This is a genomic window from Kitasatospora sp. NPDC001119, assembly GCF_053598475.1.
Genome location: NZ_JBSFKI010000009.1, coordinates 112,275 through 168,211, shown reverse-complemented (window position 1 = coordinate 168,211; position 55,937 = coordinate 112,275). Strand labels below are relative to the sequence as shown.

The 55,937-nt window shown below is 74.3% G+C and carries 52 protein-coding genes and 2 pseudogenes (2 of these 54 cut by a window edge); 20 read left to right on the top strand and 34 right to left on the bottom strand.

Annotated features, from left to right (window positions below):
- The 13 genes and pseudogenes from ACWDD9_RS13930 to ACWDD9_RS13870 form a co-directional block, all read right to left on the bottom strand.
- A protein-coding gene (locus tag ACWDD9_RS13930) for an amidohydrolase (RefSeq protein WP_449811713.1) crosses the window boundary here: on the bottom strand, positions 1-1,511 show its 5' portion. Its footprint begins 115 nt before the window's first position; the window shows 1,511 of its 1,626 coding nt (coding positions 1-1,511); its start codon is at positions 1,509-1,511; the stop codon falls past the left edge of the window.
- A complete protein-coding gene (locus tag ACWDD9_RS13925) occupies positions 1,508-2,368 on the bottom strand; it encodes a PaaX family transcriptional regulator (protein ID WP_449811712.1) in 861 nt (286 codons plus the stop codon). The genes ACWDD9_RS13930 and ACWDD9_RS13925 overlap by 4 nt, the downstream gene beginning before the upstream one ends.
- A gap of 156 nt (positions 2,369-2,524) precedes the next feature.
- Positions 2,525-3,277 carry a maleate cis-trans isomerase family protein gene (locus tag ACWDD9_RS13920; protein ID WP_049650649.1) on the bottom strand — a complete coding sequence of 251 codons (753 nt, stop codon included), beginning with the start codon at positions 3,275-3,277 and terminating at the stop codon, positions 2,525-2,527.
- A 31-nt stretch (positions 3,278-3,308) separates the two neighbouring features.
- The gene (locus ACWDD9_RS13915; RefSeq protein ID WP_449811711.1) at positions 3,309-4,223 is read right to left on the bottom strand and encodes a fumarylacetoacetate hydrolase family protein; all 915 of its coding nucleotides are present in this window, start codon (positions 4,221-4,223) and stop codon (positions 3,309-3,311) included.
- A gap of 17 nt (positions 4,224-4,240) precedes the next feature.
- Complete coding sequence (locus tag ACWDD9_RS13910) at positions 4,241-5,404, bottom strand: cupin domain-containing protein (protein WP_387828793.1); 1,164 nt, start codon at positions 5,402-5,404, stop codon at positions 4,241-4,243.
- On the bottom strand, positions 5,401-6,372 hold the full coding sequence (locus ACWDD9_RS13905) for a carbon-nitrogen hydrolase family protein (RefSeq protein WP_049650647.1): 972 nt from the start codon (positions 6,370-6,372) through the stop codon (positions 5,401-5,403). Before ACWDD9_RS13905 ends, ACWDD9_RS13910 begins: the two co-directional genes overlap by 4 nt.
- A 68-nt stretch (positions 6,373-6,440) precedes the next feature.
- A complete protein-coding gene (locus ACWDD9_RS13900) occupies positions 6,441-8,831 on the bottom strand; it encodes an oxidoreductase (RefSeq protein ID WP_449811710.1) in 2,391 nt (796 codons plus the stop codon).
- A pseudogene (locus tag ACWDD9_RS13895) lies at positions 8,828-9,172 on the bottom strand (acyl-CoA thioesterase); the annotation flags it as partial. The gene ACWDD9_RS13900 and the pseudogene ACWDD9_RS13895, both read right to left, overlap by 4 nt.
- 75 nt (positions 9,173-9,247) lie before the next feature.
- Positions 9,248-10,855: pseudogene (locus ACWDD9_RS13890) on the bottom strand (AMP-binding protein); the annotation flags it as partial.
- A 228-nt stretch (positions 10,856-11,083) separates the two neighbouring features.
- Positions 11,084-12,112: a hypothetical protein gene (locus ACWDD9_RS13885; RefSeq protein ID WP_449811709.1), complete on the bottom strand. Its 1,029-nt coding sequence runs from the start codon at positions 12,110-12,112 to the stop codon at positions 11,084-11,086.
- A 182-nt stretch (positions 12,113-12,294) separates the two neighbouring features.
- Positions 12,295-13,308, bottom strand: a complete 1,014-nt coding sequence (gene adhP, locus ACWDD9_RS13880; RefSeq protein WP_074004513.1) for an alcohol dehydrogenase AdhP — start codon at positions 13,306-13,308, stop codon at positions 12,295-12,297.
- A 143-nt stretch (positions 13,309-13,451) separates the two neighbouring features.
- Positions 13,452-13,949, bottom strand: a complete 498-nt coding sequence (locus ACWDD9_RS13875; protein ID WP_049652045.1) for a GNAT family N-acetyltransferase — start codon at positions 13,947-13,949, stop codon at positions 13,452-13,454.
- Positions 13,949-15,268, bottom strand: a complete 1,320-nt coding sequence (locus ACWDD9_RS13870) for a DUF6271 family protein (RefSeq protein WP_449811708.1) — start codon at positions 15,266-15,268, stop codon at positions 13,949-13,951. The genes ACWDD9_RS13875 and ACWDD9_RS13870 overlap by 1 nt, the downstream gene beginning before the upstream one ends.
- Before the next feature lie 358 nt (positions 15,269-15,626).
- Here ACWDD9_RS13870 and ACWDD9_RS13865 point away from each other — a divergent pair, with 358 nt between their 5' ends.
- The 3 genes from ACWDD9_RS13865 (at position 15,627) to ACWDD9_RS13855 (ending at position 18,738) form a co-directional block, all read left to right on the top strand.
- Positions 15,627-16,817, top strand: coding sequence for a peptidoglycan-binding protein (locus ACWDD9_RS13865; RefSeq protein ID WP_449811707.1), 1,191 nt, complete (start codon positions 15,627-15,629; stop codon positions 16,815-16,817).
- 200 nt (positions 16,818-17,017) lie between these two features.
- A complete protein-coding gene (locus ACWDD9_RS13860) occupies positions 17,018-17,650 on the top strand; it encodes a DUF2269 domain-containing protein (RefSeq protein WP_449811706.1) in 633 nt (210 codons plus the stop codon).
- A gap of 80 nt (positions 17,651-17,730) precedes the next feature.
- The gene (locus tag ACWDD9_RS13855; RefSeq protein WP_449811758.1) at positions 17,731-18,738 is read left to right on the top strand and encodes an MsnO8 family LLM class oxidoreductase; all 1,008 of its coding nucleotides are present in this window, start codon (positions 17,731-17,733) and stop codon (positions 18,736-18,738) included.
- A 106-nt stretch (positions 18,739-18,844) separates the two neighbouring features.
- On the opposite strand, the gene ACWDD9_RS13850 is transcribed toward ACWDD9_RS13855, so the two are convergent.
- Complete coding sequence (locus tag ACWDD9_RS13850) at positions 18,845-20,359, bottom strand: APC family permease (protein ID WP_449811705.1); 1,515 nt, start codon at positions 20,357-20,359, stop codon at positions 18,845-18,847.
- 238 nt (positions 20,360-20,597) lie between these two features.
- Positions 20,598-22,241, bottom strand: a complete 1,644-nt coding sequence (locus tag ACWDD9_RS13845) for an amidohydrolase (protein ID WP_449811704.1) — start codon at positions 22,239-22,241, stop codon at positions 20,598-20,600.
- Between the two features lie 205 nt (positions 22,242-22,446).
- Here ACWDD9_RS13845 and ACWDD9_RS13840 point away from each other — a divergent pair, with 205 nt between their 5' ends.
- The 5 genes from ACWDD9_RS13840 (at position 22,447) to ACWDD9_RS13820 (ending at position 26,040) form a co-directional block, all read left to right on the top strand.
- On the top strand, positions 22,447-23,055 hold the full coding sequence (locus ACWDD9_RS13840) for a TetR/AcrR family transcriptional regulator C-terminal domain-containing protein (protein WP_449811703.1): 609 nt from the start codon (positions 22,447-22,449) through the stop codon (positions 23,053-23,055).
- A 569-nt stretch (positions 23,056-23,624) separates the two neighbouring features.
- Complete coding sequence (locus ACWDD9_RS13835) at positions 23,625-24,008, top strand: hypothetical protein (protein ID WP_074004516.1); 384 nt, start codon at positions 23,625-23,627, stop codon at positions 24,006-24,008.
- A 4-nt stretch (positions 24,009-24,012) separates the two neighbouring features.
- Positions 24,013-25,107 carry a hypothetical protein gene (locus ACWDD9_RS13830; protein ID WP_449811702.1) on the top strand — a complete coding sequence of 365 codons (1,095 nt, stop codon included), beginning with the start codon at positions 24,013-24,015 and terminating at the stop codon, positions 25,105-25,107.
- A gap of 82 nt (positions 25,108-25,189) precedes the next feature.
- Positions 25,190-25,585, top strand: a complete 396-nt coding sequence (locus ACWDD9_RS13825; RefSeq protein ID WP_310593218.1) for a roadblock/LC7 domain-containing protein — start codon at positions 25,190-25,192, stop codon at positions 25,583-25,585.
- Positions 25,586-25,665: 80 nt separating this feature from the next.
- A complete protein-coding gene (locus ACWDD9_RS13820; RefSeq protein WP_049652052.1) occupies positions 25,666-26,040 on the top strand; it encodes a hypothetical protein in 375 nt (124 codons plus the stop codon).
- A gap of 104 nt (positions 26,041-26,144) precedes the next feature.
- Here ACWDD9_RS13820 and ACWDD9_RS13815 read toward each other — a convergent pair whose 3' ends face one another.
- The 6 genes from ACWDD9_RS13815 to ACWDD9_RS13790 all read right to left on the bottom strand — a co-directional run bounded on the left by ACWDD9_RS13815 (position 26,145) and on the right by ACWDD9_RS13790 (position 31,613).
- Positions 26,145-27,305 (bottom strand): NUDIX hydrolase, encoded by a 1,161-nt coding sequence (locus ACWDD9_RS13815; protein ID WP_449811701.1) that lies wholly within the window; start codon positions 27,303-27,305, stop codon positions 26,145-26,147.
- A 108-nt stretch (positions 27,306-27,413) separates the two neighbouring features.
- Complete coding sequence (locus tag ACWDD9_RS13810; protein WP_117492302.1) at positions 27,414-27,761, bottom strand: VOC family protein; 348 nt, start codon at positions 27,759-27,761, stop codon at positions 27,414-27,416.
- A gap of 134 nt (positions 27,762-27,895) precedes the next feature.
- Positions 27,896-28,774: an SGNH/GDSL hydrolase family protein gene (locus ACWDD9_RS13805; RefSeq protein WP_387975748.1), complete on the bottom strand. Its 879-nt coding sequence runs from the start codon at positions 28,772-28,774 to the stop codon at positions 27,896-27,898.
- A gap of 2 nt (positions 28,775-28,776) precedes the next feature.
- Positions 28,777-30,012, bottom strand: a complete 1,236-nt coding sequence (locus ACWDD9_RS13800) for a glycosyltransferase (RefSeq protein WP_449811700.1) — start codon at positions 30,010-30,012, stop codon at positions 28,777-28,779.
- Complete coding sequence (locus tag ACWDD9_RS13795; RefSeq protein WP_079272522.1) at positions 30,009-31,226, bottom strand: glycosyltransferase family 4 protein; 1,218 nt, start codon at positions 31,224-31,226, stop codon at positions 30,009-30,011. The genes ACWDD9_RS13800 and ACWDD9_RS13795 overlap by 4 nt, the downstream gene beginning before the upstream one ends.
- A 198-nt stretch (positions 31,227-31,424) precedes the next feature.
- Entirely contained in the window at positions 31,425-31,613 is a 189-nt protein-coding gene (locus ACWDD9_RS13790) for a YegP family protein (RefSeq protein WP_049652112.1), read from the bottom strand.
- A gap of 546 nt (positions 31,614-32,159) precedes the next feature.
- Between ACWDD9_RS13790 and ACWDD9_RS13785 the strand changes: the two genes are divergently transcribed.
- Positions 32,160-33,656: an IMP dehydrogenase gene (locus ACWDD9_RS13785; protein WP_049652113.1), complete on the top strand. Its 1,497-nt coding sequence runs from the start codon at positions 32,160-32,162 to the stop codon at positions 33,654-33,656.
- Between the two features lie 138 nt (positions 33,657-33,794).
- Here ACWDD9_RS13785 and ACWDD9_RS13780 read toward each other — a convergent pair whose 3' ends face one another.
- Positions 33,795-34,433: an HAD family hydrolase gene (locus tag ACWDD9_RS13780; protein WP_220450140.1), complete on the bottom strand. Its 639-nt coding sequence runs from the start codon at positions 34,431-34,433 to the stop codon at positions 33,795-33,797.
- Positions 34,434-35,097: 664 nt separating this feature from the next.
- Here ACWDD9_RS13780 and ACWDD9_RS13775 point away from each other — a divergent pair.
- From ACWDD9_RS13775 to ACWDD9_RS13745, 7 genes are read left to right on the top strand one after another with little or no spacing between them, the layout of a single operon-like run.
- Positions 35,098-35,628 carry an adenine phosphoribosyltransferase gene (locus ACWDD9_RS13775; RefSeq protein ID WP_049652115.1) on the top strand — a complete coding sequence of 177 codons (531 nt, stop codon included), beginning with the start codon at positions 35,098-35,100 and terminating at the stop codon, positions 35,626-35,628.
- A gap of 11 nt (positions 35,629-35,639) precedes the next feature.
- A complete protein-coding gene (locus ACWDD9_RS13770) occupies positions 35,640-35,933 on the top strand; it encodes an acyl carrier protein (protein ID WP_074004520.1) in 294 nt (97 codons plus the stop codon).
- Positions 35,930-37,156, top strand: a complete 1,227-nt coding sequence (locus ACWDD9_RS13765) for a cytochrome P450 (RefSeq protein ID WP_049652117.1) — start codon at positions 35,930-35,932, stop codon at positions 37,154-37,156. The genes ACWDD9_RS13770 and ACWDD9_RS13765 overlap by 4 nt, the downstream gene beginning before the upstream one ends.
- A gap of 5 nt (positions 37,157-37,161) precedes the next feature.
- Positions 37,162-38,619 carry an amino acid adenylation domain-containing protein gene (locus ACWDD9_RS13760; protein WP_117492292.1) on the top strand — a complete coding sequence of 486 codons (1,458 nt, stop codon included), beginning with the start codon at positions 37,162-37,164 and terminating at the stop codon, positions 38,617-38,619.
- Positions 38,620-38,644: 25 nt separating this feature from the next.
- Positions 38,645-39,430: a thioesterase II family protein gene (locus tag ACWDD9_RS13755; protein WP_449811699.1), complete on the top strand. Its 786-nt coding sequence runs from the start codon at positions 38,645-38,647 to the stop codon at positions 39,428-39,430.
- Entirely contained in the window at positions 39,427-40,461 is a 1,035-nt protein-coding gene (locus ACWDD9_RS13750; RefSeq protein WP_074004524.1) for a threonine aldolase family protein, read from the top strand. The genes ACWDD9_RS13755 and ACWDD9_RS13750 overlap by 4 nt, the downstream gene beginning before the upstream one ends.
- A gap of 22 nt (positions 40,462-40,483) precedes the next feature.
- The gene (locus ACWDD9_RS13745; RefSeq protein WP_079272524.1) at positions 40,484-41,644 is read left to right on the top strand and encodes an MFS transporter; all 1,161 of its coding nucleotides are present in this window, start codon (positions 40,484-40,486) and stop codon (positions 41,642-41,644) included.
- 109 nt (positions 41,645-41,753) lie between these two features.
- On the opposite strand, the gene ACWDD9_RS13740 is transcribed toward ACWDD9_RS13745, so the two are convergent.
- A complete protein-coding gene (locus tag ACWDD9_RS13740) occupies positions 41,754-42,401 on the bottom strand; it encodes an HNH endonuclease family protein (RefSeq protein WP_049652121.1) in 648 nt (215 codons plus the stop codon).
- A gap of 198 nt (positions 42,402-42,599) precedes the next feature.
- Entirely contained in the window at positions 42,600-44,015 is a 1,416-nt protein-coding gene (locus ACWDD9_RS13735) for an amino acid permease (RefSeq protein WP_449811698.1), read from the bottom strand.
- Between the two features lie 457 nt (positions 44,016-44,472).
- On the opposite strand from ACWDD9_RS13735, the gene ACWDD9_RS13730 reads away from it, so the two are divergent.
- Positions 44,473-44,688, top strand: a complete 216-nt coding sequence (locus tag ACWDD9_RS13730) for a hypothetical protein (protein WP_049652123.1) — start codon at positions 44,473-44,475, stop codon at positions 44,686-44,688.
- 110 nt (positions 44,689-44,798) lie between these two features.
- On the opposite strand, the gene ACWDD9_RS13725 is transcribed toward ACWDD9_RS13730, so the two are convergent.
- Positions 44,799-45,791, bottom strand: a complete 993-nt coding sequence (locus ACWDD9_RS13725) for a deoxyribonuclease IV (RefSeq protein WP_449811697.1) — start codon at positions 45,789-45,791, stop codon at positions 44,799-44,801.
- A 199-nt stretch (positions 45,792-45,990) separates the two neighbouring features.
- Here ACWDD9_RS13725 and ACWDD9_RS13720 point away from each other — a divergent pair, with 199 nt between their 5' ends.
- The 3 genes from ACWDD9_RS13720 (at position 45,991) to ACWDD9_RS13710 (ending at position 49,929) form a co-directional block, all read left to right on the top strand.
- A complete protein-coding gene (locus tag ACWDD9_RS13720) occupies positions 45,991-47,355 on the top strand; it encodes a cytochrome P450 family protein (protein ID WP_449811696.1) in 1,365 nt (454 codons plus the stop codon).
- Positions 47,356-47,745: 390 nt separating this feature from the next.
- Complete coding sequence (locus ACWDD9_RS13715; protein ID WP_074004526.1) at positions 47,746-48,828, top strand: right-handed parallel beta-helix repeat-containing protein; 1,083 nt, start codon at positions 47,746-47,748, stop codon at positions 48,826-48,828.
- 66 nt (positions 48,829-48,894) lie between these two features.
- Positions 48,895-49,929, top strand: a complete 1,035-nt coding sequence (locus tag ACWDD9_RS13710) for a methyltransferase (protein ID WP_049659928.1) — start codon at positions 48,895-48,897, stop codon at positions 49,927-49,929.
- A gap of 100 nt (positions 49,930-50,029) precedes the next feature.
- Here the strand turns inward: ACWDD9_RS13710 and ACWDD9_RS13705 are convergent, their stop codons facing one another.
- The 9 genes from ACWDD9_RS13705 to ACWDD9_RS13665 all read right to left on the bottom strand — a co-directional run.
- Positions 50,030-50,725 carry a class F sortase gene (locus ACWDD9_RS13705; protein ID WP_449811695.1) on the bottom strand — a complete coding sequence of 232 codons (696 nt, stop codon included), beginning with the start codon at positions 50,723-50,725 and terminating at the stop codon, positions 50,030-50,032.
- A 102-nt stretch (positions 50,726-50,827) separates the two neighbouring features.
- A complete protein-coding gene (locus ACWDD9_RS13700) occupies positions 50,828-51,280 on the bottom strand; it encodes a hypothetical protein (protein ID WP_049659035.1) in 453 nt (150 codons plus the stop codon).
- A 337-nt stretch (positions 51,281-51,617) separates the two neighbouring features.
- Entirely contained in the window at positions 51,618-51,938 is a 321-nt protein-coding gene (locus tag ACWDD9_RS13695) for a TcmI family type II polyketide cyclase (RefSeq protein ID WP_049659041.1), read from the bottom strand.
- Between the two features lie 5 nt (positions 51,939-51,943).
- Positions 51,944-52,399, bottom strand: a complete 456-nt coding sequence (locus ACWDD9_RS13690) for an SRPBCC family protein (protein ID WP_049659036.1) — start codon at positions 52,397-52,399, stop codon at positions 51,944-51,946.
- A 1-nt stretch (position 52,400) separates the two neighbouring features.
- Complete coding sequence (locus ACWDD9_RS13685) at positions 52,401-52,661, bottom strand: phosphopantetheine-binding protein (RefSeq protein ID WP_049659037.1); 261 nt, start codon at positions 52,659-52,661, stop codon at positions 52,401-52,403.
- A 57-nt stretch (positions 52,662-52,718) separates the two neighbouring features.
- Positions 52,719-53,957, bottom strand: coding sequence for a beta-ketoacyl synthase N-terminal-like domain-containing protein (locus ACWDD9_RS13680; protein ID WP_049659038.1), 1,239 nt, complete (start codon positions 53,955-53,957; stop codon positions 52,719-52,721).
- Positions 53,958-53,962: 5 nt separating this feature from the next.
- Positions 53,963-55,219 carry a beta-ketoacyl-[acyl-carrier-protein] synthase family protein gene (locus ACWDD9_RS13675; protein ID WP_449811694.1) on the bottom strand — a complete coding sequence of 419 codons (1,257 nt, stop codon included), beginning with the start codon at positions 55,217-55,219 and terminating at the stop codon, positions 53,963-53,965.
- Positions 55,216-55,641, bottom strand: coding sequence for a cupin domain-containing protein (locus ACWDD9_RS13670; protein ID WP_074004532.1), 426 nt, complete (start codon positions 55,639-55,641; stop codon positions 55,216-55,218). The genes ACWDD9_RS13675 and ACWDD9_RS13670 overlap by 4 nt, the downstream gene beginning before the upstream one ends.
- A 27-nt stretch (positions 55,642-55,668) precedes the next feature.
- On the bottom strand, positions 55,669-55,937 hold the end of the coding sequence (locus tag ACWDD9_RS13665) for a SchA/CurD-like domain-containing protein (RefSeq protein WP_375877730.1). 907 nt of this gene lie beyond the right edge of the window; only the last 269 of its 1,176 coding nucleotides appear in the window; its start codon lies beyond the right edge, outside the window — the gene reads right to left on this strand; it ends in the stop codon at positions 55,669-55,671.

Genomic DNA, 55,937 nt, shown 5'->3' with positions numbered 1-55,937 from the left:
ATCCCCGGCCGCAGGCTGCCGCGCACCGCGCTCTCGCCGGTCAGCCGGGCCGCGTTCACGGTGTGCAGGGCGACCGCCTCGGCCCGGCCGATCGCGTGCTCCGGGCCGACCACCCCGGCCGTGGTGCCCCGGGTGGTCATGCCCCAGACCGACACCATCGCGCCGTACGGGCCGACCGGGAAGTCCGAGCCCCCGGTGATCAGCGCGCCCTCGTCCAGCCACTCGCGCAGCGGGAAGAGCGCGGCGGTGCGCTCCTCGCCCCAGGCCCGCTGCTGGGTGAGCGCGCCGTCGTGCAGCAGCGGGTGCTGGACCGTCACCGGGATGCCGAGGGCGATCGCCCGGGCCCGCTGTCCGGGGCGGGCCAGGCCGCCGTGCTCGACCACCAGCGTGCCGGGCGGCAGGCCGGGGCGGCGCGCGGCCACCTGCTCGAAGACGTCCAGCAGCACCCGCAGCCCGCGGTCGCCCCAGGCGTGCACGCCGACCCGCCAGCCCCGCCCGACCACCCGGTCCACCGCCGCGAGCAGCTCGGCCGGCTCCCAGAGCAGCCGGCCGTGGTAGCACGGCTGCCCCTGGTAGGGCTCCTCCACGGCGCCCGCCTCGAAACCGCCGTCGATGCCGAACTTGACGCCCCACAGGCTCAGTCGGCCGTCGTCCCGGCCGGCGGAGCGCCAGGCGTCCATCCGCTCCAGCAGTGCGTCCACCTGCTCCGGCGTGCGGGCGGCGAAGCCGGAGACCAGCGCCCGGACCCGGACGGCCAGGGCGCCCCCGGCCCGCGCGGCGTCCAGCACCTCCAGGTCCTCGACCGGGACCAGGCAGTCGCGGACGGTGCCGATGCCGGTGGCGGCGAAGTCGGCGGAGGCGGCGCGCAGGCCCTCGATCCGCTCCGCGAGGGTGGGGCGCGGCAGCACTTGCTCGACCGGCTCGACCGCCCGGTCGACCAGCCGGCCGGTGAGCCGCCCGTGTCGGTCGCGCTCGATCACACCGCCGGGCGGTGCCTCGGTGGCCTCGGTGATCCCGGCCAGCCGCAGCGCGGCCGAGTTGAGCACCATGTTGTACGCGCCGCGGCGCACCAGCACCGGGTGGTCCGCGGTGGCCGCGTCCAACTCCCCGGTGGTGGGCATCCGTTGCTCGGCCAGCAGCACCTCCTGCCAGTTGACCGTGGTCTGGATCCACTCCCCGGCGGGGGTGCGGGCGGCGCGCTCGCGGATCAGGGCGAGGAACCCGGCCAGGTCGTGGGCCCGGTGGACGGGCACGCCGTGGACGCTGTGCCCGGCCATGACCAGATGGGTGTGGGTGTCGTCGAAGGCGGGCAGCACCGTAGAGCCCGGGGCGTCCACCACCTCGGTGGCCGGGCCGACCAGGGCGTCCAGGCCGTCGGGCGCGGGGGACAGGGCGGTGATCCGGCCGCCGGTGACGGCGACCGCCCGGCGGGGCGGCTCGCCGGGCACCAGGGTGTGCACGGCGGCGGCCCGGATCAGCAGGTCGGCGGGGACGGGGGCGGGGTCGGTCATTGCGGCTCCTGGATCGCCGGACGCACCTGGGGGCGGGACAGCCCGGTGACCTTCTCGACGTACCGAAGACTGGGCTCGGCGAGCAGTCCGTGCAACTCGGTGAACACCGCGCGGGCCGGCACCGCGTTCCAGTCGGCGGGCAGCAGCTGCGCGGGCAGCCCCGGGTCCAGGTACGGCAGGCGGCGCCACTGGGTGAGCATCGGCACGTAGGCGCGGAACGCCTCGGCCGGGTCGACCGGCGACCGGTCGCGCCGCTCCTCGGCGGTCGGGTGCCAGGCGTCGGCGAAGGCCGCGTACTGCGCCTCGATCGCCGGGAGGTCCCACCAACTCGCCACCGCCGTCCGGAGATCGGCGAAGCCGGCGTACTCGGCGGAGAGGAACAGGTGGACGTAGGCGCTCAGCCCGAGCCGGTCCAGCAGCCGGCGGGCGTCCGGCAGCAGCCGGGCGGGCGCCAGCCAGACCCCGGGGGCGGCGTTGCCGAAGCCGAGCCAGCTCAGCCGGGAGCGCAACTGGTGGCGGTGGGCGCGGGCGGACTCGGGCACCGAGAAGACCGCCACCACCCAGCCGTCGGCGAGTGCGGCGGGCTCCAGGCTGTGGAAGATCCGCCGGTCGCCCTCCTCGAAGACCGGCTCCACCGCCGGGGCGAGCCGGTAGCCGGTTCCGCCGCGGCGCTCCTGGAGCAGGGTGCCGGCCTTCTTCAGCCGGGACGTCGCCGAGCGGACGGCCGGGCCGTCGACGTCCAGCTCGGCCAGCAGGGCGATCAGGTCGGCGATGGATATCCAGCCGCCGAGGCGGCGGACGAACTCGCCGTAGACGGTGTTGATCAGGGAGCTCGGCCGGGGTGCGTTCTCGGACATGCGCGGGCCCTCCTCCCCGGCGACTGGTGGCGATCATAACGAGGGTGCGGGACATCGGAAGGGTCTTGCCGATCTTTGCCGGATGCGCCGATCCGGCGGGAAGCGCACGGAACACCTGCTACGGGTGACGCCTCCTGCGCGGACCGCTACCGCCCGCTACGCGTAGGCGCCGGAGAGCAGGGTCCCGGCCCCGGGGGCGAAGGCGGGCAGGCCGAGGGCCCGCAGCAGCTGGTGGGTGGTGCAGACGGCGGCCGAGACCACGGGCTTGCCGAGCTGCTGCTCGGCCTCCTCGACGGCGGACAGCGAGGGCAGCTGCACGCAGGCCGAGAGCACCACGGCGTCCGCCCCGGCGTGGGCGAGCCCGCGGGCGATCGCGGGCAGCCGGGCCGGGTCGTGGGCGGCCACGTCGAGGTTGTCGGCGATCTCCAGGGCGGCGTGGTCGAGCACCTCGATGCCCTCCGCGGCGAGGTACTCGACCACCGTCCGGGCCAGCGGCCGCAGATACGGGGTGACCATCGCGACCTTGGCGGCCCCGAGTTCGTGCAGCCCGGCGACCAGGGCGCCGGCGCTGGTGACCACGGGCGCGGGGGCGCCGTTCTGGATGGTGCGCAGGTGCAGCCGCCGCTCGGCCTCGCGGTGGTAGCCGTGGCCGGTGGCCATCACCGCGACCAGGCAGGCGTAGCCGAGCACGTCCACCCGGGCGTCCGAGAGCTCGGCGGCGCAGCGGTCGGACTCGGCGTCCATGGCGCGCAGTTGCTCGGGGGTGACCCTGGTCATCCGCATCCGGCTGGAGTGGAAGGTGAACCGCTCGGGGGCGACCGCCTCGCGGGCCCGCAGCAGGGCGGGGACCTCGGTCTCCATGGTGACGTTGGAACTCGGGACGATCTGGCCGATCCGGTAGGTGGTCATCGGGCGGACGGTCCTTTCCGGTCGGGGCTGGTCAGCGGGCGTCGACCACGGGGTTGGCGAGCGTGCCGATCCGCTCGATGGTGGCCTCGACGAGGTCGCCGGGCTGGAGGAACCGCGGGGGCACCATCCCGGCGCCGACGCCCGAGGGGGAGCCGGTGGCGATCACGTCGCCCGGTTCCAGGGTGACGCCGGAGGAGATGTTGGCGATCAGCCGGGCGACGCCGAACAGCATGTGGCGGGTGTTGGAGTCCTGCCGCGGCTCGCCGTTGACCTTCAGCGAGAGGTCGAGCCGCTGCGGGTCGGGGATCTCGTCGGCGGTCACCACGACCGGGCCGAAGGGGGCGTAGCCGTCCTGGCCCTTGGAGAAGAACCACTGGCCGGAGCGGCGCTGGTCGCGGGCGCTGATGTCGTTGACGATGCTGTAGCCGAACACGTGCCGCAGCGCGTCCGCCTCGGCCACCCGGAAGGCGGGCGCGCCGATCACCACGGCGAGTTCGCACTCCCAGTCGAGCTGCTTGGTGAGGTCGGCGTTGTGCGGGATGGGCCCGCCCGGGCCGGTGACGGCGGTCGAGGGCTTGCCGAACAGCACCGGGCGGTCGGGGAGTTCGCGGTCGGTGTCCAGGGTGCGGTGCGACTCGGCCACGTGCTCCACGTAGTTGAGGCCGACGCCGACGATCTTGCCGGGGCGCAGCGGCGCGCACAGCGAGACCTCGGCGAGCGGCCTGGTGGCCGGGGAGCCGGCGAGCAGCTCGCGGACGACGGCCAGGGCCGGTTCCCCGGCGCGGATCAACCCGAGGAGGTCGGGCGGGAGTCGAACACCGGCGGCGGAGGCCAGGGAGGTCAGGTCGGCGACCCGGTCGCCGTCGAGCCGGGCGCCGAGGCGCGGGGCGGCTGCGGCTTCGGCGGTGGCAGCGGGGTCGGCGATTCGGAAGGTCAACAGGTGCATGGCGGTGGGGCTCCTGGTCAGGCGGTGGTGGTGGGCTGCTGCCCGTCCGGGTGGGCCTCTTCGCGGTGGAGGCCGAGCGAGTGCATCACCGGGAAGTCGTTGAAGGAGAACAGGCAGGCGTCCTCGCCCTGGTCGAGGTTCGCGTGCTCGTGCCAGGCCCAGGACGGGACGACGAAGACGTCCCCCCGCTGCCACTCGAAGCGGTGGCCGGCGATCACCGAGACGCCCCGCCCCTTGGCCGCGGTGTACACCACCGAGCCGGTGTGCCGGTGGGCGCGGGTGGCCTGGCCCGGTCGCAGCAGTTGCAGGTGGGCGGACATGGTCGGCATCACCGGGCCGCCGGTGACGGGGTTGGTGTACTCCATGACCACGCCGTCGAAGGGCGATCCCTCGGTGGCGCGGGCGAGTCGGCAGAGCGCGTGGTAGCTGGGCTCCCAGGGCCAGCCGAACAGCGGCGAGTAGGGGCGGGTCCACTTCTCGACGCCGTACGGCAGCAGGTTGCCGCCGTAGCTGAGCAGCGAGGAGTCGGTGACCGGCCCGGGCCGCTGGTACAGCTCCGGGTGGACCTCGTAGAAGTTGGCGTCGAGGGTGTTGACCAGCGGGATGTCCAGGCCGTCCTGCCAGATCACCGGGGCGTCGTCGGCCTCGTTGCCGTGCTCGTGCCAGGTGTTGTTCGGGGTGATCGCGAAGTCGCGCGGGCCGACCTTGAGCTTCTGCCCGTCCACGACGGTCCAGGCGCCGGTGCCCTCGTGGACGAAGCGCAGTGCGGAGGCCTGGTGGCGGTGCGCCGTCATCGCCTCGCCGGGGCCCATGATCTGCAGCCCGGTGTACAACAGGCCTACGGCGGCGCTCAGTTCGCGGCGGCCGGGGTTCACCAGCATCACCACCCGGCGCCCGGCGTCGTCGGCCTTCACCAGGGGCAGGGCCTTGTGCACCAGCGGGCGGAGGTCGGCGTAGCGCCAGAGCACGGGGACGGACCTCGGCTGCGGGTACCAGGGTTCGATCTCGTTGGCGACCGTCCACAGGGCGCCGGCCTGGTACTTGGCCAACTCCTCGTAGTAGGCGAGCAGTTCCGGGCTGTCGGTGACCCTGGCCCGGCCGATCCGGTCGTCGTCGTGACTGTCGTAACGGTCCTGGTCGTCGTGACCGTCGTGGCCGGGGGTGCGTTCGGGACTGGTCATGCCTCCTCCTCGGGGAACACCAGCGGCCGCAGCGGGCGGTTGTCCACGTGCAGCCGGAAGACGTCGAAGCGGTTGTAGTGGCCGACGATGTCGTGCATCTGCCGGGGCTGGACGCAGCGGCCGAGGTCGATCTCGGCGTAGACGATGCCCTCCTCGTCCACCAGCGGTTCGGTGACGGCACGGCCGTCCGGGCCGAAGATCCCGGACAGGGCGCTGTGCGGGCGGGCGAGCTGCTTGCGGAGCCGCGGGTCGTCGCCGGCGATCAGGTCCACGATCTCGGGGGAGACGGTGGAGCAGGAGACGACCGAGAACACCTTGCCCTCGAAGCAGTGCGCGGCGGTGCGCAGGGCGATGGAGTCCGCCATGTCGTAGTCCTCGGGGCCCACCGGCAGCGCGATGTAGCAGGCGGCGTGGACGAGTTCGCCCTGGGCCAGCAGCGTGAAGCGGGCCAGCGGGTTGGTGTTCTCGCCGCAGGCCAGCGCGCCGAGCGGGCCGACGGCGGTGGGGTGCACCGTGAGGGTGCTGCCGTCGCCCTGCCCCCAGGTCAGCTTCTCGGCCCAGGTCGGCACCAGCTTGCGGTGCACGCCGAGCAGTTCGCCGTCCGCGCCGATGATCAGCAGGGTGTTGTACAGCGGTCCGAGGCCGGGCCGGCCGCGTTCGTTGACCCCGATCACCAGCACCACGCCGGCCTGCCGGGCCGCGGCCCGCAGGGTGTCGACGTACGGGCCGGGGACGTCCACGGCGGCCCGGTACAGCCGGTCGTACCAGGGCGAGCCCTGCACCGGGTTCATCGTCCAGTTCCAGTACGGGTAGCCGGGCACGAAGACCTCGGGGAAGACCACCAGTTCGGCGCCGTGCCCGGCCGCCTCGTGGATCAGCGCGACGGCCTTGTCGACGGTGGCGGCCGGGTCCAGGTAGACCGGGGCGGCCTGGACGGCGGCGGCGGTGAAGCGGGGCAGGTCGGGCATGGTTCCTCGTCCCTCCTCGGGGGCTGCGGTGGGGAACGCGACGGCTTCTCGAGGGGCTCGGGCGCCGCTCACGGATGGTCCGGTGACCAGCGGCGGTGGACGGGCGGGGGCGGCTCGCGCAGCAGGTGCAGGCGCGGGGCGACCCGGTCGGCGTTCGGCCCGGGCGGCTTTCGGCTGCCGGCCTGCCAGGGTTCGGGCCAGCGGGCGCCCGGCCCGGTGTGGTTCCGCTCGGCGGCGGCGTGCAGCGTCCAGAGCGGGTCGTACAGGTGGGCGCGGCCGACCGCGACCAGGTCGGCGCGGCCGGCCAGCAGGACGGAGTCCGCGTCGTCGAACCCGGAGATGGCGCCGACCGCGATGGTCGGCAGGCCGGTGGCGGCGCGGACCAGTTCGGCGAACGGCGTCTGGTAGCCGCGCCCGTACGGCGGCCGCTGGTGCGCCACCACCTCGCCGGTGGAGACGTCCAGCGCGTCCGCCCCGGCCCCGGCGAGCGCGCGGCCGATCGCCACGGCCTCCTCCTCGGTGGTGCCGCCGGGCGCCCAGTCGCTCGCCGAGATCCGCACCACCAGCGGCCGCCCGGCCGGCCAGACGGCGCGCACCGCCGTCAGCACCTCCAGTGGCAGCCGCAGCCGGTGGGCGAGCGGACCGCCGTAGCGGTCGGTGCGGCGGTTGGTGAGCGGGGAGAGGAAGGAGGAGAGCAGGTGGCCGTGGCCGAACTGGAGCTCCAGCACGTCGAAGCCGGCCCGGGCGGCCCGCTCGGCGGCGGCCGCGAAGTCCGCGGTGACGGCGGTCAGTTGGATGTCGTTCGCCTCGTGCGGCACCGGGCTGCCGGTGTCCCAGGGGAGGGCCGAGGGGGCGATCAGCGGCCAGCCCTCGGCGAGCGGGCGCCCGACGCCGTCCGGTCCGGGGACGGCGGTCGCGCCCCGGCGGCCGGCGTGGGTGAGCTGGATGCCGAGCGGGGTGTCGCTCACCGCCCGTACGGCGTCGACGAGTCGGCGCCAGGCGGCCTCCTGGTGGTCGGCCCACAGGCCCGGGCAGCGGTCGGTGGCCCGGCCCTCGGGGCTGACCGCGGTCATCCCGGCGATCACCAGCCCCGCGCCGCCGAGCGCGTGGCCGGTCAGTTGGGCGCGGTCGAAGCCGCTGGGCAGCGCGTCGGGGGAGGTGAAGGTGGCGAGCGGGGGCACCACGACGCGGTTGCGCAGTTCCAGCGCGCCCAGTTTCAGCGGCCGGAACATCGGCGGCACCCCGGGCGAGCCGCCGAAGGCGGTGTCCACGGCGTCCACGAAGGCGGGGTCGCGGGCCCGCAGGTTGCCGTAGGTGACCCGCCGGCTGCGGGTGAGCAGGTTGAAGGCGAACCGGTCGATCCCCTGCCCGGTGCGCCGCCCGATGGTCTCGAACCATTCCAGGCTGGCCTGCGCGGCGCGCTGGGTGGACTCCACCACCGGGCGCCGCTCGGCCTCGTACCCGGCCAACGCCGCGTCCAGGGTGGGCTGTTCGCTCAGCGCGGCGGCCAGGGCGAGGGCGTCCTCCAGGGCGAGCTTGGTGCCGGAGCCGATCGAGAAGTGCGCGGAGTGCGCGGCGTCGCCGAGCAGGACCACGTTGCGGTGGCGCCAGCTCGCGTTCCGGACCGTGGTGAAGCGGATCCAGCGGGAGGCGTTGGGGATCAGCCGGTGGCCGTCCAGGTGCCCGGCGAGCAGCTCGGCACAGCGCCGCACGCTCGCCAGGTCGCTCTCGCCGCGCGCCGACTCCCGTGCGGCGAAGGCATCGAAGCCGGCGCGGTGCCAGGCGTCCGCGGCCGCCTCGACGATGAAGGTCGAGCGGGTGGCGCTGTACGGGTAGGCGTGCACCTGGAGGACGCCGAAGTCGTACCGCTCGACGATGAAGGTGAAGGCCTCGAAGACCTTGTCGGTGGCGAGCCACATGTAGCGGCAGTGGCGTTCGTCCAGGTCGGGGCGGAAGCTCTCGGGGTGGGCGGCCCGGGTGCCGGAGCGGATTCCGTCGGCGGCCACCACCAGGTCGTACTCGGCGGCCAGTCGGTCGACGGGCGGCGCCGGGGTGCGGTAGCGCACGTCCACCGCCAGCTCGGCGCAGCGCTGTCGGAGGACGGCGCGCAGCCGGTTGCGGTCCAGGGCGGCGAAGCCGTGGCCGCCGCTGGTGCGGACCTCGCCCGCGTAGCGGATGTCGATGTCGCTCCAGCGGGCGAACTCGGCGCTGATCGCGGCGAAGACGAGCGGGTCGGCCCGGGCGATGCCGTCCAGGGTCTCGTCGGAGAAGACCACGCCGAAGCCGAACTCGTCGTCCCGGCCGTCCCGTTCGAAGACGGTGATGTCCCGGTCGGGTGCCAGCTGCTTGGCCAGGGCGGCGAAGTAGAGCCCGCCGGGGCCGGCGCCGATCACCGCGATCCGGCGCACCGCCCGCGGAGCCGCGTCCGGTCGGCCCGCGCGGTCCGGTGCCGTGCTCATGCGAGCACCTCGGGCCGCTGCGGCCCCGCCTCGGCCAGCGTGCGGCGGACCTGCGCGGGCCACGGCTGGGAGCCCCCGTCCTGCGGCGCGGCGTGTACCACCGACATCCGCCCGCTCGCGGCCAGCCCGTGCGGGCCGTGCACCTCGAAGGCGTAGTGCAGGGAGGAGCCGCCGACCCGGACGACCCGCAGTTCGGTGCGGACGAGGTCGCCGAACCAGAGCCGTTCGCGGTAGTCGGCCTCGAAGTGCACCCGGGGTATCCGCCCGAACAGCTCGGCGAGCCCGAGCCGGCGCAGCAGGGCCGCCTCCGCCGCCTCGGCCCAGCGCTGCACGGCGGAGAAGTGGTAGTGCCCGGCGGCGTCGGTGTCGGACCATTCCACCCGGCGCTCGACGGTGACGCTGGCCGGGGTCAGCGCGGCCCGTCGGCGCAGCTCGGCGCGGTGCAGCTTGCCGGTCGCGGTGCGCGGCAGCTCGGGCACGAACTCGACCGCCCGCGGGTACTTGTAGGGCGCGATGGCGTGCTTGACGTGCTCCTGGAGCGCGCGGGCCGTCTCCGGCCCGGCCGGTACGCCCGCGCGCAGCACCACGTACGCCTTGACCACCGCGCCGCGCCGCTCGTCCGGCGCGCCGACCACCGCGCAGTCGGCCACGTCGGGGTGGGCGGCGAGCGCCTGTTCCACCTCGGGCCCGGCGATGTTGTAGCCGGAGGAGACGATCATGTCGTCGTTGCGGGCCCGGAACCAGAAGTAGCCGTCGCGGTCCCGGACGTAGGTGTCGCCGGTGAGGTTCCAGCCGCCGCGGACGTAGTCCAGCTGGCGCTCGTCGTCCAGGTAGCGGCAGCCGGTCGGGCCCTTGACGGCGAGCATCCCGGGCTCGCCGTCCGGCACCGGGCGGCCCTGCCCGTCCAGGACCGCGGCCCGGAAGCCGGGGACGGGTCGGCCGGTGGAGCCGGGGCGGATGTCCCGGCCGGCGGCCGAGACGAACACGTGCAGCAGCTCGGTGGCGCCGATGCCGTCGATCAGCCGCTGTCCGGTGGCCGTGTGGAAGGCCTGCCAGACGGCGGCGGGCAGCGGCTCGCCCGCCGAGACGCAGTGCCGCACCCTGGCCAGCCGGTCGGCCAGCCCGGCGGCCAGGATCGCCCGGTAGGCGGTCGGCGCGGTGAACAGCACGCTCACCCGGTGCCGGCGGACCTGTTCGGCGAGCTGCTCGGGGGTGGCCTGCTCTAGCAGCAGGCCGGCGGCGCCCGCCCGCAGCGGGAAGACCAGCAGGCCGCCGAGGCCGAAGGTGAAGCCGAGCGGCGGGGTGCCGGTGAAGAGGTCCTCGGGGGTGGGGTGGAGCAGGTGGCGGGAGAAGGTGTCGGCGATGGCGAGCACGTCGCGGTGGAAGTGCAGGGTGGCCTTGGGGCGGCCGGTGGTGCCGGAGGTGAAGGCGATCAGCGCGACGTCGTCGGCGGCGGTCGGGACGGCGGGGAAGCCGGCGGGCTTGGCGGCGCAGCGGGCGGTGAGGTCCTCGGGGCCGGGGCCGCCGTAGGGCAGGACCCGCAGCCCGGGGGGCCGGGCCCGGTCCAGCTCGTCCAGGAAGCGGTGGTCGCACAGGGCGAGGGCGGGCCGGGCGATGCCGGTGAGCTCGGTCAGCTCGGCGGCGCGCAGCAGTGGCATGGTGGTGACGGCCACCCCGCCGGCCTTCAGGACGCCGAGCCAACAGGCTGCCAGCCAGGGGGTGTTGGGGCCGCGCAGCAGGACCCGGTTGCCGGGGACGAGGCCGAGGTCCTCGGTCAGCAGGCGGGCGATCCGGTCTGCGTGGCCGCGCAGTTCGCCGTAGGTCCAGCTCCCGGTGGGGGTGAGCAGGCAGCGGCGGTCCGGGCCGAGGCGTTCGATGGTGTCGTCGAGTAGGGCGGCGGCGCAGTTCAGGCGGTCGGGGTAGGCCAACTCCGGGAGTTCGAAGAGGAGCTCGGGCCACTGCTCGAAGGGCGGGAGGTGGTCTCGACAGAACGTGTCCACGTGCGCCGAGGGTGAGAGCTCCATGGGCGGGCACCTCGTTGTGCGAGCGGGGAGTGAGGCCAGTATGGCGCTTCGGTGACGCCAGTCAAGAGAGCGATACACGCATTCGGGCGACGGCCCTGGTGGCGCTCCCCGGCGCCTCCGGTGCTCCCTGGCTCCTGGTCCCCGTTGTCGCCCGGCTCCCCGCTCGGGTCCGCGGTCCGGGACGGGCGGCAACCGGCCGTCCCGGACCGCCTCGACGGGACCGGACCGTCAGCTGCTCGCGCCGTCCGCGGCGGCATCGGGCGTGCGGCCCTCCTGCGCCTGCCGGGCACGCTCGGCGACCAGCTCGGCGAGGCCGGTGAACGCGGGCCCGGTGAGCTGGTCGCCCGACCCCTCCCCGCGCACGACGAGCAGCACGCTGCCGACCCTGGCCAGTGCCACCGCCGACGAGGAGCCCTGGACGCGGACGGCGCTCTGGTCGCCGATCCGCGGGACGGCCGCCGCCGGGTCGGTGCCGGCGGTCCGGTCGAGCGTGTGGTCGAAGGCGCGGGCGGCGGCCTCGGGGGAGGCGAAGGAGGCCACGCCGAACTCCACGGTCTGCGCCGAGGCCGAACCGAAGGTCACGGTGGCGGAGGCGAGTTGAAGGTCGCAGGAGTCCGGGAGCAGGCACGGCAGCCCGCCGCCCCGGGCGGTCCCCGCCGTCGGCTCCCGTCGCACCTGCCAGCCGCCCGGCAGCGCCCGCGCGTCGGGCAGCACCGCCCGGACCAGCGCCGGGTCGCCCAGCGGCGGTGCGGCGTGCGCCAGTCCGGGCCCGCCCGGCTTCAGCAGCGGACGCGAGCCCAGGTGGATGCCGATCGCGACCAGTGCGGCGATCAGCACCAGGGCGAGCGCCACCACGATGCCGGTGCCGCTCCGCCGGGCGGCGAGCGTCCGGGCGCGGGCGGCCCCCGGGTCGAGCCGCAGCTGGACGGTGGCCGGGTTCGCCGGCGGCGGCGTGGACGGCGGTCCGACCCGCAGTTGCACGGTGCCGGGCTCGCTCCGCAGCTGGACGGTCGGCGGGTCGGCCGGTTTCCCGAGCCCGGTGGTGGCGAGGTACCGCGCGAACGCCGGGTCCGCGGCCAGCAGGTGGTCGACGGCGGCGGTCAGCAGCGCCCGTGCCCGCGCGTCCCCCGGGCTCGCCTCCGCCGCCGTCAGCGCCCGGGCCCCCTCCGGCACCGTCCGCAACCGCGCCCGGACGACCTCCGCCACCGCCCGGTGCGGCCCGTCGCCCAGCAGTGCCGCCACCGCATCCGGTGCCAAGCCCCGGCCGTCCCCCATGGCAACTCCCCTTGCCGCACGAGTGGTTGCCCCCACGATCCCGGACCGGGGCCCGGTTCGTACCCATGCCGAACCGAACGGAGACGCGACTGAGACGCGATCCGGACGTAGCCGGGCGCGGCCCGTCGGCCGACCCGCGCCGTGGACGGGGGTGAGTGGGGGTGTCAGCGCAGGTCGAAGACCAGGCGGGCGGAGACCTTGCCGCTCAGGACCTCGTCGAAGCAGGCGTTCACGTCCTCCAGCCGGCGGGTCTCGCGGATCACCCGGGTGCGGCCGAGGGCGTGCAGGCGGAAGACCTCGGCGAGGTCCTCGCGGGTGCCGACGATCGAGCCGATCACCTTGGTGCCGTTCAGCACCGTCTCGAAGACCGGGAGTTCGAGCCTGCCCTCGGCCGGGAGGGCGACCAGGACGAGGGTGCCGCCGCGGCGCAGGGCGCCGTAGGCCGCCTGGAAGGAGGCGTTGCTGACGGCGAGGGCGATCGAGGCGTGGGCGCCGCCCAGGGCCTGGACCTCGGCCGCGACGTCCTGGGTGCGGGCGTCCAGGACGTGGTCGGCGCCGAGCTCGCGGGCGAGGGCGAGCTTGTCGTCGGTGACGTCGACGGCGATGGTCTCGGCGCCGAAGATCCGGGCGTACTGGAGGGCCAGGTGGCCGAGTCCGCCGATGCCGGAGACCAGCACCCGGGTGCCGGGCCGGGCGTCCGAGACCTTGAGCGCCTTGTAGGTGGTGACGCCCGCGCAGGACAGCGGGGCGGCGTCCAGCGGGTCGATGCCGTCCGGGACGGGGACGACGTAGTCGCCGTGCGCGAGCGCGTACTCGGCGTAGGCGCCGTCCACCGAGTAGCCGCTGTTGTGCTGCTGGAGGCAGAGCGTCTCCCAGCCGGAGACGCAGTGGTCGCAGCGCCCGCAGGCGTCCGCGAGCCAGGGGATGGCGACCCGTTCGCCCACCCGGACGTGCCGGACCTGGTCGCCGGCCGCCTCGACGATGCCGACGCCCTCGTGCCCGGGGACGAACGGCGGGCTGGGCTTGACCGGCCAGTCGCCGTGGGCGGCGTGGATGTCGGTGTGGCAGAGGCCGGAGGCCTCGATCCGGACCCGGACCTGGTGCGCGGCGGGCTTCGGTAGGGGGCGGTCCTCGACGGCCAGCGGTGCGGTGAAGTCGTGGACGACGGCGGCCTTCATGCGCTTCTCCCTCGGGCGTACGGACGGGTGCTGCCGGCGGCCGCGCGCGCGGGCGCAGCCGCCACCAGCTTCACCCGATGGGGTGATCTTCGCCGTCCGGACTAGGCCAAAAGAGTGGGCATGGGTCCAGGTATCCCCGCAGGTCAGCGCACCGGCATCGACATGTAGACGGCGCGCCGCCCGTAGGACGCGGGGACCGCCACCTCCCGGTGCGCGCGGTAGCCGAGCAGCCGCAGCAGGATGTCCGCCCCGCGCACCGCGACCATCGAGATCCGCTCGAAGCCCAGCTCCTCCGCCCGCTCCCGGAAGTGCCGGATGAACCCCAGCGCGACCTCCCGGCCGCGCAGGTCCTCGGCGATCACCAGGTCGTGCACGTGCAGGTTGCCCGACTCGTGCACCGCGTCCTCCGCCCGGGCGAGGTCCGGGCAGCGCAGCGGCGGGTACGGCAGGCTCAGCAGGTAGCCGCGGACCGTGCCGCCCTGCTCCAGCACGAAGCAGGTCTCCGGCGAGCCGAGGGCGCGGGACTGCAGCGCCTCCCGGCCCTCCGACAGGCCGTCGGCCGCGTAGGCGTCGTACTCCAGCGCGACCACGGCGTCCCAGTCGCCGTCGGCCAGGAGCCGGATCCGGAGGTCCTCGCCCACTAGGCCGGAACCTCCGAGGCGCCGAGCCCCTCCGCGCGGGAGGCGGCCACCAGTGCCGCCCAGGCCTCCACCAGCACCGCCCAGCGCTCGGCGTCCGCCCGCGCCTCGTCCAGCAGCTGCTGCCGCCGCTCGGCCACCACGTCCGCGAGCTCGGCGTACTTGCCGCCCAGCTTGCGGTAGGAGCGGTCCAGGACGTCCAGGCAGTGCTCGTTCCCGGCCCGGTCCCAGTCGACGCTGCCGCGCACCAGGTCGAGGAGCGGCTCGACCTTCAGCCCGTGCCGCTCGTCCAGCAGCCCGCGGCCGAGGTCGATCATCCCGCCGTAGACCGGGTACAGGTACAGCATCGAGAGCAGGAACTTGACGAACCGCAGCTGGTAGTTGACGAAGCCGGAGCCGGTGCGGCGCTCGGGCGTGTAGTAGTTGACGATGTGGCGGTTGTGGACGACGCCGGGCAGCCGGGAGTGGACCATGGCGTGCAGCAGGGCGTAGTCGCTGCCGATCGTCTCGATCGAGGGCAGCAGCGGCAGCACCTCGTAGGCCCGGTGGTCCAGGGCGATGTTGCACATGTAGACGTCCCAGATGTCGGGCACGCCGAGGACGGACTCATCGGTGGTGAACGGCTCGGAGCCGGCGCCCTTGAAGGAGACGTCCACCATCGCGTCCTGCTCCTCCTCCGACCACACCGGCGGGGTCCACAGGCGCACCACCTCGCGGTAGACGGCCGGGTCCAGCTCGTGGATCTCGCTGATGTCCACGTTGAGTTCGCCGATGAAGGAGCCGCTGACCAGCATCACCGGCTTGTCCGCGTCGGCCGGGTCGAGCTCGGAGCGGGACACGACGGCCGCCGCCTCGCCGGCCGGCCGGCCGATCGAGAGCAGCTCGTGGTGGATCGGGAAGACCTTCCGGCCGTCGACGACCTGGAAGTCGGCGTCGTCGTTGCGCAGGTGCGCCGAGGTGCAGTCCAGGGCGGCCGCGCCGAGGAAGAGCCGGTTGACGCAGGAGCCGTACGCGACGGCCGGCGGCAGCATCATGTCGAGCAGCAGTTCGGGGTCGGCGGCGCCGGAGCGCTCGGCCACCCGGCGCAGGAACTCCCGCTGCCGCGCCTCGCCGAGGTGGTGGACGACCACGCCGGGGGTGGGCTCCAGCGCGGCCACGGCGCCCGCGTTCTCCGCGAAGGCGACGGCGTCGGTGGTGTCGAGGACGAGCAGGTGCACCTCGACCCCGAAGGTCGCGACGGCGTAGGCCGCCTCCTCGGCGAGTTCCGCGATGGTGTCGGGGCAGGACCGCATGGTGGGCAGGGCGAGGCAGACTCTTTGCATGGTGCGGGTTTCTCCATCGGATCGTCAGATTCGGTGCAGTGATTGCCAGTTGAGCGCACAGGGGGATCCCGGACGGCGGCTCGGGCCGGTCTGCCGGACCACCGTGGACTAGACCACTTGTGAAGTCAACGATTGACAGCGGCGCCCCGACGGGGTGGAATGCGCCCCCTTCCGTGCGACCGGCCGTCCCCGCACGGGCGCCCGAATCGCACGCGAGGACGAAGAGCCCTCGCTGAGTCGAACGGCCGGACGGGTACGGGGGGTTCATTGCCGGGGTTTTGCGCCGTCGGGGTCAATCCGTGAGCCCTGCCTGCCGATACCGGAGGTGATGCCCTCACGCCGTTCGGAGGAGCCCACGATGCCCGAACTGTGGCTGCCCGGTGCCGAGATCCACGACCTCGGCGACCACGCGCCGACCGATCAGCAGTACCCGCCGAAGGCCATCGCCCACATCACCTGGGACCGCAACGCGACCGCCGCCGCGCCGCAGGACTGGTGCTCCTACGAGGACCTGGTCGGCTACTTCACCGGCAGCGGCGCCGGCGACGCGCCGCACCTGGTCTGGGACCCGTTCAGCGGGCGCACGGCGCAGCTGTTCCCGGCCGACTCCCGCTCGAAGAGCCTGCTCAGCCCCAGCCAGAGCCCCACCCGCACCAACCGGGCCGGGCGGGTGGTGATCCAGATCGAGGCGGTGTTCTTCCCCTACTGCCGCTACCAGGGCGCCGTCTACCCGCGCCTGGTCGACACCCCGTGCGCGGGCTGGGACCGGATCCACGCCTGGATCTCCTCCTGGGGCGTGCCGGACATCTGGCCGATGGGCCGGCCGACCGACTTCTCCGGCCACCGCGACGAGCGGACCTGGGAGGCCCTCGGCGGCTGGTACGCGCACGCCCACGTGCCGTACAACGACCACACCGACCCCGGCTCCTGGCCCGACCTCACGGCCGGGCCCGGCTCCCCGGGCATCCCGCCCCAGCAGCAGCCGGTGCCCCCGGCCACGACCGCCCGCTACCAGGTCAGCATCAACGGCCTGCCGTACGGCTACGGCGCCCAGGGCTACCAGGTGACGGTGGTCGGGCGGGCGCTGGTCGCGCACGGCTTCGGCGACCACTACCGCTCCGGCCCCGGCCCGAACTGGACGGACGCGGACACCGAGAACTACGCGGACTACCAGGGGAGTCTGGGCTACGCCGGGCAGGCGGCGGACGGCGTCCCGGGGGAGAGCTCGCTGCGCCGGCTGCTCGGCTACCTGCCCGGGCAGCGGACGGTCTCGGTGTCCCACGTGGTCGCGGCCGCCGGGACCGACCCGGGGGCAGCCCAGGGGCACCTGACGTACGGGTCCGAGGTGGCCATCGTGGAGCAGGCGCTCGCGGACGAGGGGCTGCTCGACCAGCGGTGGGTGGACGGCTCGTTCGGCACCCGGACGGTCTCCGCGTACGCGGCCTGGCAGCGGCGCTGCGGGTACCAGGCGGGGGCGGCGGACGGGATCCCCGGCCAGGCCTCGCTGCAGCAGCTGGGCGCGGCGCACGGGTTCGCGGTGACCGACTGAGGCCGGCTCCGGGGGAGCTGCGGCCGCTGTCTCCGGCCCCTCCTTCCCGCTGCTCCTCGGGGAGGAGCGCTCCGGCTGTCGCCCGGTGCGTGTACTCGCCGGGGAGTAGGCGAGGTTACTTCCACCGTCAGATGCCCGATGAGGATCGGACGGGAGAGCCTGGGGCCGTCCTCGTGGCCCCGACTCGAAGGAGGTACCCCGTGCGCTCGCCCACCGGCGCCGTCACGGCGTCCAAACCGGCGTCCGGTGTCAGGCGGCGGTCCGCGGGCCGCCGCCTGACACCGGCGGCGCGCAAACGCCTGGTCGTCCTGCACATCACCGCCTCGGTGAGCTGGCTGGCGCTGATGCTCTGCCTGCTCACCCTGGCGGTGACGGCGCTGACGGCCGTGGGCGCCGGCGACGCCGACCGGCTGCGCACCGCCTACCGGGCGATGGGCCTGCTCGGCGACGTGCTGATCCTGCCGCTGAGCCTGCTCACCTTCCTGAGCGGGGTGGCGCTCGGGCTCGGCACCTCCTGGGGGCTGTTCCGGTACTACTGGGTGAGTACCAAGTTCTGGCTGACGCTGGGGGCGATGGCGGCCTCCGTCTTCGCGCTCAGTGACCGGCTGCACGACGCGGTGCGGGTGGTGGACGCGCACCCGACCGGCCCGATCACGGCGGCGGACCTCGGCTTCGTCCGGTACAACACGGTGATCGTCCCGGCGGTGGCGCTGTCGCTCTACCTGTTCACCGTGGTCCTGTCGGTGTACAAGCCCTGGGGCCGCCGGAAGACCAAGGCCGGTGCCGCGGCCGCGGACGCCCGCCGGGGCCGAATACCCGGGGCGGGCGCCTGACCGGCCGGCCGACGGCCGCCGGCCCCGGCCCGGGGCCGCCCGGGGAATGCCCGCGCGCAGGGAGGGCGTTGTGCACCGACGTGACCAGCGCCGCGTCCACGACCAGGGTCTCCGTGCTCGACCGCTCCCGGACCAGACAGGGTGAGGAGCCGGCCCGGGCACTGCGGGACACGGTGGCCTTCGCCCGCGAGGCGGAGCGGCTCGGCTACCACCGGTTCTGGGTCTCCGAGCACCACGGCGTGCCGGGGGTGGCCGGGTCGGCGCCCACCGTGCTCGCGGCGGCCGTGGCGGCGGCCACCTCCCGGATCCGGGTCGGCACCGGCGGGGTGATGCTGCCCAACCATCAGCCGCTGGTGGTGGCCGAGCAGTTCGGGGTGCTGGCCGCGCTGTTCCCGGGGCGGATCGACATGGGGCTCGGGCGCTCGGTGGGCTTCACCGACGGCGTCCGGCGGGCGCTCGGGCGCGAGAAGGGCGCAGCGGACGAGTTCGGTGCCCAGCTGGCCGAACTGCTCGGCTACTTCGACGGCTCGCAGCAGACGTACCGCGGGGTCCACGCCCGGCCGGCCGAGGGCCTGCACGTCCCGGCCTTCGTCCTGGCCACCGGTGCGGGCGCCGACCTGGCCGCCGACGCCGGGCTGCCACTGGTGATCGCCGCCCCGCACGGGGAGGACCGGATGCTCGCGGCGATCGACCGCTACCGCGACCGGTTCCGCCCCTCGGCGCACGCCGCCGAGCCGTACGTGGTGGTCTCGGGCACGGTGGCGGTCGCCGAGACGGCCGAGCGGGCGCGCGAGCTGCTCGTCCCGGAGGCCTGGTCCGGCGCGTACTCCCGTACCCACGGCGAGTTCCCGCCCCTGGCCCCGGCGGCGGAGATCCTCGCCCGGGAGATGACCGTCCGGGAGCGGGCCGCGTACGAGCAGTCGCTCAAGGGCCACATCGCGGGCACCCCGGAGCAGGCCGCCGCCGAGCTGCTGGCGCTGGTGGAGCGCAGCGGGGCGGACGAGTTCCTGGTCACCACCAGTACCTACGACCGCGCCGCGCTGCTGGACTCCTACCGGCTCCTCGCCGAGGCCGTCGGCCGGGCCTGAGCGGGCCGGGCCCGAGTGGGCCCGGAGGACGCGGAGCCGTCACCGGTCCGGGCCGCGTCGGCTGCCCGGCGCTCGCTGCTCCCCTCCCGCTGCCCGGCGCTACCGCTCAGCCCGCGTCGACCTCGGTCGTTCCGAGCCGCGCGTACACCTCCGGCCGTCGGGCCCGCAGCCGCAGCGCGATCCCGACGCCGGTCAGGAACACCACCGGCACGATCGCGACCAGCGGCCAGTTGACCTCCGGGCCGGCGCCGGTGAACAGGTCGAGCCGCCACACCACCAGCGCGGTGGCCCCGCACAGCAGCACGGTGGCGGCCAGCGGCGCCACGACCGTACGGAACACCCCGGCGCTCGCGGCGGCCGCCCGGTTGCGGCGGAAGAAGGCGAACACGGCCAGACCGGCCAGCGCCTGGAGCACCAGGATGCCGACCACCCCGGGGGAGTTCGCCCAGAGGAAGAACTGGTTGTACGGGTCCGCCCCGATCAGCGCGGCCACCCCGACGGCCACCGCCGCCACCACCGACTGCACGATGCCGCCGATCCACGGTGAACCGTGCCGCGGGTGGACCCGGCCCAGCACGGCCGGGGCGGCCTGCTCGGTGGCCAGCGCGTAGCCGTACCGGGTGATGGTGTTGTGGAAGGCGAGCAGCGCCGCGAGCAGGCTGGTGACGATCAGCACCCGCTGCACGTCCGTCGCCCAGCCGCCGACGTAGTCGGTCATCGCGGTGAAGAACATCCCGGCCGGGTCGGCGGTGGCGGTCGCGACGGCCCCGGTGTCGCCGAAGGCCTGCACGATCATCCAGGTGACGAAGGTGTAGAAGAGGCCGAGGAAGACGATCGCGGCGTAGGTCGCGCGCGGCACGGTCCGCTGCGGCTGCCGGGCCTCCTCACGGTAGATCGCGGTCGCCTCGAAGCCGATGAAGGCGGCGAAGGAGAGGCCGAGCACCCCGCCCATCCCGCCGGAGAACACGTGCTTCGGGGCGAACGAGGACAGGCTCAGCCCGTGCGCCCCGCCCTTGACCAGCACCGCCACCGCGAGCACCAGCAGGATGCCGGTCTCGGCGATCAGCAGCGCCCCGAGCACCTTGGCCCCGAGGTCTATCGAGCGGAAGCCGAGGAACCAGACCACCGCGACCCCGAGCAGCGCCCAGACCGGCCAGGGCAGGTCCAGCCCGAGCAGGTCCTCGGCCGTGGTGTGGGCGAAGAACCCGAAGGCGCCGAACATGCCGATCTGGATCGCGTTGTACGAGAGCACCGCGAGCAGTGCCGCGCCCAGTCCGGCCGCCCGGCCGAGGCCGCGGGTGACGTAGGCGTAGAAGGCGCCGGCGTTGCGGATGTGCGCGGTCATGGTGGTGAAGCCGACCGCGAAGAGCGCCAGCACCACGCCGGTGGCCAGGTAGGCGACCGGCGCGCCGATGCCGCCGAAGGAGATGGCGAACGGCGCCACGCCGGCCATCACGGTCAGCGGCGCGGCGGCGGCCACGACGAAGAAGACGATGTCGCCGGTGCCGAGCACCCCGCGCTCCAGCCCGCCGGGGGTGCCGGGGGAGGTGGGAGCGGAAGGGGCGCCGGGGTCGGGGGGACGGAGTGCGGCGGGGGAGGCCGCGTCGGAGGGCAGGGTCATGGGGGAGCTCTCCTGGGGTCGTGGGTACGAGGGTAGGGCGGTCGGCGGCGCGGACGCGTCGGCCGCCGACCGGGGAACGAGGCACGGACGCCGTGGGGGACGGCCGGAACCGGTCGGGAAGTCCGTCCGGGCGGGGCGGCCGGCCGGCCAGGACGTCTCAGCGCGTCGAGCCGCAGCCGGACAAGCCAAACAAGCCGGACCGGCCGCAGCCGGACCAGCCAGCCGGCCGGGGCGCGCCTCAGCGCGTCGAGCGGTCGCGGCCGGGCGGCCCACCGTGGGTGCGCCGTCCGCCGAGCCAGGTGCCGGCCACCTCGATCGAGGCCAGCTCACCGGCCGGCACCGCGTACGGATCGGTGGCCAGGTGCACCAGGTCGGCCCGCAGGCCCGGCCGCAGCACGCCCCACTCGGCCTCCTCGAAGGCCTGGTGCGCCACGCCCGCCGAGTACGCCGCCAGCGCCTCGGTGAGCCCGATCCGCTCCTCGGGCAGCCAGCCGCCGTCCGGCAGGCCGTCCGGCGTCTGCCGGGTGACGGCGGTGGCCAGCCCGGCGAGCGGCTCGTAGCGGGTGACCGGCCAGTCGCTGCCGAAGGAGACCCGGGTGCCGCCGCGCAGCAGGGCGGCGATCTGGTACTGCCGGGAGCCGCGGTCCGGGCCGAGTCGGGGCAGGGTGAGCTCGGTCATCAGCGGGTCGGTCTGCGCCCACAGCGGTTCGAAATTGGCGATCACCCCGAGTTCGGCGAACCGCGGCAGGTCGTCCGGGTGGACCAGCTGGACGTGTGCGATCACCGGCCGGCGGGCGCGCGGCCCGTTGCGGCGGGCGGCGGCCTCGACGGCGTCCAGCGCGATCCGTACGCCGTGGTCGCCGATCGCGTGGATGTGCGGCTGGAAGCCCAGCGCGTCCACGGCGGTGACGGCCTCCGCCAGCTCGGCGCCGGTCCAGTTGGCGACGCCGTGGGAGTGCGGGCAGTCGCTGTACGGCTCCAGCAGCGCGGCCGTGCCGGACTCGATGACGCCGTCGGCGAAGAACTTGACCGCCCGCGCGCTGAGCCGTCCGCGCCCGGCGGCGTCGACCCGGTCGCGGTCGGCGGCCAGGCGGGGGAGCCGCTCGCGCCAGCCGTCCGGTTCGAGCAGCAGGGCGAGTCCGGCCCGGACCGGCAGGTCCTGCTCGGCGACGGCCGCCAGCCAGGTGTCCACCTGCGCGGGTTCGACCCAGGCGTCCTGGAGCCAGGTGAGTCCGGCGGCGGCGAGCGCGGCGGTGGTCTCCCGCAGCGCGGCGACCTGTTCGGCCAGTGGCCGCGGCGGGACGAGCGCGAGGACGGGGTTCAGCGCACCGAACTCGCGCAGGGTGCCGAGCGGGCTGCCGTCCGGCCGTCGGACGATCTCGCCGCCGACCGGCTGGGGCGTGTCCGGCCCGTACCCGGCCCGGCGCAGCGCCTCGCTGTTGGCCCAGCCGGTGTGGTGGTCCATGGTGCGCAGCAGTACCGGCCGGTCGGGTACGGCGGCGTCGAGCAGCCGGGCGTCGAACAGCCCGCCCTCGGCCAGTGACGGATCCACGGCGTCGCCGGTGATCCACTCGGCCTCGGGGTGGCGCCGCGCCCAGTCGCGGACGGCAGCCACGACCTGCGCCACGCTGGTGCAGTCGCGGACGGGCACGCCGCGCAGGCCGATGGCGCCGAGCAGCGGGTGGACGTGGCCGTCGCCGAAGGAGGGCAGCAGGGCGCCGCCGTCGAGGTCGACGGTCTCGGTGCCTTCGTCGCGCAGGGCGAGGGCGGCGTCGCCGAGGGCGGCGATCCGCCCCGCGCTGACGGCGAGGGCGTGGGTGCGGGGGAGGGCGGGGTCTCCGGTGTGGATCCGGCCGCCGGTGAAGATCGTTTCGGCACGCATACGGGGGTGTGCGTCCTCTCCGGGGCAGGGCGGGCCGACGGGTGCGCGGCCTGCCTAACCGAATGGGGTTCGGTTACCGTAGGCGCGGCACCGGCGGGTGCGGAAGGGTTTTACTGAAAGCCGTTCAATAACGCTTGGATAACGACGATCTTGGTCTGTCGGGGGCCGACGGGCCGCCCGGCGACCCCGAAGGTGAGGAGCCGGCATGCCCAGGCCGCGCACACCCCTGCTGGACCGGCAGCGCATCGTGGACACCGCGCTCCGGCTGGTCGACGAGGCGGGGGACCTCACCATCCCCGCGCTGGCCGGTGCGCTCAAGGTCAGCCCCTCCGCGCTCTACCACCACGTGGCCGGCCGGGCCGAGATCGTCGCCCTGATGCGCGCCGAGCTGGTGCGCACGATCGGCGAGCAGTCGATGTGGGGCCAGCCCTGGGACGCCGCGCTGCGCACCTGGGCGCACGCCTACCGGGACGCCTTCGCCGAACATCCCGGCATCGTCCGGCTGCTCGCCACCGCGCCGCTTGCCGAATCGTTCATGCACGAGCTGTACGAGCGGGCCGTCGCCACCCTGGAGGACGCGGGCTTCGCCGCGCAGGACGTGATGGGCCTGATCACCGCCCTGGAGAGCTTCATCCTGGGCTCGGCGCTGGACCTCGTCGCCCCGGACGTCATGGTCGACGCCGTCGACCGCGCCGCCACCCCGCGGCTGGCCGACGCCCTGGACGCCGTCCCCGTCGGGCGCGAGCGCGCGGACCGGGCCTTCGAGCTCGGGCTCACCGCCCTGATCGGGGGCTACCGGGCGCTACTGGGCTGACCGGCACCGGCCGGCCCGGCAGTGCCCGGCGGCTCCCCGGTCGCGATTTCTGACCAGGCGTGATGGCCTGCTAGTGTTCTTCCCGTCGAGAGGAAGTGATCTTCCGGGAAACGAATCTCGAACAGGCGTCAGCGGTGCTACCAGAGCACGCCCTACTTTCAGTAGGGAGAGTCCGTGCGATCCGGGCCTGGCGCTCCCATCGAAGGGGCTCGTTCCGTCCAACGGAACGGGCCCCTTCGGCGTGTTCGCGCTCCATGAGCTCATCCTCTTATCGCACTTTCGATGACGAAACCCTCCGGCACGGCCCGGTATCGGCCAACGTCCCGTGCCAGGCGGCCGGTGAACGGCGCTCCAACCGCCCTGGCCCACCAGTGGCGTCACCTCCCATCCCGGTCTGATGCATCGTCAATTCTTGGCCGGAACTGGCCGTTGCCGGTGTGAATATGCCATCGGAATGTTCGTCCGATGGAATCCGGCAGTAGCCTTCCGTGTCGAACTAGCCACTGCTGGTGGTGAACCGGTCGGCGCCGCGCTGCGTCCGGCCGCCCAGACCCCGCGAAGGAGCCGGTGTGCCCGGTATCGACGAATGCCTCTCCGGAGCGATGGCGATCCCCGGGGCCCGCGCCGCGAGCCTGGTCGACTGGAGCAGCGGGCTCGCCCTCGGCAGCCTCGGGGACAGCCCGACCGGAGAGCACGAAACCTCCGCCGCCGAGGCAACCGACCTGGTGCGGGCGGCCGTTGAGAGTCAGACCTTCACCGTGACGGAGGACCGGCGGGCCCCGCTGGAGGACATCATCGTCACCGCCGGCCGCAGCTACCACCTGATCCGTTTCATCGACACCGTCTTCGACAACAGGCTCGTGCTGCACCTCTGGCTGGACCGCGCGGAGGGCAACCTCGCCGCCGCCCGCTTCCGCCTCCAGGCGCTCACCGACGAACTGGTGCTGGGGTGAGCGCGTGACCGCCGCGACCGGCACCGCGCCGCCGCCCTGGGCGGGGGCCGCCACCCCGAGGACCCCGGGCGAGGCGCTCGCCCTGCTCGCCGACCGTCGCGCCACCGGCGCCCTGCACGGACCGCTCGGCAGCCTCCACCTGGTCGACGGGCGGGTGGCCGCCGCCCAGTCCTCCCGGGCCCCCGGCCTGGCCGACCTGCTCATCGGCTGCGGCCGGATCACCCCCGAGGGCTGGGCGGAGCTGCTCCGGATCCACGGACCTCGGTCGAGGGTCGGCGAGGCGCTCGTCGAACGGCGGCTGCTCACCCGGGGAGAGCTCGAACTCGGCCACCTGGGAACGCTGTTCGACGCCTCGTTCTTCGTCCTCGCCGACCCGGGCGGCGGAGTCTGGCGGTTCGAGGCCGACGCCCGGCACTGGCTCGGACCGGTCGCGGACGTCGACCCGGCCCGGATCCGTCGCGAGGTCGCACGCCGTCGGCAACTGCTCGACGGGATCTGGCCGTGGGGGCAGCTCGACACCGCGCCCGTCCGCCCGGTCGAGCACGTCCGCCGAGCCTCCCACCGCCCGTCCGGCCGCCGGCGCCGCGAGCTGCTGGACCACGCCGACGGCCGCAGGACCCCGGCCGACCTGGCCCGGCTGCTCGGCCGCTCCGGTTTCGGCGTGACGGCCGACGTCCGACGGCTCGCCGCCGCCGGGCTGCTGGACGCGCCGTTGCCAGCCGACGTACCGCGCCCGCCCGACGTGCCGACGGTGGCCCGGGTGCCCGAGGTGTCGCCAACGGCCGTACCGGCACCCGAAGTTCCCCCACCGGTCACGAGTGGACCGGCCGGAGGGCTGCACCGCAGGGTCCCCGGCGCCAGCCTCCGAGGTGCCGGACTCCCCGGAGCCCCGGTCACGGCCGACCCCGCCGCAGTCCGTACCGGCACCCCCGCCGGCGGCACCCCCGCCGGGGCCGACACCGGGACCGACGCCGGGACCGACGCCCCCACGCGATCAGAACGCCCGCCCACCACGGCAGCGGCCCACCCGCTGACCGTCCCCGACCCGGACATCGCGCTGCTGACCCGGGTCCGAGACCTTCTGGAGGCCCGACTTTGACCCATTCCCCGCCCGCGACCCCGTCGTTCCGGCCATGAGGCGGGCACTCAAGCAGCGTGTCGGAAGGAGACAACTGATCGCCTTGGAGACCGAGTTGCTCGCCGAACTGCGCGCCGTCAAACACCGCGTCCCGCACCTCGCGGGTGGTCTGGTCGCCAGCGTGGACGGCCTGTTGATCGCGCACGACACCCACGGCACCGAGCCCTCGGGTCTGGCCGCGATGACGGCGGCCTCGCTCTCGCTGGCCCAGCGGCTCGCCGACACCACCGGCCAGGGCGAGTTCCGCGAGTCGCTGGTGCGCGGCGAGAACGGCTACGTCGCCACCTACGCGGCCGGCGGCAGCTGCGTGCTGACGCTGCTGGCGCACCCCGACGTCAACGTCGGCCGGCTGCACCTGGAGGCCCGCCGCAGCGCGCAGCGCATCGCGGAGCTGCTCAACGACGCGCTCGTGCCCAAGGACCCGCGCGACGCGGGCTGACCGCGCCACCAGACCACCGCACCACCTGAAACCGCACCACCCGCCACCGAACCACCCACCAAAGAACGGGAGTTACCCAGATGACCGACGCAGCCGGCGCGCTCAAGCAGGCCATGACCAGCATCGAGGGCGCCATCGGCGCGGCCCTGGTGGACTACAACAGCGGCATGGCGCTGGCCACCCTCGACGGCCCCGGCGGCCTGGACCTCAATGTCGCCGCCGCCGGCAACACCGACGTGGTCCGCGCCAAGATGCGCACCATGGACATGCTCGGCCTCCAGGACGGGATCGAGGACATACTGATCACCCTGACCAGCCAGTACCACCTGATCCGCCCGCTCACCGGCCGTACCGGCAAGGGCCTGTTCCTCTACCTCGCGCTGGACAAGGCGCGCGCCAACCTCGCGATGGCCCGCCACCAGCTGGGCCGGATCGAGGCCGAGCTGGAGGTCTGACGCGGCGCCCCGAAGTGCCGCGCCGGCCCACCGCGCCGATGTGCGCGGAAGCGGAGGAGGCCCCGGCGGCGGCTCATGCCCCGCCGGGCTCCGTCCACCCGGCCTCACCCCTGCGGCAGGTCCGGCCCGACGCTCCGCCCGCGCACCAGCTCGACCGGTCCGCCCGCCCGTTCCCGGGCGGCCAGTGCGGCGGCCGTACGGTCCCAGGACGGGCCGGTCAGCAGCGTCCGCGCCTCGGCCGGGTCGCAGAGCCGCCACTCGACCAGTTCGTCCTCCGGCAGCACGAGGGAGCCGAGCATCCGCTCCGTCACCGTGCCCCCGTCGAACACGTACACCAGGACGGCGGTGTCCCGGCCGGTCGCCGGGTCCGCCTCCGGGTCGGCCGCCGCACCCGGCTGCCAGTCCAGCGCCAGCAGTGGCCCCGGTTCCACGTCCCAGCCGAGCTCCTCGCGGATCTCCCGCCGGGCGGCCGCCCGGGGCATCTCCCGGTCCGCCTCGACCCCGCCGCCCGGCAGCGTCCAGTGCGGCACCTGCCCGAGCGGCCCGTCCCACGGCCGCAGTCGCACCAGCAGCACCCGGCCGGCGGCGTCGGTGAACAGTGCCCGCGCCTTGGTCCGGATGCGCGGCCGGGTGGCGTAGTAGGTCGCCCGGTCCATCGGCGGCTGCGAGGGTTCCGGCGGCTCCTCGGCGGACGGTGTCAGCCCCGGTGCGGCGGCCAGTCCGGCGTACTCGGGCACCGGCCCGTCGGCGGGCAACCGCGCGAGCGTGTGGCCGACCGGCCGGCTGTCCTCCAGTTCCAGTGGCCCGGTGTCGCCCGGTGCCCGCAGACAGGCCGTCACCCGGCGGGACAATCGCGGTGGCAGGGCGTGTCCGGCCTGCTCCGCCGTCAGCCAGGTCCAGCCGCCGACCTCCGCCGTGTCCGGCCGGAACGCCGCCACCTGCTCCGCCGTCAGCGGCTCGGCCCAGTAGAGGTACACGACGATCGGCCGGTCGCCCTCGCGCAGCAGCGCCCAGTCCACGCCGGCCAGCGGCCCCAACCGGGGCGTGAACCCCAGCTCCTCCCGGATCTCCCGCAGGGCGGTCTCCCTCGGCGACCGGTCCGTCGGCTCCCACCCGCCGCCCGGGATCGCCACCGGGTGCTTCCGGTCGTACGGCAGCCGCACCACCAGCAGCCGCCCGGCCCCGTCGGAGAACAGCACCCCCGCCGCCGCCATGACGTCCCGACCCACCGCGCCCGAGCTCTCCACCCCGACTCCCTCCGTCACGCTCTCCCCGGACACGACAACCCGGGCCACCCCGATGGTTCCCGCCGAACGGCCCCGCCGATCCCGGCCGTGACCGGCACCGTCCCCGGTCGCGGGGGAGCGAAGGTGTCAGCGGTGGCCCAGGACGTTGACCACACGGCCGTTGGGGTCGCGGACGAAGAACCGCCGTACGCCCCACTCCTCGTCCTGCAAGGGGTGGACGATCTCCGCACCGTCGGCCAGCACGGCCGCGTAGGCCGCGTCCACGTCGTCGACCTCGACGCTCAGGTCGGGGGTGACCGGCGCGGTCCTGTCGCCGGTCATGAAGCTGACCTGTGCCGCCGGACTGGACGGGGAGGCGAGCGTCATGATCCAGCCGTGGTTCATGACCTCCTCGAAGCCCAGCAGGCCGTAGAACTCCCGGCTCTCCTGCGCGGCCTCCGACCGGATGTTGGGCACGACACGGCGAACGGACATCGACGACTCCAGACAAGAACGGGAATGCCTCCGGGACCCTCCACAAGTACTACGCCACTCCCGCCGCCGCGCGCACTTCCGCAACAGTCCCCGGTTCCACCGCCTTCGCCGTCCCCGCCACCCCGGCGCGCTCCTCACCCCAGCGAGGCGAGGGCCTGCGCCGCGGCCCGGGCCATCTGCTCGTCGTGCCGCCGGCTCCCGCCGCGCAGGCGGGCGACGCCCTCCGCGGCGGCCAGTGCGAGCAGGCCCGGCAGGAGGTCGGTGCTGCGGGCGGCGAGCCAGCGGGTGCCCCGGGTGGCCATCCACCAGAGGTCGGCGGCCAGGCCCGGAGGTGGTTCGGCGGGAGCGGCGGTCGGGGGCGGGCCGAGGGGGTGGCCGGCCTCGGTGAGCAGGTCGTGGAAGCGCCGGGCGATCAGGTGGTGGCCCTCGGCGCTGGGGTGCAGGCGGTCGACGCTCAGCAGCCGACGCTCCGTGAGCCACGGCAGCTCGGCGATGTGCAGGTGCACCGCCCGGTGGCGTTCGGTGAGGGCGTGTACCACGGTGTTGACCGCCCGCATCCGGCGCGCCAGGGGACGGGCGAGCGGCGCCGGGAGCCGGAGCAGGCTGCCCGGGTCGGGCAGGCAGGCGGTCAGCAGTCTGGCGCCGTGGCCGGACAGTTCCCCCATCGTGGCGTCCAGTTCCAGGGTGGTGCGCCGGATGTCGAAGCCCGAGCGCAGGGTGTCGTTGCCGCCGACCACCACCGCCGCGAGCTGCGGCCGCAGAGCCAGCGCGCCCGGTAACTGACGTGTCGTCAATTCCGTGGTGAGCGCCCCGCTGTACGCCAGGTTGGTGAACTCGACGTCCCGACCCTCGGGCGGCAGCGCGTGGGCGAGGACGGCGGCCCAGCCGCGCCAGCCCTCGCCGACCTGGTCCCCGACCCCCTCCGTGAGCGAGTCCCCGAGGGCGACGAAGCGCAGCAGCTCGCCGGCCGTGGGGCGTTCTTCCGCGGCCCGGCCACGCCCGGCCTCCAGCATGCTCATCCTGACCTCCGACCTCCGTCCACCGCCTCGTCATCGCGTACACCGTGCGCCGCAAGGAACGCCGCCACCGCCGCCGGCCAGCCGTACCGCTCGGCCTGAGCCCGGGCGGAGGCCCGTCGCAGCTCCTCCGGCCGACCCAGCAACTGCCGTACGGCGGAGGCGAATCCGTCGCCGGTGTCGACGGCCGCCACCCCGGCGAGCCCGACCAGGCCGGGCAGCGCGGAGGAGCGGCTGACCACCACCGGGGTCCCGCAGGCCAGTGACTCCATCGCGGCCAGCCCGAAGGTCTCCACCGGGCCGGGCGCGAGCACCACGTCCGCACAGCCCAGCAGTTGGGCCAGCTCCGCCCGCCCGCCCAGGTGCCCGAGGAAGCGCACCGGCAGCCGCAGCCGCGCGGCCCGCGCCGCCAGCCGGTCCCGCAGCGGCCCGGTGCCGGCCACCACCAGCACCGCGGGCCGCCGCCGGGCCCGCAGGGCGGCCAGCGCCTCGATCGCCCGCTCGGGCCGCTTCTCCGCCGAGAGCCGGGAGCAGAGCACCAGCAGCGTCTCGTCCGGAGCGGCGTACCGGGCCCGCTCGGCCGCCCGTGCGGTCGGCGGCAGCGGGCGCATCGCGTCGAGGTCCACCCCCAGCGGGGCCCGGACCAGGTTCGGGGTGCCGATCCGCCGGAACTCCGCCGCCGCCCAGTCGGTGGTGCAGAGCACCGAGTCGTAGGCGCGGGCGGTGGCCGCGTTGAACCGGTCGGCCGTCGCGCCCGCCAGCGGACCGGGCAGGCCCCAGGTGCGCAGCAGGCCGGCGGCGCTCTCGTGCGAGACCATCACCGAGCGCACGCCGTGCCGCCGCGCCCAGGCGCCGGTCCAGCGCAGCGTGGTGCGGTCGGACACCTCCAGCCGGTCGGGGGAGAACCTGGTCAGCTCGGCGGCGACGGCCCGCCGGTCGGTGAGCAGCCGGTAGCCGCCGCTGGCCGGCAGCACCGGGCCGGGCAGGGTGACCACCACGCCCTGCTCGGTCTCCTCCTCGGAGCGCCGCTCCCCGGGGACGATCAGCACCGGACGGTGCCCGGCCGCCCGGTACCCGGCACCGAGGTGGCGCAGCGCGGTGCGCAGACCGCCGGAGACCGGGGTGACGAAGTTGGCGAGCCGGACGATCGTCAGCGCCTCGCCGGCCATCGGAGCCTCACCGGCGATCGGTGAGGCGCCCGCCGTCGGTGCCCCGCCGTCGGGAACGGAGCTCATGCCGGCAGCTCCTCCGACAGGGCGGGCGCCACCGGCGCGGCCGACGCCGGGGCGGCGGACGGCAGCCGCACTCCGCGGTGCTCCGCCAGCACCTCGGCGTAGTGCCGCAGCAGCAGGTCCCCGACCGCCTCCCAGGTGCGCGCGGTCACCTCGGCGCGCCCGGCCTGCCCGTACCCGGCCCGCCGCGCCGGGTCGGCGGCCAGCTCGGCGACCGCCCGGGCCACCGCGGCGGCGTCCCGGGGCGGCACCAGCAGGCCGGTGCGGTGGTGGGCGACCAGGTCCAGCGGGCCGCCCGCCGCGGGGCCGATCACCGGCACGCCGCTGGCCATCGCCTCCTGGATGGTCTGACAGAAGGTCTCCAGCGGACCGGTGTGCACGAAGACGTCCAGGGTGGCGAAGCAGCGCGCGAGCTCGTCCCCGGTGCGCCGGCCGAGGAACACGGCGCCCGGCATCGAGGCCTTCAGCCCGGGCGCCGAGGGGCCGTCCCCGACGACCACCACCCGTACCCCGGGCAGTGCCGAGGCCGCCGCCAGCAGGTCGACCCGCTTCTCCGGCGCCAGCCGTCCGACGTACCCGACCAGCACCTCCCCGCCCGGGGCCAGCGCCCGGTGCAGCGCCTCGTCCCGGTGCCGGGGGTGGAACCGCACCGAGTCCACTCCGCGCGGCCACAGCTGCACCCTCGGCACCCCGTGCGCGGTGAGGTCCTGGGCGGCGGGGGTGGAGGGGGCCAGGGTACGGGCGGCCGCGCGGTGCACGGCCCGGATCCGCCGCCAGGCGGCGGCCTCCCCGAGCCCCCGCCCGGCCCGGTAGGCGTGCGCGTACCCGGCCAGATCGGTCTGGTAGACGGCGACGGCGGGCACCCCGAGCCGCGCCGCGACCTGCATCCCGCGCGCGCCGAGCACGAACGGGCTGGCCAGGTGGACGAGGTCCGGCCGGTGTCCGGCGACGGCGGCCGCCAGCTGCCGACTGGGCAGGGCGATCCGTACCTGGGGGTATCCCGGCAGCGGCACCGACGGGATGCGCACCACGGGAATCTCCGGCGCCGCGCCGCCGCCGAAGGTCTCCGGCGGGCACTCGGCGCCCCGCGCCGGCGAGGGGGTGACGACAAGGGGCCGGTGGCCCCGGCGGACCAGGTGCTCGGCCGTCCGCAGCACGCTGTGGGCGACTCCGTTGACCTCGGGCGGGAAGGATTCGGTGACGATGACGACGCGCATGCCAGTGTTCTGTCCGCGTCCGGCGTGCACCCGGCCAAAGGGATCTGTCGTAGAGGCGAACGCGGGTCGGCGATTTGCACCGCCGACCCGCGCTCCGGAGCCGGGCCCGCCACACCGTCCCGTGCGTCGGATCCCGGCCTGTCACACCGTCCCGCGTCCCGGCCCGTCACACCGTCCCGTGCGTCGGGGCCCGGACTGTCACACCGACCCGGCGGTCTCCTTGAGTTCCGCGTACGGCGCGAGCTTGCGGATCGACGCGATGCTCCTCAGGCAGTCGTCCTTGCTCTCCTGCGGGTCGCCGGTCACTACGATCGTCCCGTTGCTCGCCTTGAGCCGGAACCGGTGCATGCCGCCCTCGTCCACGTACAGTTCGAATTTCCCGGCCATGCCAGATACAGCCTTCCGCTCGGATGACCCCCTGGCACCGCAACCTAGGGCCCACCCCACCACGCCGCCCGCCGACCGGACCCGTTCGGGTCACACCGCCGCGCGGCGTCGCCGACCGGCCGCGCTCCCGGGCCCCGCCGAGCGACCGGGCGAGCAGGCGAACGGCCCACGCGCGGAGGCGACGGGCCGGTCCCGCCTCACCCGCGCGTGGAGCCTTCGGCCCGGGGTCCGCCGCCCGGCCGGAGCCGTCCGCGTCGTCAAGTGCCGTTGACGACACCTCGGTTCTCCGTGTCCGTACCGTCGGGCGCACCGCTCCTCGGGAGCCGCCGACGGCGATGACGGTGATTCGTCAACAAGTCGGGCAGTCGATAAGGTGCGTAGTCAACTGCCGCGCCTCGCACCTGAGGTCCGGTCAGGATGCGCGCCCTGGTGGGGCGGAGCTCCGCCGTGCCCGTCCGTGAACCTGACCGGTCGAGCCGTCGGGCACGGGCGCGGTCTTCGCGGTCGGGCCGACCGGCGCCGCCCGCTCGGGATCAGGAGGAATGCATGGCACAGATCATCGCCGAGGTGTCGCGGACGTTCAACGAGTACCTGCTGCTCCCGAACCGGACTCGGACCGACTGCAGGCCCGCGGCCGTTGATCTCCGGACGCCCCTGGTGCGGCACCGGGTGGGCGAGGCCTCGGCGATCGAGCTGCACGCCCCGTTCGTGTCGGCGATCATGCAGGCGGTCAGCTCCCCGGAGCTCGCGATCGCGCTCGCCCGCAACGGCGGTCTGAGCTTCATCCACCACAACCAGCCGGTCGAGGAACAGGCGGCGGCCGTCCGGAAGGTGAAGAACTTCAAGGCCGGTTTCGTCACCAGCGACACCAACGTCCGGCCCGACGACACCCTCCGCGACCTGGTCGCGGTGATGCGCCGGACCGGCCACAGCACCGCCGCCGTCACCCACGACGGGACGGCGACCGGGCGCCTGCTCGGCCTGGTGACCTCGCGCGACTTCCACCCCCAGCGGCACGACCTCGACGGCCCCGTCAGCGGCCGGATGACCCCCCTCGGCGAGCTGCCCCACGCGGGCGGCGACGTCACCCTCTCCGAGGCGAACGCGAGGCTGTGGGAGGAGCGGCTGGACTGCCTCCCGGTGCTGGACGGAGAGGGGCACCTCCAGCACCTGGTGTTCCGGTCCGACTACGCGGACAACAAGCGCTTCCCGAACCAGGTCGTGGACGGCGGCAAGCGCCTGCGCGTGGGCGCGGGCGTCAACACCCACGACTACCGCGAGCGGGTTCCGGCCCTGTTGGAGGCGGGCGCGGACGTCCTGTGCTTCGACTCGTCCGACGGCTACAGCGACTGGCAGGCGGAGGCGCTGACCTGGACGAAGAAGAACTACCCGGAGATCCCGATCGGCGGCGGCAACGTGGTGGACGGCGAGGCGTTCACGTTCCTCGCCGAGGCCGGCGCCGACTTCGTGAAGATCGGTGTGGGCGGCGGCTCCATCTGCATCACGCGCGACCAGAAGGGCATCGGCCGGGGCCAGGCCAGTGCCGTCCTCGACGTCGCCGCCGCCCGGGACGCCTTCCTGGAGCGTACCGGCGACTACGTGCCGCTCTGCTCCGACGGCGGCCTGGTGGAGGACTACCACGTGGCCCTGGCGCTGGCGATGGGCGCGGACTTCGTCATGATGGGGCGGTACTTCGCCCGCTTCGACCAGGCGCCCGGCGCGAAGGTCCCGACCCGGGACGGCTTCGTCAAGGAGTACTGGGGCGAGGGCTCCAACCGTGCCCGCAACTGGCAGCGCTACGGCCAGGGCGGTCAGGGGCTGGTCTTCGAGGAGGGGGTCGACGGCTACGTTCCCTACGCCGGCGACCTCAACGAGGGCCTGGCCACCACCATGGCGAAGATCAAGTCCACCATGGTCTCCTGCGGTTCCGTGACGCTGCCGGAGTTCCAGTCCACCGCGCGGCTGACCCTGGTGTCCGAGCAGAGCTTCCAGGAGAGCCACGCGAGCGTCACCCTGCGGGACACCTCCGGGACGGTCGCCTGAGCAACGGCGTGAGCGGTCGCGACGCGGCTCGGGAGGCGGAACCCCGCTGAAGGGCCCCGCGGGCGACCGGGCCCGTGCATGACCGGACCCGCGGGTGATCGAGAGCCGGAGGCTCGACCACCCGCGGGTCCGGTGCCGTCAGCCGGCGAGGTGGGCGTCGAGCCACCCCGGGAACTCGGTCAGGTCCTTCAGGACGACGTCGGCACCCGCCTCGCGCAGTTGGTCCGCGGTGAACGGCCCGGTGGCCACGGTCACCGCGAGGGCGCCGCCGGCCCGCGCCCCGGTGATGTCGCCGAGGTGGTCGCCGACGTAGACGGAGGCGCCCTGCTCGCGCAGGACGGCGCCCTTGCGGTCGGCGAAGACCGAGCCGAAGACGTCGTCGACCTTGATGCCCAGCGCGGCGAGGTTCAGCCGGGCGTTGGGCTCGAACTTGCCGGTGACGACGATCGTCCGACCGCCGTGCCGGTGGACGGCGGCGATCGCCTCCAGCGCGCCGGGCAGCAACTCGCCCACCGGGGCGCCGTATTGGGGGAACAGCGCCCGGTACCGGTCGGCGGCCGCGTCCACCTCGTCGGCGGGGAACCAGTTGGCCAGCTCCTCCTCGATCGGCGGGCCGACGCGGGTGATCGCCAGGTCGCTGTCGATGGCGACCCCCGTCTCGGCCGCCACCATGTCCAGCACCGCCTTGATGCCCGGCCGGCCGTCGGCCAGCGTCATGTCGAGGTCGAACCCTATGGTCAGTGCGGGTGCGGGGGACGCGTTCTCGGTCGTGTTCATGGCAGTAATGATCCGACCAAGCTTGTGGCGAAGCAAGTTTGAGACTTCGTCAGACCTGAGGGACTGATGCTTGGCGACAGGTCGGGTTCCCGCTGGGCGCGTGGGGGAGCCGCAGGCGGCCGACTCCGGCAAACCGCCCGCAATCCGGCAGACCCGATGATTTCGACGCCAATGCCGGTGCGGCCAGGGCATTTTCGGCCTGACTCACCGTCAATTGTTGTTTCCCCCTGGATGAAAGACCAGGCGATCTTGCCGAGGGGTCGCCCGCGATGTAGCTTCGTCTGTAGCGTCATGAACACGCCAGCTAGCGGTGCGGAATCAACCGGGGGGCTGTGTTTGCCGATGAAGTTCTGGTGTTGACCAGTGATCCGACTGCCACGGGCTGCGTGAACGTGCCCAGGGGGCTCCCGGCTCTGGAAGAGCCCGCCGATGAGATTTCCGGCGTAGGAGAACCGTTTCCCCAGGCAGGCGCATCGGCCGCTTCGGCACGATGGCGGATCGTCCCCCTCACTCTGCAAATCCGGAACCACTTTCAGTAGCAGGCCTTTCCTGGCGTGCCCGCGTGCTCACGTACCCGCGTGCTCACGTGCTCACGTGCCCGACTGCTCACGGGCTCGAGCGCTCGCCGGGACCTTTCACTGCCGTACGGCAGCAAGGAGGACTCATGAAGACCGGTCATCAGCGGGACGGCGAATCAACGGTTCCAGTGTTCAAGGACTTCCGGGCCGGCGTGGCGTTCCGCGACGTCATGCCCGTCCTGGCCAGCCGGGAGTCCTTCGGTGCGGCGATCGACGGCCTCACGGAGTGGTCGACTCCACTCGCCCCGGACTACGTCGCCGGCATAGACGCGCGCGGCTTCATCCTCGGTGGGGCCCTGGCGGACCGCCTGGGCTGCGGCTTCCTGGCCATTCGCAAAGAGGGGAAGCTGCCGGGCGAGACGGTGGGGCGGACGTTCTCCGGCGAATACTCGACCGACCGGATCGAGATTCGCAAGGACCTGGTGCCGCCCGGTGCCCGGGTCCTCATCCATGACGACATCGTCGCGACCGGGAACTCGGTGGCGGCCGCCGTGGAAATGCTCGAGGAGCTGGGCGCCACGGTGGTCGGAATCACGTGCTTGATCGAGAAGTCGTTCCTGAAGGGAAGGTCGCGCGTGAGCGTGCCTCTCTTCTCGGTCTATTCCTTCGACGCGTAAGGGAGTTGCTCGTGGCAGTGGAAACAGCACGGCAGACGTCGGTCCAGGAACGCCTCACACAATTATGGGCCGCCCGGCTGGAGATCTCGTCGATCGGCCTGGACGAGGACTTCTTCGAACTCGGCGGCGACTCGCTGACCGCCGCGGAACTGCAGGGGGACATCGACCGGGAATTCGGGGTGGAGGTGTCGGCCACGACCCTCTTCCTGTCGCCCACCATCGCGGAGTTGACCCAGGTGATCGAAGAGGCGGTGGCGGCGGCCCGGCCCGGGACGGCCGAGGCGTACCCGGGAGGCCGGCAGTGAGCACCGGCACGGCGGGAGACCTCACCGATCCCGCGCTCTACTCCCAGGGCGAACCGCACGAGGTCTGGCGCCGCCTCCGCGAACACGACCCGGTCCACTGGCAGCCGAACTCCGGCCGTGGCGGCGGCTACTGGGTCGTCACCCGGTACGCCGACGTCGAGCGGGTGCTGCACGACTACTCCGCCTTCACCTCCGAACGGGGCACCCTGCTCAACCTGCTCGGCCGAGGCGACCCGGCGGCCGGGAAGCAGCTGGCGGCGACCGACCCGCCGCACCACGACCGGGCGCGGATCCCGCTCAAGCAGGCCCTCGCCGTCAAGCCGCTCGCCTCGTTCTCCGACCGGATCCAGGCCGGTATCCGTGACCTGCTCGCCCCCGGAGCCGACGGACAGCCCTTCGACTTCGCGGTCGCGATGGCCCGGCTGCCCCTGGTCGCCCTCAGCCCCATCCTCGGGCTGCCCGCCGAGGACCACGAGCGCCTCATCCGCCTGGCCATGATGTCGACGGCGGAGGAGGACCCGGAGTTCCAGCTGCCGGGCGGTGTGGAGCCGACCCTCAAGCGCGGCCACCGGGAGATCTTCGCCTACTTCTCGGACCTGGTCCGGGCCCGGCTGCGGGATCCCGGCGACGACCTGATCAGCGTGCTGGCCGAGACCGAGGTGGACGGCGAGCCCATCTCGACCGGCTCGGTGATCTCCAACTGCTACAGCATGCTGCTGGGTTCGGCCGGAACCCTGCCGCACGTCCCGATCGCCGCGATCGTCGAACTGGCCGGCAGCCCGCGGTACGAGGACTGGGCCTCGCACCCGGAGCTGCTGGACTCCGGCATCGAGGAGGCCCTGCGCTGGGCCACGCCGGCCAGCAACTTCATGCGCTACGCGCTCCAGCCGGTCGAACTCTCCGGCGTGCGGATCGCCGAGGGCGACGCCGTGGTCGCCTACCTCGCCTCGGCCAACCGGGACGCCGAGGTCTTCCCCGACCCCGACGTGTTCGACATCCGGCGGCGCCCCAACCGGCACCTCGCCTTCGGTGTCGGCCACCACTACTGCGTCGGCTCGCACCTCGCCCGGCTGGCCCTGCGCCTGCTGTTCACCGAGCTGTTCGCGACGTTCTCCTCGATCGAGGTGGTCGGCGGGATCGAGCGGATGCACTCGACGTTCCTGGCCGGCTTCAAGCGGGTGCCCGTCGCGGGCGTGCCCCGCGGGGCCACCGTGAAGGGCTGAGGCGGATGACCCACTGGGTACCGGACCTGCCGGTCGTGCCGCTCGACGCCCCGCCGCACATCCTCGACCTGGTCGAACCGTTCCGGGGCCGGGGCGCGGCGGTCGTGGACGCCGGGGGATCGCTCGACCACGCCGAGCTGGACGAGCGGTCCGCCGTGGTCGCCACCGCGCTGCGGGCCGCCGGGGTGGAGCCGGACAGCCCGGTCGTCGTGCACGCGCGGCTGTCCCGCTGGGCGGTTGTCGCCATGCTCGGGGTGCTGCGGGCCGGAGCGCGGTACGTCCCCGTGGACGCGGGGTTCCCGGTCGCCAGGCAGCGCTACATCGCGGAGGCCAGCGGCGCGCGGTTCGCGGTGTCGGAGCCCGGGCTGGACGTCCGGCTCGACGGCCTCCGCACGGTGCCGGCCGACACCGACGGCCCCCGGGGCGGGACCGTCCGCGGCACCCTGGCGTACACCTGCTTCACCAGCGGGTCGACCGGCCGGCCGAAGGGCGTCACGATCTCCGCCGCCGCGCTGGCGGCCTCGACCGCGGCCCGGCTCGCGTACTACCCGACGCCGGTCTCCACCTTCCTGCTCTGCTCGTCGATCTCCTTCGACAGCTCGGTCGCCGGCATCTACTGGACCCTGGCCTGCGGCGGCCGACTGGTCATCCCGAGCGACCGCCCGGCGGACCTGCTGGCGGTCGGCCGGGCCGCGCGGGACCACCGGGCGTCGCACCTGCTCATGCTCCCGTCGCTCTACGACATCGCCCTGCGCGGCGGCCTCGCCGAGCGGGCCGGCACGCTCTCCACGGTGATCGTCGCCGGGGAGGCCTGCCCGCCCGACCTGGTCCGGCAGCACTTCGACGCGCTCCCGGGCACCCGGCTCTACAACGAGTACGGCCCGACGGAGTGCACGGTGTGGAGCGCGGTCCACGAGTGCACCCCGGCGGACGCGGACCTTCCGGACGTGCCGATCGGCGGCGCCGTCCCCGGGACCAGCCTCTACGTCCGCTCCGCCGACGGCGCCGCCGTACCGCCCGGGGAGCCCGGGGAGCTGCACATCGGCGGACCGGGCCTCGCCGAGCCGGCCCGCGAGCTCTACCGCACGGGGGACATCGTGTCCGTCACCGCCGGGGCCGAGCTGCGCTTCCACGGCCGGGCCGACCACCAGCTCAAACTCGGCGGGATGCGCGTCGACCGCTCCGAGATCGAACAGGCGCTGCGCACCCACCGGGACGTGGCGGCGGCCGCGGTCGGCGTCTGCACCGTCCAGGGGCGGAAGAAGGTGGTCGGCTTCGTCAGCCCGACCACCGGGGAGGTCGACCGGCGCAGCCTCCGGGCGCACCTCATCGAACGCCTGCCGGCCGTCGCCGTACCGAGCCGCATCGTGGCGCTGCCCCGGCTGCCCGTGCTGCCCAACGGAAAGGTCGACCACGGCGCGATCGACGAGCTGGCCCACGACACGCTGCTGCAGAAGAACTGACCGACGGAAGGAGGTGGGGACGACCGTGGCAGCACCCCGTTGGCTGATGTGCCGTCAGCGTCGCCCCGACGCCGCCCTGCGCCTCTACTGCTTCCCGCACAGCGGCGGTTCGCCCGGCGAGTACCTGCGCTGGGCGGACCGGCTCCCCGCCGAGGTCGAGGTGTGGGGGGTCCAACTCCCGGGCCGCGGCAGCAGGATGCGCGAGCCGGCCATGACCGACCTGCGGGAGCTGGTCGGCGCGTTGACGGAACAGGCCGAGTTCTCCGGCCCGTACGCCTTCCTCGGGCACAGCCTCGGCGCGATCGTCGCCTACGAGACGGCCGTCGCGCTGCGGGCGCTCGGACGCCCGGAGCCGGAGCGGCTCATCGTGTCCGTGAACGGCCCCCCGCACCTGCACCGCCCCGGACTGCCGCTCCACCTCCTCGACGGCGTCGACTTCGTCCCCCGGGTCGAGGAGCGGTACGGGCCGCTGCCGCCGGAACTCGGGAACGACCCGCGGATGCGCGAGCTGTACCTGGCCAACCTGCACGCGGACCTGACCGTCGTCGCGACCTACCGGCACGTCCCGACCGCCCCGCTGAGCTGCCCCGTCCTCGCGCTCGGCGCCACCGACGACTGGGAGGACGAGGGCAGGCTGCGCGAGTGGGGCCGGCACACCACCGGCCCGTCCGACGTCCGGATCCTTCCGGGCGGCCACTTCTACTTCCGGGACCACCCGGACCTCTTCTTCGACTGCCTGGCGGACAGCCTCGGCGCCCTCACCGGGGCCCCGGCCGTCCGTCCGGCACCCGACCCCAAGGGAGCGCCGTGACCAGCCAGACCATCGACCTGCGGAGCGACACCGTCACCAGGCCCAGCGCGGCCATGCGAGCCGCCATGGCCGCCGCCGAGGTCGGCGACGACACCCTCGGCGACGACCCCACGGTGATCCGGCTGGAACGGATGCTCGCCGACGCCTTCGGGTTCACCGGCGCGCTGTTCCTGCCCAGCGGGGTCATGGCCAACCAGCTCGCGCTCCGGCTGCTGGTGCCGCCCGGGCAGGAGCTGCTGGCCGACGCCGGCGCGCACTTCCTCCTCTACGAGGACGGCGGAGTCGCCTGGCACGGCGGGATCCTGACCCGGACGACGGTCTCCGAGGACGGCCTGATCGACCCGGAGGTGCTCGCCCGGATGATCCGTCCCGCCACCGCCTACGGCAGCGGGACCCGGGCGGTGGCGGTGGAGAACACCCACAACGCCGCGGGCGGTGTGGTGTACCCGCTGGCCGCGCTGGAGGAGATCCGGCGGGTCACCCGCGAGGCCGGGGTCACGGTGCACTGCGACGGCGCCCGGATCTGGAACGCCCACGTCGCCAGCGGCGTCCCCTTCGAGGCCTACGGAGCCTGTTTCGACACGCTGTCCCTCTGCTTCTCCAAGGGGCTCGGCGCGCCCGCCGGCACCGTGCTGCTCCTGGACGCCGACCGCGTGGAGGAGGCCCGGGTCATGCGGCACCGGATGGGCGGCTCCATGCGGCAGACCGGGATCCTGGCCGCCGCCGCCATCCACGCCTTCGAGCACAACATCGGTCGGATGGCCGAGGACCACGCGAACGCGGCCCTGATCGCCGGTCTGCTGCGCGACGGCGGACTGGACGTCCGGGAGCCGCAGACCAACCTGGTGTTCGTGGAAGTGCCCGACGCGGCAGGGGTGCAGGAGCTCTGCGCGGCGTCCGGCGTTAGGGTCTCGGTGATGGGACCGCAAACGGTCCGCCTGGTGGCCCACTTGGACGTCGACAAGCAGCAGTGCGAGCGGGCGGCACTGACGGTCGCCGAGGCTGTCGCCCAACTGGCCACGGGCAACTGAGCACGTGTAGGAGCAGCTTGAGATGTCGTTCCGAGTGTGGCTGTCGGCCAGGTTCTTCCTGTTCTTCCTGACCTGGAGCTCGTACCTCTCCTACTGGGGGGTCTGGCTGCTCGCTTCCGGTTTCGGACCGACGGAGGTCACCGCGGTCATCACCGCCGGTCTGCTGTCGCGCTCGGTCTCCATCGCCGTCGTCTTCCCGGTGCTCTGCCGGACGGTCCCGCTCCGGAGACTGTCGCAGCTGCTCGCCTGGACGGCGACGGCGCTCAGCCCGCTCTACCTGACGCATCCTCAGTTCGCTTCCATGATGGTGGTGTCGGTGCTCGTCGGCGTCAGCTACCCGCTGCTGATGCCGTTGAGCGAGACCCTCGCGACCATCGGCGCGGCGAACGGGCAGGTCGACTACGGGAGCGTCCGCTACTTCGGTTCGGCGGGGTTCCTCTTCGGCCTGGGCGTGTCCGGCGTGGTCGGGCGGACGGTCGGCAGCGGCGCGCTGGTGGGGGTCTTCGTCGTCGGGTGCCTGCTGCTCGCGCTGGCGGACCTGGCGCACCCCGTCGGGTTCCCGACGGTGGCGACCGTGGCCGGCGGCGGCCGCGGCCGGCTGCTGCGCAACCGCGTCTACGCGCTCGGCCTGGGCAGTTCCGTGCTGCTCCAGGGCGCGCACGCGGCCTACTACGCCTTCGGCGTCGAGTACTTCGGCCGGCTCGGCGTGTCGAGCATCAACGTCAGCCTCATGCTGGCGCTGGCCGTGGGGTGCGAGCTGCTCCTGTTCAAGTACGCGGGGCCGATGCTCGGCCGCTACCCGGTCCCGGTCCTCTTCGCCGCCGCCGCGGTGCTCTCGGTGCTGCGCTGGGGCCTGCTCGCGGTGCCGATGCCGCTGGTGTGCGTCGTGCTCACCCAGACGCTCCACGCGGGCACCTTCGCGCTGACCCACGTCGCGCACGCGCGCTGCGTGCAGGGCCACGTCCCCGAGGACCTCTGGTCGGACGCCCAAGCGCTCTACGCCGGGTTGGCCATCGGCCTCGGTGTCGCCGCCGTCACCGCCGTCACCGGCCCGCTCTACGCGGCCTCCCCGCACTGGGCGTTCCTGGCGATGGCCGCGGTCTGCCTGCCCTGCTTCCTGCTGGTCCGGTGGCAGGTCAGGCTGCTGCGGGACGGGGCGGAGGTTCCCGAGCGGGTCGCGTGAGCGCGCCGTCCGGCTGCCGCCGCGCCGCTGTACCGGCGTACCCGGGCGGGGCGCGTACGGCACCGCGGCCCGGCGCGGGGTGAGCGCCGGGCCGCGGGGGCCGCGGGGTTCAGCAGTTGGCGAGGATGCCGGTGAGCGCGTTCTTCTCGGCGCTGTCCACGCTCAGGCCGTAGTACTGCTTCACCTGCACCCAGGCGCGGGCGTAGGTGCAGCGGTAGGAGGCCTGGGGGAGCCACTCGGCCGGGTCGCGGTCGCCCTTGGAGCGGTTGCTGCTCGCGGAGACCAGCAGCAGCTGGGGGCGGGTGACGTCGTTGGCGAAGGCCTGGCGCTGGGGGGTGGTCCAGGCCCAGGCGCCGGAGGCCCAGGCCTCGGAGAGCGGCACCAGGTGGTCGACGTCGAAGGAGGAGGCGTTGGTGGTGGTCGCGCCGTCGTACGGGGAGGACCAGTTGCCGCTGGTGGCCTTGCAGGAGGTGTCGGTGGCGACGTTGCTGCCGTCCCGCTTGACGACCCACTCGCGGGTGTCGCAGGTGCCGCTGACGGTGATCCAGGTCGGGAACAGCGTGCGGTCGTAGGTGTCGCCGTGGGTCTCCGCGGTGGCGGGCATCGCGGCGAGGTACGTGCGGGCGGTGGCCGCGGAGATCGGGGTCGGCAGGGCGGCCTGGGCGGGGGTGCCGGCCGTGACGACGGTCACGGCGGCGAGGACGGCGGCCACCGGTATGCAGGACAGGAACCGGCGTGCGGGTGCGCTGGGGGCCATGGCGGACGCTCCATCATCAGATCGGATGAACTGCTGAATTGCGTGCGCCAGTGTGGCGATTCGAGGACCTACGCGGGTAGACCCGGGAAGTGAAATCCTCGTGCACATCGGACGTGCACCGGACAAGTCCGGCGCGCGCCACGGAGGTTCACGAGGATTTCAGGGGATGTGTCGGCTTCTCCGACTGCCGCCGGGAGTTCAGTCGCGGCGCCGGCCCGCCATCCAGACGTAGACCAGGATGCCCGCGAACAGGAACAGGACGCCCTGGTAGACGGCGGCGTAGCCGGCCCCGGCGAGCAGCCAGATCGAGAAGGCGAAGGCGCCCAGGCCGAGGACGGCGTCGCGCACCAGCCGCCCGCCGTCGACCTTCTCGCCGGCCCCGCGCACCAGCCAGTACAGCTGGGCGGCGGTGGAGAGCAGGTACGGCACCGTCGCGGTGAAGGTGGTGACCAGCACCAGCATGTCGAAGGCACCCTTGGCGCCGCTGGCGAAGTTGAGCACGGTCAGCGCCGAGGCCAGCGCCACGCTGACCAGCACGCCGAAGGTCGGCACCCCGCGCCGCTCCTTGCCGAAGGCGGCCGGGAACAGGCCGTCCTTGGCGGCCGCGTACGGCGCCTGGGCGGAGAGCAGGGTCCAGCCGTTGAGGGCGCCGGTCATCGAGACCAGCGCGGCGACGGCGATCGCCGTGCCGCCCCAGGTGCCGCCGAACATGGCGTTCACGGCGTCCGAGAACGGCGCGGCGGAGTGGACGAGCTGCTGGTGCGCCACGGTGCCGAACACCGCGAGGGTGCCGAGCAGGTAGACCACCGCCGCACCGGCCGTCCCGAGCACGCTGGCCCGGCCGACGTTGCGCTCCGGGTCGCGGACCTTGCCGGCGCTCATCGCCGCCGACTCCACACCCAGGTAGCTGAACAGCAGGATCGCCGCGGCGGCGGACATCCCGCCGGCCCAGCCCTGGCCGCTGGCGTCGAAGGGCCCGAGGTTCTTCGGGTCGAAGAAGAACAGCCCGCCCACCGCGACCAGCAGCAGCGGGACGAACTTCAGTACGGTGGAGACGAGTTGGACCGCCCCGACGTAGCGGGTGCCGGCCAGGTTGGCCAGCGCCGGCAGCCACTGGAAGGCCAGCGCGGCGGTGATCTCCAGCGGGATGGAGTGGTGCAGCGGCAGCAGCACGTCCAGGTACCCGACGGCGGCCACGGCGAGCGCGGCGTTGCTGACCCAGGTGGTGATCCAGTACGACCAGGCGGACAGGAAGCCGGCGAAGTCCCCGAAGGCCTCGCGGGCGTAGACGTACGGTCCGCCGGTGCGCGGGTTGCGGCGGGCCAGCTGCCCGAAGACCAGCGCCAGCGCGATCGCGCCCACGGTGAGCACCACGAAGGCGACCAGGCTGACCGTGCCGAACGGGGCCACGGCGGCCGGGATCATGAAGATGCCGCCGCCGATGATGTTGCCCATCACCAGGGCGGTGGCGGTCGTCAGCCCGAAGCGGCGGCCGCCGTTCCGGGGCGTCGGGCCGGTCGGTGCGGTGCCGGTGGGCGGGGAGCCGGCCGGCCCCGGGGTCTCCGGGCCGCTCGGTCGGGTCGCCTGCCGGGGTGCGGCGGGACTGGTCTGCATGAGGGTGGTGCGCCTTTCGTGGTGCTGCTCCTGCTGCCGCCGGGTTGCGCGGCCGCGCTCGCTGCTGCTCCCGCCCGGTGGAGCGGTGGAGCGCCATGGAGCGACCGTTCATGCTCGGACCGGGCGGCACTGTGCACCAAATCGACGGGATTTGTTCAGTTCGCTGGGTCCGTCACCGCAAGACTTGCGGTCGCGGGGCGGCCGGACGGGTACTCGTCCGGCGCCCTCCTCGCGGCTGTTCGACCGGATTCACGGACGTACGCCCGGATTCGTCCGGTCGGGGGAGTTGCCTCACCCGATTGCCTCAGCCCGGTTGCGGCGCGCGCCCGAAGCCGTGCGTTCGTGTGCCAACGTGGGCGCGGCGCCTCCCCGGTGGGGCGCGCCCAGCCCGTCGGGCGGCCGAACCGGCCGGTCGGGGGCGCGGGTTGAGGACCAGAGACGAACCAAAGGACAGCAGATGTCGCTTCGTGGGAAGATCCGCAAGCTCGCCGTGATCGTCGCCGTGGCCGGTGCCGTGGTGGCGGTCCCGACCTCGGCCATGGCGGGGGGCTTCGCTCCGACGCAGTCGGAGGGGCAGAGCCTGGAGTCCGGCTCCGCGGGCGTCGGCCTGTTCGGCCCGCACGCCACCTGGTTCAACTTCGCCGAGCACGGCGAGAGCGACTGCGGCTGCTGATCCCCTCCGCACCCCGAGCCCGGAGGCCGTCCGTCGGCCTCCGGGCTCACCGCTGTCCGGCGACGGGAGGCCCCGGGCTCACGAGCGTCCGTCGGCGTCGGCCCCCGGATTCATGGCCGCCCGGCGGCGGCGGGCTCCGGCAGCCTCGCGGCGCGGGCCCCGGTGCCCCGGACCGCCGCCCGCTCCCGCAGCTCCTTCAGCACCGCGATGTCCATCGCGTGCCCGGTGCCGTCCCCGCCGTGCTTGCGGTCCGGGGTCTCCACCACCAGCGGCACCCCGGCCGTCTCCGGGTGCTCGAACAGCTCGCGGAAGGGCTCGGCGCCGATCATCCCGGCGCCGATGTTGGCGTGCCGGTCCTTGCGGGCGCCGACGACGTCCTCGGAGTCGTTGGCGTGGATCAGCCGCAGCCGGCCCGGCCCCGCCGCGTCGGCCAGGGCGTCCAGGGCGGCCGTCACCCCGCCCGGCTCCGCCAGGTCGTGCCCGGCGGCGAAGGCGTGGCAGGTGTCCAGGCAGACCCCCACCTTCGGGTGATGGTCCAGCGCCTCCATGTACGCGGCCAGCTCCTCCAGCCGCGAGCAGAGCGAGCTGCCCTGCCCCGCCGTCGGCTCCAGCAGCAGCCAGGGCGCGTCGTCGCCGAGCCCGTCCAGCTCCTCCAGCAGCGGCCGGACGTCCGACCGGACCTGCGCCATCGCCTCGGCCCGGCGCGAGCCGCCGCCGGGTGCGCTGCCGACCGCCGAGCCGGTGTGCAGGACGACGCCGAGCGCGCCGATGGCGTGGCCGCGGCGCAGCGAGTGCCGCAGCGAGTCGGCCGAGCGCTCCCGGGTGGCCGGGTTGTCCGAGCCGAAGTTGATCAGGTACGGGGCGTGCACCCAGGCCGGGACGCCCCGCTCGGCGCAGGCGGTACGGAACTCCTCGTCCTGCGCCGGGTTGCCCGGGGGAGTGGCCCAGCCGCGGGGGTTGGCCACGAACACCTGGACCGTCTCCGCGCCGACCCGGCCCGCGTACGCCAGGCCGGTGCCGGCCAGCCCGCGACCGGCCACCGGGACGTGCGCGCCGATCGGGTTGCGGAGGGCGGCGACGGGCGGTACGGGTGCGGTGGTCATGGCCCCGAGCATGCCACGGGCCCGGCCCCGGTCGTCGGGCGGGCCGGTTCGGGAGGTCCGGCAGCCCGGCTCCCGGCGGCCCGAGGAAAAGGTTCTCTGTGCTCGATCGAGTGAATCCCGCCTGGAAACCGGGGGCCGTGCCGCCCGCATCCGTCACGATCCGGGACCAGAGGACCGCACGACCACCGAGGAGGCAGCCGTGACCACCGCCGAGCCGGCCGAGACCGTCGACCTGCGTGCCGACCACCTGATCCGCGACCCCTTCGCCGCCTTCGCCGACCTGCGCGAGCGCGCCCCGCTCGCCCGCGCCACCATCCCCGGCGTGGAGCCGTTCTGGATCGCCGTCCGCTACCAGGACGTCCGCACCGTGCTGTCCGACCCGCGCTTCGTCAACGACGTGAACGCCGTCGACGGCCCCGTTCCCGACCACCTGACCGCAGACCGGCTCGCCGCCGACGGCCCGACTCCCGACGGGACCGCCACACCCGTCCCCGTGCACCGCACCGAGCAGGTCTGGCGCGCTCGGGGTATGCCGCCCGAGTGCGCGCAGTACCTGCGCGCCGGGGTCTTCGCCGCGGACGGCGCCCGGCACCGCCGGATGCGCGGTCTGGTGCACCCGGCCTTCACGGCCGGCGCCGTGGAGCGGCTGCGCCCCCGGATCGAACGGCTCGCCGAGGAGTACGCCAGGGCGCTGCCCGACCACGCCGACCCGGACGGCGTGGTCGACCTGGTCGCGCACTTCGCGTACCCGCTGCCCGTCACGGTGATCTGCGAGCTGCTCGGCATCCCCGAGTCCGACCGCCCGCAGTGGCGCCGCTGGAGCTCCTACCTCGGCCGGGGCGCCGGGCCCGGCCTGGACGAGGCGTTGCGCGCCATGGTCGCCGCCGCCCGCTCGCTGGTCGAGCTCCGCCGGGGCGAACCCGCCGACGACCTGCTCTCCCGACTGGCGGCCGCGGAGGGCGACAGCCTCGCCCCGGTCGAGACCGTCTCGCTGATCCTCAACCTGGTCGTGGCCGGGCACGAGACCACCGCCACCCTGATCGGCAACGGCACGGCCGCGCTGCTCGCCCACCCCGAACAACTGGAGCTGCTCCGGGCCGACCCGGGCCGGCTGCCCGCCGCCGTCGACGAGCTGATGCGCTGGTGCGGCCCGACGATCGGTGGGGTGCCGCGCTACGCGACGGAGGACCTCACGCTGGCCGGCACCCTGGTCCGCAGGGGCGAGGCGGTGATGCCGATCCTGGCCGGAGCCAACCACGACCCGCGGGCCTATGCCGAGCCGGATCGCCTGGACATCTGCCGGGCGAGCACGCCGGACCGCGCCGGGCACCACGAGGCGCACCTGGGCTTCGGGCACGGCACCCACCGCTGCCTGGGCGCGGTGCTGGCGCACCAGGAGGCGGTGGTCGCCTTCGAGACGCTGCTGCGGACGTACCCGGAGTTGGCGCTCGCGGTCGGTCCGGAGGCCGTCGAGCGCGGACCGAACCCGGCCGCCTGGCACCTCGCCGCGCTGCCCGTCCGCCTCGGGCCGCAGGCCCCGGCCCGGGCAGCGGCCGCCGGCTGAGCCGGTCCACCGGGCCGCAGGTACCCGACGTACCCGCCGCCCGGAAACCCCCGAGACACACCCCGACGCGCCCGACCGCCGCCTGCGGTCGGGCGCGTCGCGCTGCCCGCCCCTCCCGACGTCCTCCCGCCGCCCGCGGTCCCCGCGCGCCCCGCCCGACCGCCCGCTGCCGCGCCACGCCGGGCCCGTCCCACCCCTGGTCGACGCCCCGTCAGCCCCGCAGCCCAGCCCTGGTGGCGGGCCCACCGGGCCGCCCGTAGCGTCGACACGGCCGCATCCACCGGCCGTCACCGCCCGCGCACAGCGCGTCAGCCCCACCGCTGGACCGAGCGGAAGACCACCGCACCCGTACGAGCGCCGCGCGCGCCGAAAGGAAACAGGTCACCACTCATGCCCACGCGACGGGTCCACCACCTCGCCGCGGCCACCGCCGCCGCCACCGCCCTGACCACCGTCCTCACCTCGCTGGCCGCCGCCCCCGCGGCCCACGCCGCCCCCCGCTTCCCGCTGCACTTCGTCCAGCCCGGCGAATCGATTCAGCAGGCCGTCGACGCCGCCCGGCCCGGCGACACCGTCCAACTGCTCCCCGGCACCTACCAGGGCAGCGTCCGCATCACCACCCCCCGCCTCACCCTGCGCGGCTTCGGCGACGAGAGCGTGATCACCCCCGGGGACGGCGGCGAGAACGCCTGCGCCACCGCCGGGCACGGCATCTGCGTGGTCGGCACCGAGGAGGACCCGCTGTCCGACGTCAGGATCGACAGCCTCGCCGTCACCGGCTTCCGCAAGAACGGCATCGACGCCAGCGGCACCACCCGCCTGACCGTCCGCGGCACCTACGTCCACGACAACGGCCAGCAGGGCATCAGCCAGGAGATGTCCACCCGCGCCGTCATCCGCGGCAACCGCTCGGCCGACAACGGCCAGTCCGGCGTCTTCCTCGCCAACTACGCCTACCGCGAGGGCGGCTCGCCCGACACCGGCGGCACCGTGGTCGAGGGCAACGAACTGACCGGCAACCGGGTCGGCGTCACCGTCCGCCGGCTGCGCGGGCTGGCCGTCCAGTCCAACGGGATCAGCGGCAACTGCGCCGGCGTCTTCGTGGTCGGCGACGAGGGCGTGCCCCGCGCCGGGGACCTCGACGTCCGGGACAACTCCGTCATCGGCAACAACAAGTTCTGCCCGGCCAACCCGCGCCTGGGCGCCATCCAGGGAGCCGGCATCGTCCTCACCGGCACCGAGGACACCCGGGTGACCGGCAACGAGGTGCGCGACAACACCGGCACCTCGGACTTCTCCGGCGGCATCGTCCTGTTCAAGAGCGTCGTCGGCGTCGCCAACGCCCGCGCCGTGATCGCCGACAACGAGCTGAGCGGCAACGGTCCGGCCGACCTCGCCGACCGCGACTCCGGCACCGACAACACCTTCGCCCGCAACACCTGCGGGCGCTCCGAGCCGGCCGGCCGCTGCTGAGCCCCGGTACCCCCTCGCCGCCCGCCGCCGCACCAGGAACTCCCTAGGACCCGAGGAAACCCAGCCATGACCACCGCACCCGTCCATACCAGCCCCCAGGCCGCGATGCGCCTGCGCGAGCTCGTCTTCGGCGCCGCCTGCGCCGCCGCCGTCCGCGCGGCCGCCCGGCTCGGCGTCGCCGACGTGCTCGGCGACACCCCGGCCACCGTGACCGACCTCGCCGTCGCCCTCGACACCGAGCCCCGCCAACTGCGCCGCCTGCTGCGCGCGCTCGCCTGCTACGGGCTCTTCGCGCCGAGCGGCGACGACCGCTTCGAGCACACCGAGATGTCCCGGCTGCTGCGCGAGGACGCCCCCAACTCGCTGCGCTACATCTCCCTCTGGTGCACCGAGCCGTGGACCTGGGAGGCCTGGCCGAAGCTGGACGAGGCGGTCCGCTCCGGCCGCAACGTCTTCCCCGACCTGTTCGGCAAGGAGTTCTTCGACTACCTGCACAGCGACGCGGGCGACTCGGCGAAGGTCTTCGACAAGGCGATGACCACCTCCAGCCGGCAGTCCGCCGAGGACTTCGCCGACTACCTGGACCTCACCGGCATCGACTCGGTGGCGGACATCGGCGGCGGCCAGGGCCACGTGCTGGCCAGCCTGCTGGAGAAGCACCCGGCGCTGCACGGCACCCTGCTCGACCTGCCCAAGGTGGTGGCCGGCGCCGACCCCCGGCTCCAGGACGGCGGCGCCTTCTCCGCCCGGGCCCGCCTCGTCCCGGGCGACTGCCGGACGGAGATCCCGGTCCGCGCCGACCTCTACATCATCAAGAACATCCTGGAGTGGGACGACGACAGCACCCGCCGCACCCTCGCCAACGTGGTGAAGGCGGCCGGCTCCGGCGCCCGCGTGGTGGTGGTGGAGAACCTGGTCGACAACAGCCCCTCGATGCGCTTCACCACCGCGATGGACCTGATGCTGATGCTCAACGTGGGCGGTGCCAAGCACTCCGAGGAGAGCATGGTCGGGCTGATGGCGGAGGCCGGACTGGTGGTCACCGCGGTCAACCCGGTCAACCCGTACCTGCACGCCTTCGAGGCCGTCGTGAGCGGCTGACCGCCCCCGCACACCTCCGTACGACGAGAACGACCGTACGACCAGAACGACCGCCGGCCCCCGGACATCGGGGGCCGGCGGTCGTCGTGCGCGGGTCGGCTCAGGCGGGGTGCGAGGACTCCAGGTGGGCGAAGACCACCACGTTGTCCAGGTAGTCCCGCCGCTTCTTGTCGTACGCGCCGCCGCAGGTGATCAGCCGGAGCTGGGCGTCGGGGGTCCTGCCGTAGACCCTGGCGTCGGGGAAGGCGTTCTTGGCGAAGGTCTCCACCGAGTCCACCGAGAACACCGCGACCGTCCCGTCCGCGCGGCTCACCTCGACCTTGTTGCCCGGCAGCAGGAAGCTCAGCAGCAGGAACACCGCCGGGCCCTTGGTGGTGTCCACGTGCCCGGCCAGCACCGCGCTGCCGCGCTCGCCCGGGGTGACGCCGTCCCGGTACCAGCCGACCAGGTTCTTGTCGTCCGGCGGCGGCGCGTCGAGCTGGCCCGCGGGGTTGAGGGCCAGTTCGGTGAACGGTGCGTCGACGGCGATCTGCGGGATCCGCAGCCGGGTCGGCTTGGCGCGTTGGAGCGCGGGCGCCCCCGGGTCGGCGGCCGGGGCCGCCGGGTCCGGGGCGCCGGCGCCCGCCGGCCCGGGGACGGCCGGCGCGGCGGCCGCCGGGGGAGCGGGCCTGCCGTCCTCCGCGCCCGCGTCCGACCGGGTGTCCACCGAGTTGTAGATCAGCAGCAGCCCGACCGCTGCCGTGCCCATCCCCGCGCGCAGCAGCCGGGGCATTCCAGAGGCGGGACCGCCCGTCATTCCTCTCCTCCGCTCAACCGGTTCCGCGACGGCCCGCCGCCCCCGGTGCGCCCGCCCCGTGCGGGTGGGCGCCCGGAGGCGGCGGAAGCAGGGTGCCCGGCGTCAGGCGACCGCGCCGGAGGCACGGCGGCCGCGGCGCAGGGCGTACGCGCCCGCCCCGAGGCCGCCGAGCAGCAGCACCGCGCCGGAGGCGAGCCCGCCGCCGGACAGCGCCAGGCCGCCGCCACCGGTGTGCACGCCGCCGTGCGGGGACTTGTGGTCCTCGTCCCCCCTGGCCTCGCCGCCCTTGTGCTCGTCGGAACCCTTGTGCTCGTCGCCGCCCTTGTGTTCGTCGTCGCCCTTCCGCTCGTCGGAGCCCTTGTGCTCCTCGGAGGCGCCGCCCTTCCTGTCGTCGTTGCCCTTGGAGTTGTCGGAGGCCCTCTCGGTCTTCTCCTGCTTCTCCTGCCAGGTCAGGTTCTTGCCCTGGTCGGCACCGTCGGCGAAGGCGATGGGGGTACCGACGGTCAGGACGGCGGCGACGGCCGCCCCGGCGAGCAGCGTGCGTGCAGAACGCATGAGGATGATCCTTCCGGCGCGCAGGACCGCGACTGCCGACACGGTGCCGGACAAGGGGACTCGCGGGGGGTGCGCCTGATCCACCGTCATCCACCGTGCGGCCGCCTGCCACCGGAGTGTGGCAGCGCCGGTGCGCGGCGTGCGCCCTTCGGGTGGAGTCCCGGGTGTGTTCACCCGGTTGGCCGGGTGATCCGGGTGAATCCACCCGGGGGGCCGTCCGGCCGGACGCACGTGGGCCCGCCCCCGGCGCACGGCCGGGGGCGGGCCCATCGGGGGCTGGATCAGCGGGCCCGTCGGGGAGCCGCGGGGGCAGCGGGCCCGTCGGGGAGCCGCCGGGTCAGCGGTCCCAGCGGTAGAACTCCCGTGCCATGGCGTCCTTCGGCTCCCGCCAGGTGGCCGGGTCGTACGCCTGCACGTAGGCGGTCAGGCGGTCGCTGACGGTCCGGAACTCCGGGTGCCCGACGACCTTGGCGACGGCGGGGCCCGGCGGGCGGTCGGCCTCGATCAGGTGGAGGTAGACGTCGCCGAACTGGAAGAGGCTGCGGCCGGTGACGCCGATCAGGTGCGGCAGTTCGCCCTGGTCGGACTCGGCGAACACCTCGGCGATGTCCGGCGCGGCCTCGGGCTTCATCCGGGCGACGATCAGCGCCCGGTGCAGGCCGGTCACAGCTCCGCCGCCCGCTTCTCGACCTTCTCCCGGATCAGCTGCATCTGGATCTTCGAGTTGCGGTTGATGTGGCCGGTCATGCCCTCGTCGTCGACCGGGGCGGTCGGCTTCATGGCGAAGTCCTGGATCCAGCGCATCCTGGTGCCGGCCGGCGCCTCCGCGTACTCCCAGCGGATCTCCATGAACTCGAACGGGCCGGGCTCGACCCGGCGGGCGCGCACCGCGAGCGCGTCCCGGTCGGTCTCCCGCTCGGAGACCCAGCTCCACACCTGGCCGTTCTCGTCGGGGTGCATGGTGAGCCGGAACCGGACGAGCTCGCCCTGCCGGTCCAGCACCTCCACCGAGGCGTACTCGCTGAACAGCTGCGGCCAGTTCTCCAGGTCGTTGGTCATCTCCCAGACCAGGTCGAGCGGGGCGGCGATGACGATCTCGTTGTCGGTGTGTCCGGGCATCTCAGGCACCAGCCTTCGTGGCGAGGGAGGAGTTGACCAGTTCCAGGAACTCGGCCGGGGTCTTGGCCGACTCGGCGCCCGAGGTGACCTTGAGGCCGTGCCGGTTCTCCAGCTCGCCGACCACGCCGAGCAGGCCGAGCGAGTCGATGCCGAACGTGTCGAACTCCGCGCCCGGCCGCGCCAGGTCGCCCGGGTCGACGGTGACGCCGGCCCGGGACTGGAGCAGGACGGCGAGTTCCGGATAGCTGAGGGTGTTGCTCACGGGTGTCCCTTTCGGAGGTGTGACGGGGTGGTGCGGGGCGGTGGTCCGGGCGGCGGTTCAGGGCCGCCAGCGCCGGACCACCAGCGCGGAGTTGGAGCCCATCAGCCCGCGGCTGACCACCAGGGCGGTGTTCAGCTCGGCCGGGCGGGCGCGGCCGGTCACCAGGGCGAGGTCGTGGCAGACCTCGGTGACGTTGGGGGTGGGCGGCAGCACGCCGTCCTCCATGGCCAGCACGGCGGCGGTCACGTCGAGCATCGGGGCGCCGCAGTAGGCGCGCCCCGTACCGGTCTTGGGCGCGGTGACCGGGACGCGTTCGGCGGCCGGGCCGAGCGCGTCGGCGAGCGCCAGGGCCTCGGCCCGGTCGGCCTCCGGCACCCCCAGGGCGTCCGCGAAGACCACGTCGATCTCCTCGGGCGCGATGCGGGCCTCGTCCAGCGCGATCCGGATCGCGGCCGCCAGCCCCTCCCGGGACTCCGCCCATCGGGAGGCCCCGGTGAAGGTGGCGCCGTGGCCGACCAGTCGGGCCCGGATGCGGGCGCCGCGCAGGAGGGCCGCCTGCTCGTCCTCCAACAGCAGCATCGCGCCGCCCTCGGCGGGGGAGAAGCCGCAGGCCAGCGCGGTGAACGGCAGGTACGCCCGCTCGGCCCGCCCGGCCAGGCTGACCTCGGGGTAGCCGAGCTGGCAGACCATCGAGTACGGCGCCAGCGGGGCCTCGGCGGCGCCGACCACCACCGCGTCGGTGCCGCGCTCGATCGTGCGGGCGGCGTGCGCGAGGGCGTCCAGGCCGCCGGCCTCGTCGCTGGCGACCACCCCGCACGGGCCCTTGTAGCCGCCGCGGATCGAGATCTGGCCGGTGCTGGCCGCGTAGAACCAGGCGATGGACTGGTACGGGCCGACGAACCGGGGCCCCTGGCCCCAGAGCTGCTGGAGCTCGCGCTGGCCGAACTCGCCGCCGCCGGAGCCGGCCGCGGTCACCACGCCGACCGCGAAGGGCTGTTCCGGGTCGGGCCGGAACCCGGCGTCCGCCACCGCCAGGTCGGCGGCGGCCATCGCGTAGTGCGTGAAGCGGTCGGTCTGCACCAGGAAGCGGTTGTCGATCGCCGACTGCGGATCGAAGCCGTTCACCTGGCCCGCGATCCGGAGCGGAAGCCCGGTGCAGCCCTCGCGGGATATCCGGTCGAGGACGCTCACGCCCTGCCTGGTGGCCTTCCAGAAGGCGTCGGCCCCGACCCCGTTCGGAGCCACCACGCCGAGCCCGGTGATCACCGCCCGGCGGCCCTGCTGACGTGACGTCATGGAACTCACCCCGTTCTGTTGAGCACGACGGCGGACTGGAATCCGCCGAATCCGCTGCCGACCGAGAGGATGCGGCTCAGCGGCAGCTCGCGCGCGGTGCGCGGCACGTAGTCGAGGTCGCACTCCGGGTCCGGAGTCTCGTAGTTGGCGGTCGGCGGTACGACCCCGTGGGCGAGCGCCAGGGTGCAGGCGACGACCTCGATGGCGCCGATCGCGCCGAGCGAGTGCCCGACCATCGACTTGATCGAGCTCATCGGGGTCCTGAAGGCGTGCGCGCCCAGCGAGCGCTTGACCGCGGCGGTCTCGTGCCGGTCGTTCTGCTTGGTGCCCGAGCCGTGCGCGTTGACGTAGTCCACCTCGGTGCGGTCCACCCGGGCGTGGGCGAGCGCGTGGTCGATCGCCCGGGACATCTCCAGCCCCTCCTTGGTGAGGCCGGTCATGTGGTAGGCGTTGCCGAAGGTGGCGAAGCCGCCGATCTCGCCGTAGACCCGGGCGCCGCGGCGGCGGGCGTGCTCCAGCTCCTCCAGGACCAGGACGGCGCCGCCCTCGCCGAGCACGAAGCCGTCCCGGTCGGCGTCGAAGGGGCGGGAGGCGTGCCGCGGGTCGTCGTTGCGCTCGCTGGTGGCCTTGATGGCGTCGAAGCAGGCGACGGTGATCGGCGAGATCGGGGAGTCGGAGGCGCCGGCTAGGCAGATGTCGGCGCGTCCCTCCTCGACCGCCTGGAAGCCGTAGCCGATCGCGTCCAGGCCGGAGGTGCAGCCGGTGGAGACGGTCTGCACGGGGCCGTGCGCGCCGGTCCGCTCGGCCACCGCGGAGGCCAGCGTGCTGGGCGCGAAGGCCCGGTGCAGCTGCGGTTCGGCCTGCCGGTGGTCCACGTCCCAGCGGGCGCCGGCCGCGCTCACCAGGGCGTAGTCGTGCTCCAGCCGGGTGGTGCCGCCGACGGCGGTGCCGAGCGAGACGGAGATCCGCCACGGGTTCTCGGCGGTCAGGTCAAGGCCGGCGTCGGCGATCGCCTCGTCGGCCGCGACCATCGCGAACTGCACGTAGCGGTCGGCCCGTTGGACGTCCTCCGGGCCCAGCCCGTGGGCCGCCGGGTCGAAGTCCACCTCGGCGGCGATCCGGGAGCGGAACCCGGTGGGGTCGAACAGCGTGATGCCCCGGGTCGCGGTGCGGCCGGAGGTCAGCAGCTCCCAGAACGCCGGGACGCCGACCCCGCCGGGGGCGACCACGCCGATCCCGGTGACGGCGACGCGCCGGGTCACGAGACCACCTTGGCGTGTTCCGGCGGGCCGGAGGCCGCGGTCCCCTCGGTGCTCACGTGGCCGAGGTCGGGGCGCGGGGCGAGCGGGCCGAGGTGGAAGACCATCCGGGCCTCGGTGTCGCCGACGTTGCGGAAGCGGTGGCGCATGTTGATCGGGATCATCAGGCCCTGGTCCGGCTTGAGCGGATGGGGCTTCCCGTCCAGGTCCACCTCCAGGTCGCCGCAGACGACGAACACGAACTCCTCGGAGTACGGGTGGTAGTGCTCGCCGATCCGCTCGCCGGGCCGGACGATCGCCAGGCCCATGAAGCCGCTGGTCGCGCCGCAGCTGGTCGGGGTGAGCATGGTGCGCAGCTCGGCGCCGTGGCGGCGGTTCTCCGGTGCCTCGTGGACGCTGACGATCCGTGGGGACTGCGTGGTCATGGAGATCTCCCGTGAGATGACGGAACGTCAGTTGTTGATCGGGTCGGCGGAACTGCGGTCGGTGACCGGGTTCATGGCGCGGGCCGCGAGGAAGGCGCCGAGCCCGGCGGCGGTGCGCAGGTCGCCCTGCGGGCCGAGGTCGAGCAGCCCGGCGAGCACGGCGGCCTGCCGGTCGTCGGCCACGCCGAGGGCGGCCGCCGGGTCGGCCTCGGCCGGCACCCGCAGGTCGACCAGGCGCACCACCACGTCCTCGCGGTGGAAGACGGTGGCCGCCGCGACCGGCCCGGTCGGGTCGG

Bases quoted from the DNA above. Each gene is read 5' to 3' on its own strand.
- ACWDD9_RS13670 (WP_074004532.1), bottom strand. From the start codon at position 55,641: ATGACCACGCAGTCCCCACGGATCGTCAGCGTCCACGAGGCACCGGAG.
- ACWDD9_RS13700 (WP_049659035.1), bottom strand. From the start codon at position 51,280: ATGCGTTCTGCACGCACGCTGCTCGCCGGGGCGGCCGTCGCCGCCGTC.
- ACWDD9_RS13740 (WP_049652121.1), bottom strand. From the start codon at position 42,401: ATGGCCCCCAGCGCACCCGCACGCCGGTTCCTGTCCTGCATACCGGTG.
- ACWDD9_RS13910 (WP_387828793.1), bottom strand. From the start codon at position 5,404: ATGACCAGTCCCGAACGCACCCCCGGCCACGACGGTCACGACGACCAG.
- ACWDD9_RS13735 (WP_449811698.1), bottom strand. From the start codon at position 44,015: ATGCAGACCAGTCCCGCCGCACCCCGGCAGGCGACCCGACCGAGCGGC.
- ACWDD9_RS13760 (WP_117492292.1), top strand. From the start codon at position 37,162: ATGACCCACTGGGTACCGGACCTGCCGGTCGTGCCGCTCGACGCCCCG.
- ACWDD9_RS13775 (WP_049652115.1), top strand. From the start codon at position 35,098: ATGAAGACCGGTCATCAGCGGGACGGCGAATCAACGGTTCCAGTGTTC.
- ACWDD9_RS13870 (WP_449811708.1), bottom strand. From the start codon at position 15,268: ATGCAAAGAGTCTGCCTCGCCCTGCCCACCATGCGGTCCTGCCCCGAC.
- ACWDD9_RS13845 (WP_449811704.1), bottom strand. From the start codon at position 22,241: ATGCGTGCCGAAACGATCTTCACCGGCGGCCGGATCCACACCGGAGAC.
- ACWDD9_RS13725 (WP_449811697.1), bottom strand. From the start codon at position 45,791: ATGACCACCGCACCCGTACCGCCCGTCGCCGCCCTCCGCAACCCGATC.
- ACWDD9_RS13710 (WP_049659928.1), top strand. From the start codon at position 48,895: ATGACCACCGCACCCGTCCATACCAGCCCCCAGGCCGCGATGCGCCTG.
- ACWDD9_RS13865 (WP_449811707.1), top strand. From the start codon at position 15,627: ATGCCCGAACTGTGGCTGCCCGGTGCCGAGATCCACGACCTCGGCGAC.
- ACWDD9_RS13785 (WP_049652113.1), top strand. From the start codon at position 32,160: ATGGCACAGATCATCGCCGAGGTGTCGCGGACGTTCAACGAGTACCTG.
- ACWDD9_RS13780 (WP_220450140.1), bottom strand. From the start codon at position 34,433: ATGAACACGACCGAGAACGCGTCCCCCGCACCCGCACTGACCATAGGG.
- ACWDD9_RS13840 (WP_449811703.1), top strand. From the start codon at position 22,447: ATGCCCAGGCCGCGCACACCCCTGCTGGACCGGCAGCGCATCGTGGAC.
- ACWDD9_RS13730 (WP_049652123.1), top strand. From the start codon at position 44,473: ATGTCGCTTCGTGGGAAGATCCGCAAGCTCGCCGTGATCGTCGCCGTG.
- ACWDD9_RS13905 (WP_049650647.1), bottom strand. From the start codon at position 6,372: ATGCCCGACCTGCCCCGCTTCACCGCCGCCGCCGTCCAGGCCGCCCCG.
- ACWDD9_RS13795 (WP_079272522.1), bottom strand. From the start codon at position 31,226: ATGCGCGTCGTCATCGTCACCGAATCCTTCCCGCCCGAGGTCAACGGA.
- ACWDD9_RS13680 (WP_049659038.1), bottom strand. From the start codon at position 53,957: ATGACGTCACGTCAGCAGGGCCGCCGGGCGGTGATCACCGGGCTCGGC.
- ACWDD9_RS13850 (WP_449811705.1), bottom strand. From the start codon at position 20,359: ATGACCCTGCCCTCCGACGCGGCCTCCCCCGCCGCACTCCGTCCCCCC.
- ACWDD9_RS13810 (WP_117492302.1), bottom strand. From the start codon at position 27,761: ATGTCCGTTCGCCGTGTCGTGCCCAACATCCGGTCGGAGGCCGCGCAG.
- ACWDD9_RS13800 (WP_449811700.1), bottom strand. From the start codon at position 30,012: ATGAGCTCCGTTCCCGACGGCGGGGCACCGACGGCGGGCGCCTCACCG.
- ACWDD9_RS13790 (WP_049652112.1), bottom strand. From the start codon at position 31,613: ATGGCCGGGAAATTCGAACTGTACGTGGACGAGGGCGGCATGCACCGG.
- ACWDD9_RS13690 (WP_049659036.1), bottom strand. From the start codon at position 52,399: ATGCCCGGACACACCGACAACGAGATCGTCATCGCCGCCCCGCTCGAC.
- ACWDD9_RS13900 (WP_449811710.1), bottom strand. From the start codon at position 8,831: ATGAGCACGGCACCGGACCGCGCGGGCCGACCGGACGCGGCTCCGCGG.
- ACWDD9_RS13925 (WP_449811712.1), bottom strand. From the start codon at position 2,368: ATGTCCGAGAACGCACCCCGGCCGAGCTCCCTGATCAACACCGTCTAC.
- adhP (WP_074004513.1), bottom strand. From the start codon at position 13,308: ATGAAGGCCGCCGTCGTCCACGACTTCACCGCACCGCTGGCCGTCGAG.
- ACWDD9_RS13705 (WP_449811695.1), bottom strand. From the start codon at position 50,725: ATGACGGGCGGTCCCGCCTCTGGAATGCCCCGGCTGCTGCGCGCGGGG.
- ACWDD9_RS13820 (WP_049652052.1), top strand. From the start codon at position 25,666: ATGACCGACGCAGCCGGCGCGCTCAAGCAGGCCATGACCAGCATCGAG.
- ACWDD9_RS13805 (WP_387975748.1), bottom strand. From the start codon at position 28,774: ATGCTGGAGGCCGGGCGTGGCCGGGCCGCGGAAGAACGCCCCACGGCC.
- ACWDD9_RS13920 (WP_049650649.1), bottom strand. From the start codon at position 3,277: ATGACCACCTACCGGATCGGCCAGATCGTCCCGAGTTCCAACGTCACC.
- ACWDD9_RS13745 (WP_079272524.1), top strand. From the start codon at position 40,484: ATGTCGTTCCGAGTGTGGCTGTCGGCCAGGTTCTTCCTGTTCTTCCTG.
- ACWDD9_RS13915 (WP_449811711.1), bottom strand. From the start codon at position 4,223: ATGCACCTGTTGACCTTCCGAATCGCCGACCCCGCTGCCACCGCCGAA.
- ACWDD9_RS13715 (WP_074004526.1), top strand. From the start codon at position 47,746: ATGCCCACGCGACGGGTCCACCACCTCGCCGCGGCCACCGCCGCCGCC.